This window comes from Brevundimonas sp. AVps4 (genome assembly GCF_058681525.1).
This window is the reverse complement of the sequence record NZ_CM178741.1, coordinates 2,492,404-2,547,622: the sequence shown is the minus strand read 5'-3', so window position 1 is coordinate 2,547,622 and position 55,219 is coordinate 2,492,404. Positions and strand designations below refer to the sequence as shown.

General features: G+C 65.9%; 56 protein-coding genes (2 of these 56 running past the window's edge). 24 read left to right on the top strand and 32 right to left on the bottom strand.

The window, feature by feature from the left end:
• On the bottom strand, positions 1 to 340 hold the 5' portion of the coding sequence (locus ACW178_RS12610) for a nuclear transport factor 2 family protein (RefSeq protein WP_054766177.1). The gene continues 149 nt to the left of window position 1, outside the view; 340 of the gene's 489 nt are visible here — the first part of the coding sequence; it begins with the start codon at positions 338 to 340; its stop codon lies beyond the left edge, outside the window.
• 167 nt (positions 341 to 507) lie between these two features.
• Here ACW178_RS12610 and clpS point away from each other — a divergent pair, with 167 nt between their 5' ends.
• The 3 genes from clpS (at position 508) to ACW178_RS12595 (ending at position 4,056) form a co-directional block, all read left to right on the top strand.
• Complete coding sequence (gene clpS, locus ACW178_RS12605) at positions 508 to 837, top strand: ATP-dependent Clp protease adapter ClpS (protein WP_054766176.1); 330 nt, start codon at positions 508 to 510, stop codon at positions 835 to 837.
• A 13-nt stretch (positions 838 to 850) separates the two neighbouring features.
• Positions 851 to 3,154 (top strand): ATP-dependent Clp protease ATP-binding subunit ClpA, encoded by a 2,304-nt coding sequence (gene clpA, locus ACW178_RS12600; RefSeq protein ID WP_492024622.1) that lies wholly within the window; start codon positions 851 to 853, stop codon positions 3,152 to 3,154.
• 95 nt (positions 3,155 to 3,249) lie between these two features.
• Positions 3,250 to 4,056: a hypothetical protein gene (locus tag ACW178_RS12595; protein ID WP_152950650.1), complete on the top strand. Its 807-nt coding sequence runs from the start codon at positions 3,250 to 3,252 to the stop codon at positions 4,054 to 4,056.
• Here the strand turns inward: ACW178_RS12595 and ACW178_RS12590 are convergent.
• The gene (locus ACW178_RS12590) at positions 4,049 to 4,228 is read right to left on the bottom strand and encodes a hypothetical protein (RefSeq protein ID WP_194166970.1); all 180 of its coding nucleotides are present in this window, start codon (positions 4,226 to 4,228) and stop codon (positions 4,049 to 4,051) included. The two genes, ACW178_RS12595 and ACW178_RS12590, sit on opposite strands and share 8 nt — an antisense overlap.
• Between ACW178_RS12590 and ACW178_RS12585 the strand changes: the two genes are divergently transcribed.
• On the top strand, positions 4,166 to 5,707 hold the full coding sequence (locus ACW178_RS12585; protein ID WP_370513384.1) for a class I SAM-dependent methyltransferase: 1,542 nt from the start codon (positions 4,166 to 4,168) through the stop codon (positions 5,705 to 5,707). The genes ACW178_RS12590 and ACW178_RS12585 overlap by 63 nt on opposite strands.
• A 158-nt stretch (positions 5,708 to 5,865) precedes the next feature.
• Here ACW178_RS12585 and ACW178_RS12580 read toward each other — a convergent pair whose 3' ends face one another.
• Together ACW178_RS12580 and ACW178_RS12575 are read right to left on the bottom strand one after the other, a co-directional pair.
• Positions 5,866 to 7,014, bottom strand: a complete 1,149-nt coding sequence (locus tag ACW178_RS12580) for a GNAT family N-acetyltransferase (RefSeq protein WP_152950648.1) — start codon at positions 7,012 to 7,014, stop codon at positions 5,866 to 5,868.
• A complete protein-coding gene (locus tag ACW178_RS12575; protein WP_152950647.1) occupies positions 7,011 to 7,469 on the bottom strand; it encodes a RidA family protein in 459 nt (152 codons plus the stop codon). The genes ACW178_RS12580 and ACW178_RS12575 overlap by 4 nt, the downstream gene beginning before the upstream one ends.
• Before the next feature lie 103 nt (positions 7,470 to 7,572).
• Here ACW178_RS12575 and ACW178_RS12570 point away from each other — a divergent pair, with 103 nt between their 5' ends.
• Positions 7,573 to 8,478 (top strand): hypothetical protein, encoded by a 906-nt coding sequence (locus ACW178_RS12570; protein ID WP_183214782.1) that lies wholly within the window; start codon positions 7,573 to 7,575, stop codon positions 8,476 to 8,478.
• Positions 8,479 to 8,545: 67 nt separating this feature from the next.
• A complete protein-coding gene (locus ACW178_RS12565) occupies positions 8,546 to 8,836 on the top strand; it encodes a hypothetical protein (RefSeq protein WP_191554248.1) in 291 nt (96 codons plus the stop codon).
• 6 nt (positions 8,837 to 8,842) lie between these two features.
• Here ACW178_RS12565 and ACW178_RS12560 read toward each other — a convergent pair whose 3' ends face one another.
• Genes ACW178_RS12560 through ACW178_RS12550 form a run of 3 tightly spaced genes read right to left on the bottom strand, consistent with a single transcriptional unit; the run spans position 8,843 to position 12,192 of the window.
• On the bottom strand, positions 8,843 to 9,583 hold the full coding sequence (locus ACW178_RS12560; RefSeq protein WP_054766171.1) for a polysaccharide deacetylase family protein: 741 nt from the start codon (positions 9,581 to 9,583) through the stop codon (positions 8,843 to 8,845).
• Between the two features lie 36 nt (positions 9,584 to 9,619).
• Positions 9,620 to 10,915 (bottom strand): nicotinate phosphoribosyltransferase, encoded by a 1,296-nt coding sequence (gene pncB / locus ACW178_RS12555; protein ID WP_152950644.1) that lies wholly within the window; start codon positions 10,913 to 10,915, stop codon positions 9,620 to 9,622.
• A gap of 8 nt (positions 10,916 to 10,923) precedes the next feature.
• Entirely contained in the window at positions 10,924 to 12,192 is a 1,269-nt protein-coding gene (locus ACW178_RS12550; RefSeq protein WP_287105404.1) for a DNA polymerase IV, read from the bottom strand.
• 106 nt (positions 12,193 to 12,298) lie between these two features.
• On the opposite strand from ACW178_RS12550, the gene ACW178_RS12545 reads away from it, so the two are divergent.
• Together ACW178_RS12545 and ACW178_RS12540 are read left to right on the top strand one after the other, a co-directional pair.
• Positions 12,299 to 12,664: a response regulator gene (locus tag ACW178_RS12545; protein WP_182713570.1), complete on the top strand. Its 366-nt coding sequence runs from the start codon at positions 12,299 to 12,301 to the stop codon at positions 12,662 to 12,664.
• Positions 12,661 to 14,022: a PleD family two-component system response regulator gene (locus ACW178_RS12540; RefSeq protein ID WP_054766168.1), complete on the top strand. Its 1,362-nt coding sequence runs from the start codon at positions 12,661 to 12,663 to the stop codon at positions 14,020 to 14,022. The genes ACW178_RS12545 and ACW178_RS12540 overlap by 4 nt, the downstream gene beginning before the upstream one ends.
• A gap of 79 nt (positions 14,023 to 14,101) precedes the next feature.
• Here the strand turns inward: ACW178_RS12540 and rpmG are convergent, their stop codons facing one another.
• The 4 genes from rpmG to rnr form a co-directional block, all read right to left on the bottom strand.
• Positions 14,102 to 14,269, bottom strand: a complete 168-nt coding sequence (gene rpmG / locus ACW178_RS12535) for a 50S ribosomal protein L33 (RefSeq protein WP_003164451.1) — start codon at positions 14,267 to 14,269, stop codon at positions 14,102 to 14,104.
• Between the two features lie 86 nt (positions 14,270 to 14,355).
• Positions 14,356 to 14,763 carry a DUF5990 family protein gene (locus ACW178_RS12530; protein ID WP_287105403.1) on the bottom strand — a complete coding sequence of 136 codons (408 nt, stop codon included), beginning with the start codon at positions 14,761 to 14,763 and terminating at the stop codon, positions 14,356 to 14,358.
• 2 nt (positions 14,764 to 14,765) lie between these two features.
• On the bottom strand, positions 14,766 to 15,479 hold the full coding sequence (locus ACW178_RS12525; RefSeq protein ID WP_287105402.1) for an NUDIX hydrolase: 714 nt from the start codon (positions 15,477 to 15,479) through the stop codon (positions 14,766 to 14,768).
• Complete coding sequence (rnr, locus tag ACW178_RS12520) at positions 15,476 to 17,791, bottom strand: ribonuclease R (RefSeq protein WP_492024621.1); 2,316 nt, start codon at positions 17,789 to 17,791, stop codon at positions 15,476 to 15,478. Before rnr ends, ACW178_RS12525 begins: the two co-directional genes overlap by 4 nt.
• Before the next feature lie 105 nt (positions 17,792 to 17,896).
• Between rnr and ACW178_RS12515 the strand changes: the two genes are divergently transcribed.
• Genes ACW178_RS12515 through ACW178_RS12505 form a run of 3 tightly spaced genes read left to right on the top strand, consistent with a single transcriptional unit; the run spans position 17,897 to position 20,909 of the window.
• The gene (locus tag ACW178_RS12515) at positions 17,897 to 19,297 is read left to right on the top strand and encodes a pyridoxal-phosphate dependent enzyme (RefSeq protein WP_287105400.1); all 1,401 of its coding nucleotides are present in this window, start codon (positions 17,897 to 17,899) and stop codon (positions 19,295 to 19,297) included.
• Between the two features lies 1 nt (position 19,298).
• Positions 19,299 to 19,736 (top strand): hypothetical protein, encoded by a 438-nt coding sequence (locus tag ACW178_RS12510; protein ID WP_054766163.1) that lies wholly within the window; start codon positions 19,299 to 19,301, stop codon positions 19,734 to 19,736.
• A 9-nt stretch (positions 19,737 to 19,745) separates the two neighbouring features.
• The gene (locus ACW178_RS12505) at positions 19,746 to 20,909 is read left to right on the top strand and encodes a cystathionine gamma-synthase (RefSeq protein WP_287105398.1); all 1,164 of its coding nucleotides are present in this window, start codon (positions 19,746 to 19,748) and stop codon (positions 20,907 to 20,909) included.
• A gap of 2 nt (positions 20,910 to 20,911) precedes the next feature.
• Here ACW178_RS12505 and ACW178_RS12500 read toward each other — a convergent pair whose 3' ends face one another.
• The 6 genes from ACW178_RS12500 to udk form a co-directional block, all read right to left on the bottom strand.
• The gene (locus tag ACW178_RS12500; RefSeq protein WP_287105397.1) at positions 20,912 to 21,172 is read right to left on the bottom strand and encodes a hypothetical protein; all 261 of its coding nucleotides are present in this window, start codon (positions 21,170 to 21,172) and stop codon (positions 20,912 to 20,914) included.
• 23 nt (positions 21,173 to 21,195) lie between these two features.
• Positions 21,196 to 21,369: a hypothetical protein gene (locus ACW178_RS12495; protein WP_152950636.1), complete on the bottom strand. Its 174-nt coding sequence runs from the start codon at positions 21,367 to 21,369 to the stop codon at positions 21,196 to 21,198.
• 42 nt (positions 21,370 to 21,411) lie between these two features.
• Entirely contained in the window at positions 21,412 to 21,624 is a 213-nt protein-coding gene (locus tag ACW178_RS12490) for a cold-shock protein (RefSeq protein WP_183214771.1), read from the bottom strand.
• A 174-nt stretch (positions 21,625 to 21,798) separates the two neighbouring features.
• Positions 21,799 to 22,509, bottom strand: a complete 711-nt coding sequence (locus tag ACW178_RS12485) for a TorF family putative porin (protein ID WP_287106470.1) — start codon at positions 22,507 to 22,509, stop codon at positions 21,799 to 21,801.
• A 36-nt stretch (positions 22,510 to 22,545) separates the two neighbouring features.
• Positions 22,546 to 23,478, bottom strand: coding sequence for an NAD(P)H-dependent flavin oxidoreductase (locus tag ACW178_RS12480; RefSeq protein WP_287106472.1), 933 nt, complete (start codon positions 23,476 to 23,478; stop codon positions 22,546 to 22,548).
• An 84-nt stretch (positions 23,479 to 23,562) separates the two neighbouring features.
• A complete protein-coding gene (gene udk, locus ACW178_RS12475; protein ID WP_054766158.1) occupies positions 23,563 to 24,210 on the bottom strand; it encodes a uridine kinase in 648 nt (215 codons plus the stop codon).
• Positions 24,211 to 24,378: 168 nt separating this feature from the next.
• Here udk and ACW178_RS12470 point away from each other — a divergent pair, with 168 nt between their 5' ends.
• Both ACW178_RS12470 and ACW178_RS12465 read left to right on the top strand, forming a co-directional pair.
• Positions 24,379 to 26,013, top strand: a complete 1,635-nt coding sequence (locus tag ACW178_RS12470; protein WP_191558751.1) for a long-chain-fatty-acid--CoA ligase — start codon at positions 24,379 to 24,381, stop codon at positions 26,011 to 26,013.
• Positions 26,014 to 26,028: 15 nt separating this feature from the next.
• Complete coding sequence (locus ACW178_RS12465; RefSeq protein ID WP_191558750.1) at positions 26,029 to 26,715, top strand: DUF1499 domain-containing protein; 687 nt, start codon at positions 26,029 to 26,031, stop codon at positions 26,713 to 26,715.
• Between the two features lie 131 nt (positions 26,716 to 26,846).
• On the opposite strand, the gene ACW178_RS12460 is transcribed toward ACW178_RS12465, so the two are convergent.
• Entirely contained in the window at positions 26,847 to 27,749 is a 903-nt protein-coding gene (locus tag ACW178_RS12460; RefSeq protein WP_492024620.1) for an MBL fold metallo-hydrolase, read from the bottom strand.
• 549 nt (positions 27,750 to 28,298) lie between these two features.
• Between ACW178_RS12460 and ACW178_RS12455 the strand changes: the two genes are divergently transcribed.
• Together ACW178_RS12455 and ACW178_RS12450 are read left to right on the top strand one after the other, a co-directional pair.
• Positions 28,299 to 31,364, top strand: coding sequence for a TonB-dependent receptor (locus tag ACW178_RS12455; RefSeq protein ID WP_492024619.1), 3,066 nt, complete (start codon positions 28,299 to 28,301; stop codon positions 31,362 to 31,364).
• Between the two features lie 140 nt (positions 31,365 to 31,504).
• Complete coding sequence (locus ACW178_RS12450) at positions 31,505 to 32,080, top strand: hypothetical protein (RefSeq protein WP_287106527.1); 576 nt, start codon at positions 31,505 to 31,507, stop codon at positions 32,078 to 32,080.
• Between the two features lie 43 nt (positions 32,081 to 32,123).
• On the opposite strand, the gene metH is transcribed toward ACW178_RS12450, so the two are convergent.
• From metH to ACW178_RS12425, 5 genes are read right to left on the bottom strand one after another with little or no spacing between them, the layout of a single operon-like run.
• Positions 32,124 to 34,802: a methionine synthase gene (gene metH, locus ACW178_RS12445; protein WP_492024618.1), complete on the bottom strand. Its 2,679-nt coding sequence runs from the start codon at positions 34,800 to 34,802 to the stop codon at positions 32,124 to 32,126.
• Entirely contained in the window at positions 34,799 to 35,341 is a 543-nt protein-coding gene (locus ACW178_RS12440; protein WP_152950627.1) for a hypothetical protein, read from the bottom strand. The genes metH and ACW178_RS12440 overlap by 4 nt, the downstream gene beginning before the upstream one ends.
• Entirely contained in the window at positions 35,338 to 36,420 is a 1,083-nt protein-coding gene (locus ACW178_RS12435; protein WP_287103910.1) for a homocysteine S-methyltransferase family protein, read from the bottom strand. The genes ACW178_RS12440 and ACW178_RS12435 overlap by 4 nt, the downstream gene beginning before the upstream one ends.
• Complete coding sequence (gene metF / locus ACW178_RS12430; protein ID WP_287103909.1) at positions 36,417 to 37,496, bottom strand: methylenetetrahydrofolate reductase [NAD(P)H]; 1,080 nt, start codon at positions 37,494 to 37,496, stop codon at positions 36,417 to 36,419. The genes ACW178_RS12435 and metF overlap by 4 nt, the downstream gene beginning before the upstream one ends.
• Positions 37,493 to 38,467 carry an ArsR/SmtB family transcription factor gene (locus ACW178_RS12425; RefSeq protein WP_287103908.1) on the bottom strand — a complete coding sequence of 325 codons (975 nt, stop codon included), beginning with the start codon at positions 38,465 to 38,467 and terminating at the stop codon, positions 37,493 to 37,495. The genes metF and ACW178_RS12425 overlap by 4 nt, the downstream gene beginning before the upstream one ends.
• Before the next feature lie 117 nt (positions 38,468 to 38,584).
• On the opposite strand from ACW178_RS12425, the gene ACW178_RS12420 reads away from it, so the two are divergent.
• Entirely contained in the window at positions 38,585 to 38,989 is a 405-nt protein-coding gene (locus ACW178_RS12420; protein ID WP_287103907.1) for an EF-hand domain-containing protein, read from the top strand.
• Here ACW178_RS12420 and ACW178_RS12415 read toward each other — a convergent pair whose 3' ends face one another.
• From ACW178_RS12415 to ACW178_RS12405, 3 genes are all read right to left on the bottom strand, one after another.
• Complete coding sequence (locus ACW178_RS12415; RefSeq protein WP_287103906.1) at positions 38,990 to 39,916, bottom strand: 2-hydroxyacid dehydrogenase; 927 nt, start codon at positions 39,914 to 39,916, stop codon at positions 38,990 to 38,992.
• Positions 39,917 to 39,945: 29 nt separating this feature from the next.
• Positions 39,946 to 41,613 carry an energy-dependent translational throttle protein EttA gene (gene ettA / locus ACW178_RS12410; protein ID WP_054766145.1) on the bottom strand — a complete coding sequence of 556 codons (1,668 nt, stop codon included), beginning with the start codon at positions 41,611 to 41,613 and terminating at the stop codon, positions 39,946 to 39,948.
• 128 nt (positions 41,614 to 41,741) lie between these two features.
• Positions 41,742 to 42,497 (bottom strand): tRNA1(Val) (adenine(37)-N6)-methyltransferase, encoded by a 756-nt coding sequence (locus ACW178_RS12405; protein ID WP_191558659.1) that lies wholly within the window; start codon positions 42,495 to 42,497, stop codon positions 41,742 to 41,744.
• Positions 42,498 to 42,621: 124 nt separating this feature from the next.
• Between ACW178_RS12405 and ACW178_RS12400 the strand changes: the two genes are divergently transcribed.
• Both ACW178_RS12400 and ACW178_RS12395 read left to right on the top strand, forming a co-directional pair.
• A complete protein-coding gene (locus ACW178_RS12400; protein ID WP_183214757.1) occupies positions 42,622 to 43,638 on the top strand; it encodes a polyprenyl synthetase family protein in 1,017 nt (338 codons plus the stop codon).
• Between the two features lie 4 nt (positions 43,639 to 43,642).
• Complete coding sequence (locus tag ACW178_RS12395) at positions 43,643 to 44,296, top strand: squalene/phytoene synthase family protein (RefSeq protein ID WP_492024617.1); 654 nt, start codon at positions 43,643 to 43,645, stop codon at positions 44,294 to 44,296.
• Here the strand turns inward: ACW178_RS12395 and trmFO are convergent.
• Positions 44,293 to 45,690, bottom strand: a complete 1,398-nt coding sequence (gene trmFO / locus ACW178_RS12390) for a methylenetetrahydrofolate--tRNA-(uracil(54)-C(5))-methyltransferase (FADH(2)-oxidizing) TrmFO (protein WP_287103902.1) — start codon at positions 45,688 to 45,690, stop codon at positions 44,293 to 44,295. The genes ACW178_RS12395 and trmFO overlap by 4 nt on opposite strands.
• 74 nt (positions 45,691 to 45,764) lie before the next feature.
• Between trmFO and ACW178_RS12385 the strand changes: the two genes are divergently transcribed.
• Complete coding sequence (locus ACW178_RS12385) at positions 45,765 to 46,583, top strand: hypothetical protein (protein ID WP_054766990.1); 819 nt, start codon at positions 45,765 to 45,767, stop codon at positions 46,581 to 46,583.
• 3 nt (positions 46,584 to 46,586) lie between these two features.
• On the opposite strand, the gene ACW178_RS12380 is transcribed toward ACW178_RS12385, so the two are convergent.
• Complete coding sequence (locus ACW178_RS12380; protein ID WP_197273309.1) at positions 46,587 to 46,841, bottom strand: DUF2164 domain-containing protein; 255 nt, start codon at positions 46,839 to 46,841, stop codon at positions 46,587 to 46,589.
• On the bottom strand, positions 46,841 to 48,727 hold the full coding sequence (locus ACW178_RS12375) for an ABC-F family ATP-binding cassette domain-containing protein (protein WP_191554225.1): 1,887 nt from the start codon (positions 48,725 to 48,727) through the stop codon (positions 46,841 to 46,843). Before ACW178_RS12375 ends, ACW178_RS12380 begins: the two co-directional genes overlap by 1 nt.
• A gap of 45 nt (positions 48,728 to 48,772) precedes the next feature.
• On the opposite strand from ACW178_RS12375, the gene ACW178_RS12370 reads away from it, so the two are divergent.
• From ACW178_RS12370 to ACW178_RS12355, 4 genes are all read left to right on the top strand, one after another.
• Positions 48,773 to 49,084, top strand: a complete 312-nt coding sequence (locus ACW178_RS12370) for a type II toxin-antitoxin system Phd/YefM family antitoxin (protein ID WP_191554224.1) — start codon at positions 48,773 to 48,775, stop codon at positions 49,082 to 49,084.
• Positions 49,081 to 49,503 carry a type II toxin-antitoxin system VapC family toxin gene (locus tag ACW178_RS12365; protein WP_152950618.1) on the top strand — a complete coding sequence of 141 codons (423 nt, stop codon included), beginning with the start codon at positions 49,081 to 49,083 and terminating at the stop codon, positions 49,501 to 49,503. The genes ACW178_RS12370 and ACW178_RS12365 overlap by 4 nt, the downstream gene beginning before the upstream one ends.
• Positions 49,504 to 49,578: 75 nt before the next feature.
• The gene (ndk, locus tag ACW178_RS12360) at positions 49,579 to 49,998 is read left to right on the top strand and encodes a nucleoside-diphosphate kinase (protein ID WP_054766137.1); all 420 of its coding nucleotides are present in this window, start codon (positions 49,579 to 49,581) and stop codon (positions 49,996 to 49,998) included.
• A gap of 120 nt (positions 49,999 to 50,118) precedes the next feature.
• Complete coding sequence (locus ACW178_RS12355) at positions 50,119 to 50,319, top strand: YMGG-like glycine zipper-containing protein (RefSeq protein ID WP_008260739.1); 201 nt, start codon at positions 50,119 to 50,121, stop codon at positions 50,317 to 50,319.
• A gap of 77 nt (positions 50,320 to 50,396) precedes the next feature.
• Here ACW178_RS12355 and ACW178_RS12350 read toward each other — a convergent pair whose 3' ends face one another.
• Positions 50,397 to 52,463: a M13 family metallopeptidase gene (locus ACW178_RS12350; RefSeq protein ID WP_492024616.1), complete on the bottom strand. Its 2,067-nt coding sequence runs from the start codon at positions 52,461 to 52,463 to the stop codon at positions 50,397 to 50,399.
• Between the two features lie 169 nt (positions 52,464 to 52,632).
• A complete protein-coding gene (gene purN, locus ACW178_RS12345; protein WP_287103893.1) occupies positions 52,633 to 53,235 on the bottom strand; it encodes a phosphoribosylglycinamide formyltransferase in 603 nt (200 codons plus the stop codon).
• A gap of 144 nt (positions 53,236 to 53,379) precedes the next feature.
• On the opposite strand from purN, the gene ACW178_RS12340 reads away from it, so the two are divergent.
• Positions 53,380 to 54,978 carry a S10 family peptidase gene (locus ACW178_RS12340; RefSeq protein ID WP_492024615.1) on the top strand — a complete coding sequence of 533 codons (1,599 nt, stop codon included), beginning with the start codon at positions 53,380 to 53,382 and terminating at the stop codon, positions 54,976 to 54,978.
• 68 nt (positions 54,979 to 55,046) lie between these two features.
• On the opposite strand, the gene purM is transcribed toward ACW178_RS12340, so the two are convergent.
• On the bottom strand, positions 55,047 to 55,219 hold the 3' end of the coding sequence (purM, locus tag ACW178_RS12335; protein ID WP_152950614.1) for a phosphoribosylformylglycinamidine cyclo-ligase. Its footprint extends 865 nt past the window's final position; the window shows 173 of its 1,038 coding nt (coding positions 866-1,038); its start codon lies beyond the right edge, outside the window — the gene reads right to left on this strand; its stop codon occupies positions 55,047 to 55,049.

Sequence of the window (55,219 nt, the reverse complement as noted above, 5' to 3'; positions counted from 1 at the left end):
CGACGGCGCCGTAGTTTTCGATCGGATAGACCGCCACCGCGTCCGCAAGCGCTTCGCGTCGAGACCGCCAGGCGTCCGGCGCAAGGCGGTCCTGACACCGATCGGCGTACTGGGCCACGAAACCGTCCGCATCCGTCGCCACCCGACCGCCCCTGTCGTCGAAGAATTCGAAATCGTCCGTAACGAGCGTCCGCAGGGTCGCAGGGTCGCACGCTTCGAAGAAGACGGAAAAGAGCCGGGCGTCCGCCGCCATGACCGACTCGCGCAGGGTCTGGCCCGGCGAGGGGGCGGCGAGCAGCGCCAATGCGGCCAATGGCGCGGCGGCGAGGGCGACGGACATGGGGGCGACCTTTGATTGGGGATGTCCCAACCTGTGGCGAAAGGGTTGCGGGATCACGTGAATCTTTCGTCAGCCTCCGCTCACGAAAGCCGTGACTGGACGCCGCTTCAAATCAGGCCATCATTCCCTATCTGATAGACAAGACGACTCCCCGATACGGAACACGAATGCCCATACAAAGGCCCGGTGAAACAGGCGGCGGACAAGGAACCGCCGTCGTCACCGAAACAAAGCCCAAGCTTCAGAAGCCCTCGCTTTACCGAGTGCTCATACTGAACGACGATTATTCGCCGATGGAATTCGTCGTCTATGTGCTGGAGCGGTTCTTCCAGAAGAGCCGAGAAGAAGCCACCCGCATCATGCTGCATGTGCATCAGCATGGCGTGGGGGTCTGCGGCGTCTACACCTATGAAGTCGCCGAGACCAAGGTCGCGCAGGTCATCGAAACCGCGCGCCGCCACCAGCACCCTCTGCAATGCACGATGGAAAAGGACTGAGAGGAGCCTCCCTATGCCTTCATTTTCCCGTCCTCTCGAAGAAACCCTGCACCGCGCCGTCGGCTACGCCAATGCGCGCCGGCACGAATACGCCACGCTCGAACACCTGTTGCTGGCCCTGATCGACGACCCGGACGCCGCCAATGTGATGCGGGCCTGCAACGTCGATCTGTCGGCCTTGAAGGCGGCGCTGAACCTCTATGTCGACAATGATCTGGCCGCCCTCGCGACGGCGGACGGCGAGGACGCCAAGCCGACGGCGGGCTTCCAGCGCGTGATCCAGCGCGCGGTCATCCACGTCCAGTCCTCGGGTCGCGAAGAGGTGTCCGGCGCAAACGTGCTGGTCGCCATCTTTTCGGAGCGCGAGAGCCACGCCGCCTACTTCCTGCAAGAGCAGGACATGACCCGCTATGACGCGGTCAACTTCATCGCCCACGGCATCGCCAAGAAGGCCGGCGCCGGCGAGACCCGTCCGGCAAAGGGCGCCTCGCCTGAGGAGGCCGAAGACCAGTCGGCGGTCAAACAGGGCGGTGAGGCGCTGGAAGCCTATTGCGTCGACCTCAATGAGAAGTCGCGCCAGGGCAAGGTCGATCCACTGATCGGCCGTCAGGCCGAGGTCGAACGCTCGATCCAGATCCTGTGCCGCCGGACCAAGAACAATCCGCTGCTGGTCGGCGACCCCGGCGTCGGCAAGACCGCCATCGCCGAAGGCCTGGCCCGCAAGATCGTCAACGGCGAGGTGCCCGACGTCCTGAAGGACGCCACCATCTATTCGCTGGACATGGGCGCTCTTCTGGCCGGCACCCGCTACCGCGGCGACTTCGAAGAGCGGCTGAAACAGGTGGTCAAGGAGCTGGAGAACCACGACAACGCCGTGCTCTTCATCGACGAGATCCACACGGTGATCGGCGCCGGCGCGACCTCGGGCGGGGCCATGGATGCGTCGAACCTGCTGAAACCGGCCCTGGCGTCGGGTTCACTGCGTTGCATGGGATCGACGACCTACAAGGAATATCGCCAACACTTCGAGAAGGACCGCGCCCTGGTGCGCCGCTTCCAGAAGATCGACGTCAATGAGCCGACGGTCGAGGATACGGTGAAGATCCTGAAAGGTCTGAAGACCTATTACGAACAGCACCACAAGGTCCGCTATACCGACAGCGCCATTCGCACCGCCGTGGAACTGTCGGCGCGCTACATGACCGACCGGAAACTGCCGGACAAGGCGATCGACGTGATCGACGAGGCCGGGGCGTCGCAGATGCTGCTGACCGAATCCAAGCGCAAGAAGGTCATCGGCCAGAAGGAGGTCGAGGCCGTCATCGCCAAGATGGCGCGCATCCCGGCCAAGTCGGTGTCCAAGTCGGACACCGAGAGCCTGCGCGAGCTGGAGGTCGATCTGAAGCGCGTGGTCTTCGGGCAGGAGCAGGCGATCGAACAGGTGTCGGCGGCGATGAAGCTGGCGCGGGCGGGTCTGCGTGATCCGAACAAGCCGATCGGCAGCTTCCTGTTCAGCGGTCCGACCGGCGTCGGCAAGACCGAGGTGGCGCGTCAGCTGGCCTCCACCCTCGGCATCGAGATGCAGCGTTTCGACATGTCCGAGTACATGGAGCGGCACACCGTCAGCCGCCTGATCGGGGCGCCTCCCGGCTATGTCGGCCATGACCAGGGCGGTCTGCTGACCGACGCCGTCGATCAGCATCCCCATTCGGTGGTGCTGCTGGACGAGATCGAGAAGGCGCACCCGGACGTCTACAACATCCTGTTGCAGGTGATGGACAACGGCTTGTTGACCGACGCGGTCGGCAAGAAGGTGGACTTCAGGAACGTCATCCTGATCATGACCACCAACGCCGGCGCCGCCGACAACGCCCGCGCCTCCATCGGCTTCGGCCGCGGCAAGGTCGAGGGCGAGGACGAAAAGGCCATCCAGCGTCTGTTCGCGCCGGAGTTCAGGAACCGCCTGGACGCCATCGTGGCCTTCAAGCCGCTGCAGGCCGACACGATCCGCTCGGTGGTGACCAAGTTCATCCTTCAGCTGGAAGCTCAGCTGGCGGACCGCAACATCACCATCGAACTGACCGACGAGGCGGCCGACTGGCTGGCCAAGAACGGCTTCGACGAACTGTACGGCGCGCGTCCGCTGGCGCGGGTCATCCAGGATTCGATCAAGAAGCCGCTGGCCGACGACATCCTGTTCGGGCGTCTGACGCGCGGCGGACACGTCAAGGTCCAGCTGAAGGACGGCAAGATCGACTTCGACATCAAGAGCGCCGGCGGCGTTCCGGCGAAGTCGGAGGAAGAAGAGACGGCCTGATCAGCCCGAGCGACGACGAGCGGAAGGCCCGGGCGTCTCCGCCCGGGCCTTTTTTCTGTCTCAAGTCACTGGCGAAATCGGGGGCGGAGGGCGTTATGAAACTAAAGATCTTGAGGGCTTTGCTCGTGATGGCGGCGGCTTTGGCTGTTCTGGTCATTGCCCTCGTTGTCTGGTTTCAAGGCTTTAGCCTTCAAAGTGATGGAATATTCGTGGTCACATTCGCTATGTGTCTGTTGGGTGCGGATCGCACCTACGAATGGATTTCCAAGCGATCTAGCAATCGCATAGCCGCCTATTCGTCAGCAGCGACGGCTTTGATGATTGGCGCCTTCGTCATGGCCGAACTGATGGCCCGTCTCAGCTTCGACAATCGAGCCTCGACCTACCGATGGATGGCCGGCTTTGGGATGGTGACGGCTTTGGCCTGGGTGTCGTTTGACCTGCTGCTGCGTGGAAGGCTCGACACATCCGACAAATGGGTCAAACCCACAGCGACCGGGTTGGCCATTGTGGTGTTCCTCATTTCGCTCTGGGCGGCTTTCGCCGTTCCGTTTGTCCGGGTAGGGACCGTCAGCCCCCATGACTGCGCCTTGATGGCCCAGGCGCTGAAGGAGTTTTCGCCGGAAGGCGTATCTGGTGGAATGCGGTTAAGCTCGAAGGCGAACTGCAACTGGCGGACCCTAGGTCTCCCTGAGCCAAATGCTAATGTTATTTCCCAGAGCGGGGAGTTTCACCCTTGGTTCTCAGTGGAGCCTCCCGTCTATTCTCTGCTGCGAACCCGTGCGACCCTGTCAGTAGGACAAGAATGGATCATGCTGGGTGGAGGCGGACAAGATTGTCTCTATTCGCGCACCTTGAAGGGATGGCGACGAGATAGATGCGAAACAAGCTGGATCAGTTGAGCGCGCACGACGAATGAGCGTTGCCGATGCAGAACGCACCATTCAAGCTGCTCAGGTCGCCCTTGAGAATGGCCGAAAGCAGGAGGCGTTTGAGTGCCTTAAGGCGGCTATCGCCGCGGATACTGATCATCCGGCTGCCCTGGCGGCCATGGGGATGTTCCTGTCGGTCCATGGCGATCCGGGGCAGGCGAGCCAGGTCCTGAGTCGGGCCTTGGCGAAGGCCGTAGATCCCGGGATGCGTGGGAAGGTGGCGGCGGCTCTGGCTGAGCGGCTGTCCGGTCTGGCGCCGAACGGCTGGCATCCCGTGCTGGACGCGGATCTTACGGTGTTGCTGGGCGAAGCGGCGGTCGATCCGCAGAAACTGGCGCGGGTCGTTGCGCGGACCCTGCTGCTGAAGACGCCGGACTTTGACGGCTCCGTTGAGGCGCTGGAAGCGATTGGCCGCGATCCGCTGTGGCGGGGGTTTTTGTCGCGCTGCCTGAATCTGGATGCTGCGATGGAGGCGCGGTTGAATGCCGTGCGCGCCGCCCTGGTCGCGACCGATGGGACGGAGGGCGAGGGCCGCGCGGCCTTGCTAGAGGCACTGGCGGTGAATGGTTTCGCCGCGGAATATCTCGACGCAGGACCAGAGGGTTTGACGGGGCGCCTGGCCTGGCTGTTTCGGACGCCGGGGCTGGATGAGGAGGTGAGCGGCGAACTAGCGCGTCGGGCCGTTGAGCAGCCCAAGCGAGAGGGTGAGCTGGCGGCAGGGCTCGAGTGTTTGACGCCGTCCGACGACGCGGTTTCCGTGGCGGTGCGCGATCAGTATGAGGCCAGTCCCTATCCGCGTTGGGTCGCACCGCCCGCGCCCGAAGCGCGCTCACTGATTTCGTGCGTTAAGGCCTTGCCTGGGCTGGATCGGGAGGCTTTCGCCGGACGGCCCGAACGGGTTCTGGTCGCCGGCTGCGGCACAGGGTTCGAGCCGATCGACCTGGCCCGGACCGATCCGACCTTGTCGATCACCGCCATGGACCTGAGCCGCGCCAGCCTGGCTTATGGCGCACGGGTCGCAGGCGAACTTGGGCTTGATCGGGTTCGGTTCGTCCAAGGCGACATACTGGCGCTGGACCAGATCGAGGACCGGTTCGACGTCGTGACTTCCACCGGCGTGATCCACCATATGGCGCGGCCGGACGAGGGCTTGGCGCGCCTGGCTGGGGTGCTGCGGCCGGGCGGAGTGGTGCGGCTGGGCCTCTACAGCGAGCGGGGGCGCAAGCGGGTGAAGCTGGCTCACGCCCTGATCCGGGAACGCGGCTGGCGAGCGACGCCAGAGGACATCCGCGCCTTCCGCGCCCACGTCCTGTCCTTGCCGGACGGGGCGCCCTTGGCCGCCTTGAGGGAGAGCGACGACTTCTACAGTCTCAGTGGATGCCGTGATCTGGTCTTCCACGTGCAGGAACATTGCTACACGCCGCCCCAACTGGACGATCTGCTGGCCGTCGCTGGTCTCCGCCTTATCGGTTTCGACGCCCCGCCCGAGGCTCAGTCGGCCTTCCGTTCGGCCTTCGGGCGCGCCGATCCGCTGGATATGGACCTATGGGACCGGCTGGAGACGCAAAACCCGACCCTGTTCGCCGGCATGTACCATCTGTGGGCGCAGAGGCCGGCCTAGGTGGACCTTCCCCCGCTTGCGGGGGAAGTGTCAGCTCGTCGAGCGTAGCGAGACGGCTGACGATGGGGGAAGTCTTCTTCCAGCCAAACAAGACTCCCCTCTCCGACCCTGGTTCGCTTCGCGAACGACGGGCCACCTCTCCCGCAAGCGGGAGAGGGTCAGTTTTCTTTTTTGAAGGGCGACAGTTCCTCGGTCATCTCTCGCCTCTGCGCCTCCACTGCGGGGCCTTCGCGACGGAGATAGTCGGCGACCGGGCCGCGCAGCGCGGGGTCGGCGATGAAGTGGGCGGAGTAGACGGGGGAGGGCAGATAGCCGCGTGCGATCTTGTGCTCGCCCTGGGCGCCCGCCTCGACGCGGGACAGACCGTGCGCAACGGCGAACTCGATCGCCTGATAATAGCAGAGCTCGAAATGGAGGAAGGGCACGTCTTCCAGCGCGCCCCACTGGCGGCCGTACAGGGCGTGGCGGCCGATGAAATTCAAGGCGCCGGCGATGGGCCTTTCGTCGCGGAAGGCCATGACGAGGGCGATCCGGTCCGCCATGGTCGCGCCCACGCGGGAGAAGAAGTCCCGCGTCAGATAGGGCCGCCCCCATTTGCGGTCGCCCGTGTCCATGTAGAAGGCGAAGAAGGCGTCCCAATGCGCCTCGGTGATGGCGGCGCCGGTCAGTATGCGAATGTCCAGACCCGCCTGGGCGTCGCGGCGTTCGCGGCGGATGGTCTTGCGGCGGTTGGCCGACAGGGCGGCCAGGAAGTCGTCGAAGGTCTGATAGCCGTCATTGCGCCAGATGAACTGGATGTCCTGGCGGGGCAGCAGGCCGGCCTGGGCCATGTCCGTCCATTCCGTCTCGGTCGGGAAGTTGACGTGCAGGGACGAGACGCCCAGCCGCTCGACCAGGGTCAGGGCGCCCTGGAGCAGGGCCTGCCGCACCGTTGCGGCGTCTGAATCGGGGTGGTTGAGAAAGCGCGGGCCGGTCGCCGGAGTGAAGGGCACGGCGCCCAGCAGCTTGGGGTAATAGCGGCCGCCGGCGCGCTCATAGGCGTCGGCCCAGCTGTGGTCGAAGACATATTCGCCCTGGCTGTGGCCCTTCAGATAGAGGGGCATGACGCCCAGAACCGCGTTATCCTCGTCCCGCAGGGCCAGGTGGCGCGGCGCCCAGCCCTGGTGCGGGGCGGCGCTGCCGGACGCCTCGCAGGCGTGCAGAAAATCGTAGGAGACGAAGGGATCGCCGGTGGGACGCGCGCAGGCGTCCCAGGCCTCGCGGCCGATGGCGGCGATCCCGTCGTGAACCGTCAGTGTGAAGGTCAACGGATCTCCACGACGGCGTCCACCTCGACCGCGAATCCGAGCGGCAGCTTGTAGACGCCGACGGCGGAACGGGCGTGGCGGCCGGCGTCGCCGAACACCTCGACCATCAGGTCCGAGCAGCCGTTGATGACGGCGGGAATGGCTTCGAAATCCGGTCCCGCCTGGACGAAGCCGCCCAGTTTCACGATCCGAACGACCCGGTCCACGTCGCCGTCACAGGCGGCCTTGATCTGGGCCAGCAGGTTGATCCCGCACAGGCGGGCGGCGGCGTTGGCCTGTTCCGGCGTCACGTCCACGCCGACCGTGCCCTTGATCCCGCCCGAAGCGTCGTTCGACAGCTGGCCCGAGATATGGACGACCGCGCCCGACTGGACGAAGGGCACATAGTTGGCCACCGCCTTGGCGGGTTCCGGCAGGGTGATGCCGAGTTCGGCGATACGGGATTCGATGGTCATGGGGGCTCCTTGATCTGGTCGGCGGTTTAGCGCGGCGCAAGGGCGGCGTCACCCGTCCGGCGTCTTAAGCCTTCGCCAATCGCCATATGCCAGGATGGCGCTCATGGATCTGCACCTGACCTCTGACGTCGCCGCCTTTCAGGCCGTGTTGGCGCGCCTTTCGCCGTCGGACTGGGCGCACGTTGATGCAGCCATGGAGCCCGCCGCCGCCAAGGCCGCAGAGGCCGCGCCCCACTGGGATTTCGAAATGCCAGCCAGGGCGGTGGACGCCGTTCTGGGCGCATCCGCCTCTGACGCGGTTCGACGCGGCCTCATCGCCAGTTGGGCCCTGCGCTTGCCGGATCGGGTCGCGACCCTGGCTCTGCCGCCCGAAGTGCTGTCCCTCTATCCCTATTGGATCGAACAGCTGGCGGCCTTCCTGACCCAGGCGGAGGGCGATTACGACTTCGACCACTGGGCCAAGGATGTTCGCTTCAGCCTGGCGCTCAGCGTGCCGGCGGCCAAGAGCCAGGTCATCGACCTGAGTTCGCCGGTGGGGCCGGGACAGATCATCAAACATGTGCGCGACGGCTGGGGCTTCGGCCCGCTGTTCCGCTATCTGAAGGCGGGCGCCAAACGCGAGCCCTGGCTGGAGGTCCATACCGAGAGCCGCTGGCTGCGCGGCTTCAACGAGGAGGGTTGGAACGACGCCTGGGCCACGGCGGCGGAAATCTGTCGGACGCGACCGGAGCTGGCGGGGATGATCGGCTCCAGCTGGTTCTACGACCCGCCCCTGACCGAGATCAGCCCCCGCCTGGCGCACCTGCGGCTGAACCCGCTGAAGGGCGGGGCCTTTATGGTGCATCAAGGGCCGGGCGAGATCCACACGCAGCGGGCGGCAACAGCCTCTGCGTCGCGAAAGGCGTTGATCGACAGCGGTGAATACACCGCGCGGTCATGGCTGATGGTCTGGCCGAGGAAGGAACTGATCGCCTGGGCGGACCGGCGCAAGGCCGTCGCCCTCGTCTGAGAGCCGGCGATGTTCGATAGCCCGATTATCGATTAGTGTGCTGACATTTTCGGATTGGAGCGACGGCATGTCGATGGCGGCGAAGCGTGCGGGCGGGACGCATCCTCTGCGTTTGGTCGGTTGGGGCCTTGTGGCCTTGGCCCTATCGGCGCCGCTGGTGGCCATGCAGTTCACTCGCGAGGTCGCCTGGACGGCGTCGGACTTCCTGTTCGCGGGCGTCTTGCTGGTCGGAGCGGGCGTCTTGATCGAACTGACGCTGGCTTTGATCAAACGTCGTTCTTTGGCTCTGGCCGTCTGCGCCGCGGTGGTCCTGGCGGTTCTGCTGATTTGGGCCGAGGGCGCCGTGGGCGTTTTCTAAGCTGTTTCAGCCGGTGACGCGGCCCCAGGCTGAGGCCACGGGTTGAATGTCCAGCCCGGCGGCCTTGGCTAGTCCGATCAGCCGGTCGATGTCTTCCGGGCGGCAGCCATAGGGGGTGGGCGCGTCGCTGACGTCGTGGCCGTAGGCGATCAGCCAGCCTCTAGAGCCCGCCGTGTCTGCGACAAGCTGTTCCAGATCATAGCCGGGCAGGCGACGACTCTCCAGGCCGATGGCCTGCACCAGATTGCGATCCACGCGGCCGGTGTTGATCCCGTCGCGCACGCCTCGGCCGCACAGGAAGCGCCGCTCAATCACCGCCTTGGACCCCAGGGCGCAGTCGCCGAACGGATAGGCGAAGGTCTGCATCCGATAGCCGTCCAGCCGTTCCGACACCCAGGCGGCGTTGCGGGCCAGGCTGGCGTCCAGTTCGGCTGGCGACAGGCGCAGGGTCGAGACGTGTTCATAGGTGTGGCAGCCGACCTCGTGCCCCGCCGCGTGCAGGGCCTGAAGGTGTGCGGTCTCGAACTGCGGCAGATCCAGATTGCGCCCGCCCGCCAAACCGCCGCAGACATAATAGGTGGCCTTCACCCCGTGCTGGGCCAGCACCGGCCCGGCCTCCAGCCAGGCGGAGGCGGGGATGTCGTCGAACGACAGGCTCAGCACGCCTCGCGGGGACCGGATGGTCACGGGGCGGACATCCAGATAACGGCCGGCGCGGCGGCGCATCTTATCGACGAAGGCGTTCATGTCGCCCTTATCGCGGATCGGGCTTAAGGCCGGGTTTCAGACCGCAACGGGTCGAGCGGTCAGGCCGCGCTCGCCGAAGACGCGGCGATAGCGTTGGATTTCGGCCGGATCGCCCACGGCCTTTTCCGGATTGTCCGACAGTTTGACGGCGGGGCGCCCCCCGGCCTCGACCACCTTGCAGACCAGGGAGATAGGCTCAAGCTCGGGGGCGAAGGCGGGCGAACACTCGCGGAAGTCATTGGTCAGATTAGTGCCCCAGCCGAAGCTGAGCCGGGTGCGGCCATGGAAATGGGCGTGGGCCGCTTCGATGCCGTCGATGTCCATGCCGTCGGAGAAGATCAGCAGCTTCTCGCGCGGATCGCGGCCCCGTTCGCGCCACCAGTCGATCAGCCGTTCGCCCGCCGGGATCGGCGGGGCCGAGTCGGGGCGGAAGCCGGTCCAGTCGGCGACCCAGTCGGGAGCCTGATCCAGAAAGGCCTCGGTGCCGAAGGCGTCGGGCAGGACGACCAGCAGATTGCCGCCGTAGTGCCGCCGCCACTCGTCCAGCACAGCATAGGGCGTCTGGGCCAGGCTGGCGTCGTCGGGGGCCAGGGCGGCCAGGACCATCGGCAGTTCGTGGCCATTGGTGCCGATGGCCTCCAGATCGTTCTCCATGGCGTGGAGCACATTGGAGGTGCCGATGAAGGACCGGCCCAGGCCTTCCTTCAGGGCCTGAATGCACCAGCGTTGCCACAGGAAGCCGTGGCGACGACGGGTGCCGAAGTCGGACAGGGCCAGATCGGGCAGGGCGCGCAGCCGCTCGACCTTGGACCACAGCCGGGTCTTGGCCCGCGAATAGAGGACGTCCAGTTCGAACCGTCCCAGCCGACGCAGCCCTGTGCGGCAGCGCAGTTCATTGAGGATGGCCAGGGCGGGGATTTCCCACAGGGTCACCTCGGCCCAGGCGCCGGAGAAGGTCAGGACATATTGGCCGTCCTGAACCGACAGGTCGTAGTCGGGCAGGCGGTAGTCGGTCAGCCAGGCGATGAAGTCCGGCGAGAAGATCTGCTTCACCCCATAGAAGCTGTTGCCCGCCAGCCAGACCAATTCCTTGTTGGTGAAGCGCAATGTGCGGGCGTGGTCCAGCTGGTCGCGCAGTGCAGCGACGTCGATCTCGTCCGCCATACGGACCGACCGGGTGCGGTTGATGACCTGGAAGACGACGGGCGTGTCGCGATGTTCACGCCAGATCATCTGCAACATCAGCAATTTGTAGAAATCGGTGTCCAGCAGGCTGCGGACGATCGGGTCCAGGCGGAACCCGTGGTCGAAGGCGCGTTTGGCGAGGTCCATGCGCCCTCTTAGGTCTTAAGCGCCCGACCCGCCACCACGGCGTCCTTGCCGAACTTTTCCCGCAGCCGGTCGATGGCCCGTTCGGTCTTCAGGAGGCGGGTCTCGGCGCTTTGGAACAGGCCGGCGGGCGCGTCTTCCGCATCCTGAATATCCGCCATGCCGATGCCGATCAGCCGATAGGGCGGCCCCAGTTCCGGCCGCAGCAGGTCGCGACCGGCGGCGAACAGGGCGCGGGCGGTCTGGACCGGTTCGGCCAGGCTGATCCGCCGGGTGATGATCTTGAAGTCGGTGCGGCGCAGTTTCAGCACCAGGACGCGGCTGGCGACGCCGTCGCGCCGCGCCTTTGACGCCAGTTTCTCGCACAGGGGCCAGAGCTCTGCCTCCAGGGCCTCGGCCGTGCTGAGGTCCTCGCTGAAGGTGGTTTCGGCGCTCATGCCTTTGCGGTCCCGCTCCGGGTTCACGGCCCGAGCGTCCCGCGCGTGGGCCAGATCGTAGAGGCGCAGACCGGACTCGCCATAGCGTTTGACCAGATCGCGGACGTCGGCGCGCGCCAGATCGCCGATGGTGGCGTAGCCGTCGCTGCGCAGCGCCTTGCCGAACACCGGGCCGACGCCGGGCAGGGCGGTGACGGGGCGCGGCGCCAGCAGGGCCTGGGCGTCCGCCGCCCCGATCACGGAAAAGCCGCGCGGCTTGTCCATCTCCGAGGCCATTTTCGCAAGGAAGCGGTTGGGCGCCAGGCCGATCGAGACGGTCAGGCCGGTCTCTTCCTCGATCTGCTTCTGGAAGCGGATCAACTGAAAGGCCGGAGGCCCGCCGTTCAGCCGCTCCGTGCCCGACAGATCGACCCAGGCCTCGTCCAGCGACAGCGGCTGGATCAGGGGCGTCAGCCGGCCCAGGGCACCCAGGATGCGATCTGACTCAAAGACGTATTTGGCGAAGTCCGGCTTGATCACCACGGCCTCGGGACAGGCCTTCAGAGCCTTGAACATCGGCATGGCGCTGCCGACGCCATATTGGCGGGCGACATAGCAGGCGGTCGAAACCACGCCGCGCTTTCCCCCGCCGACGATCACCGGCCGGTCGCGAAGCTCCGGCCGATCGCGCTTTTCGACCGAGGCGTAGAAGGCGTCGCAGTCCATGTGCGCGATCGTCAACCGATCCAGTTCCGCATGGGCGACGATGCGGCGCGATCCGCACGATGGGCAGCGCCGATCCGGCGGGCCGGCGGGGTCGGTTCCGGTCCACAGACAGTCGCGACAGACGGCCTTTGTGGCCACGCTTAAGGTCTCCGTAACCTTGGCTTCACCCCAACTTAAGACTGGGCAGGCAGTATGACGTTCAACGCGGCGTCGCCAATTCGCCGGCGACCCAGGTCAGGTGATGATGTCCAAGAAAGTCCTCATCGTCGAGGATAACGAGCTGAACATGAAGCTTTTTCATGATCTGCTCGATTCCCAGGGCTACGAGACCTTGCAGACCCGAGAGGGGCTGCAGGCCTTGGCCCTGGCGCGCGCGCACCATCCGGACCTGATCCTGATGGATATTCAACTGCCTGAAATTTCGGGTCTCGAAGTCACCAAATGGCTGAAGGACGACGAGGAGCTGAACCATATTCCCGTCATCGCCGTGACCGCCTTCGCCATGAAGGGCGATGAGGAGCGGATTCGTCAGGGCGGTTGCGAGGCCTATATCTCCAAGCCGATATCGGTCATGCACTTCCTCCAGACCATTCGGCAGCATCTGGGATGAGCGCGCGAATTCTGGTCGTCGACGATGTAGACGTGAATGTGCGTCTGCTCGAGGCCAAGCTGACCATCGAATATTATGACGTGCTGACCTGCCACGACGGTCAGACGGCCTTGACCCTGGCGGCGAAAGAGCAGCCGGACCTGATCCTGCTGGACGTCATGATGCCGGGCATGGACGGTTTCGAGACTTGTCGGCGGTTGAAGGCGCGAGCTGAGACGCGGCACATTCCAGTGGTGCTGGTGACGGCGCTGGACGGACGAGCCGACCGTATTCGCGGTCTGGAGGCCGAGGCCGACGACTTTCTGACCAAGCCGATCGACGATGTGGTGCTGCTGGCGCGGGTCAAGTCGCTGACGCGGCTGAAGCAAGTGATGGACGAACTGCGCGAGCGCGAGGAAAGCAGCCGGCGCATGGGCGTGGGCGACGAGGCTGCAGCGCGTCTGAGAACCGAAGGCGGCCGGGTTCTGATCGTCGATGACGACGAAAGCCAGGCCGCAGCGGTCGCTGCGGAACTGGGCCGCGAACACCGCGTGGTGGTGGAGACCGACCCCCAGGCGGCGCTTGCGGCGGCCAAGGGGCCGCTGGATCTGATCATCGTCAATGTGGCGGCCCAGAGTTTCGACGGATTAAGGGTCGTCGCCACGCTGAAATCCGGCGACGCGCGGCGCGCGCCGGTCCTCGCAATCGTGGAGCCTGGCGAGCGACCGCGGATGGTCAAGGCGCTGGAGTTGGGGGCTACCGACATCCTGCCGCGTCCGATCGACACCGAGGAGCTTTCCGCCCGTGTCCGCACCCAGATCCGGCGCAAACGCTATACGGACTTCCTGCGCCAGAAGCTGGACAGCAGTCTGGAAATGGCCGTCACCGACTCTCTGACGGGCCTGCACAATCGGCGCTACATGGCCGGCCAGCTGCAGGCCCTGGTGGGGCGCGCCACACACGGCGGCTCGCCGGTGGCTGTGCTGGTCTTGGATATCGACCACTTCAAGGCGGTCAACGACGGTTTCGGCCACGACGCCGGCGATGAGGTTCTGGCCGAGTTTGCGGTCCGGCTGGCCACCAATGTGCGCGCCGTGGACCTGCCCTGCCGTATGGGCGGGGAGGAATTCGTGGTGGTCATGCCGGGCGCGGGTCTGGAGGACGCCCGCATGGTGGCCGAGCGTATTCGCCGCGACATCGCCGCAGCGCCGTTCCGCGTGATGGGCGGCGAGGAGTTTTTGACCATCACCCTGTCGATCGGCGTCGCCGCGACGACCGGCGCCGGGGACACGCCCGAGGCCCTGCTGAAGCGGGCCGATGAAGGCGTTTATGAAGCCAAGGCCGGCGGCCGCAACAAGGTCGTCGCGCGCGCGGTCTGACGTCGCACCGGCTTAGCCGCAACGAAAAACGCCCGGCTGCGACCAGCCGGGCGTTTTCCCTTGTCAGCGGATCAAGGCGTTACTTGATCTTGCCTTCCTTGAACTCGACGTGCTTGCGCACGACCGGGTCGTACTTCTTGACGACCATCTTCTCGGTCATGGTGCGAGCGTTCTTCTTGGTGACGTAGAAGAAGCCGGTGTCGGCCGTGGAGTTCAGGCGGATCTTGATGGAAGCCGGTTTGGCCATCGGAATTACCTCTGCGACGGCGAAAGCCGCTTAAAATAAGAGGCGCGGAACATACTCAGACTCGATCCAAAGTCAACGGCCCAATCTCAGACGGCCGTCCACGGCTGAAGAGGCCGCACAGTCGCGCAGGCGGGGCCGCCGTCGCGGGCGCGGCCGGGCAGAATCATCTCCAGCGTCCGGCCCTCGCGCGCCAGGGCCAGAAGGTCTGCGGGAATATCATGGACGTCGATCTTGGCGCGACGGCTCCATTCGCTGTGCTGTCCCGCCGACGTGCCGATGGCGATATAGATGAAGCGGCGCAACGGTCCCTCGCGTCGCACGAAGGGGCCGGTCAGCCGCCCGTCGTCGGACAGGGTCACGGGGACGTCGAAACTGATCGGACCGTCACCGGCGATACGGGGTTTGACCGGCGTGTTGGCCTTGTCCTGCAGGCTGTAGGCGACGCCTGGGACCGGGTCTGCTGTGGTCAGGCGCAGGGTGATGGCGCTGGGCATGGTCAGTCCCTGTGATCGACGATATGGCGGCCGCGCACCATGCGGACGAAGGGGAGGGGGCGATCGGGGCTGGTTCGATCCTGGCCAAGCCGCTCGGCCAGTTCGCCCAGCACGAAGCGGGTGATGGCGGGCAGATCAAGGGCGCGAGCGTCTTCCAGGGGAAGCCAGGCGATTTCGTCCAGTTCGCCCGATCCTGCGGTCGGCTCGGGCGTCAACAGGGCCTCCGCCGGGGCCAGGAAGAACCGGGCGTCGAACCGGCGCGGGCGGCCGGGCGGCGTAACGGCGCGGGCGATGTAGGACAGGACCGACAGATCGGGCAGGGCGCCCGCTTGCCGGTATTCGCGCCACGGTCCGGCGACGCTGGCCGACGGGGCGGCGCGCCCCAGGATCAGCCCGGTCTCCTCGAAGGTCTCGCGGATCGCCGTCAGGGCCAGGGCGCGGGCGCGGCGGGCGGGAACCTCGGCCTCCAGCCGGCGCGCGACATCGGGGGCCAAGGCGCCGGTCGAGGCGGCGGTGAAGTCGGAGCGGTCGATCCGTCCGCCGGGAAAAACCCATTTCGAGGCCATGAAGACATGGCCCGGCGCCCGCCGCCCCATCAGCACCTCAGGCCGCGATCCACCCCGTGTCACGATCAATGTCGCCGCGTCCTTGGGCCGCTGGGCGCCGCCGACGCGAGGCGCGTCCGCCAGGTCTTGGGCGGCGTCGAAGAGAATCACCTCCGCTTGCCCTTACGCACGCCCTTCAGTCCGCCCGAAGGTTTGGAGCCGTTGCGGGGCTTGGGGCCGCCCGGCCGGTTCTTGCCGCGCATCGGCGGGCCGTCGCCGCCTCGTCCCCGGACGCCGTAGCGAGGGGGCGGGGCGTTGGGATCGCGCGGCTCAGGTTCGCTGAGCATTTCGAACACCAGGCCGCCGGTGACGGGCGTGGCCTCCACCAGCCTGACCTCGACCATCCGGCCCAGGGTGAAGCGCTTGCCGGTGCGTTCGCCGACCAGGGCGTGGGCGCGGTCGTCATGGGCGAAATATTCGCTGCCCAGGGTCGAGACGGGCACCAGGCCGTCGGCGCCGGTTTCGTCCAGCCGGATGAACAGGCCGAAGCGCGTCACCCCGGTGATCCGTCCGGTGAAGGCGGCGCCGACGCGGTCCTCCAGGAAGGCGGCGATATAGCGGTCCATGGCGTCACGCTCTGCCGCCATCGACCGGCGCTCGGTCATGGTGACGCCCTCGGCGATGGCGGGCAGTTCGGCGATCTCGCGGTCGGTCAGTCCATCCTTGCCCAGCCCCAGCGCCCGGATCAGGCCGCGGTGGACGATCAGGTCGGAATAGCGCCGGATCGGCGAGGTGAAGTGGGCATAGCGGTCCAGGTTCAGGCCGAAGTGGCCGACGTTGTCCGGCGAATAGATGGCCTGCATCTGGGTACGCAGAACAACTTCATTGACCACATCGGCGTATTCGCCGTCGCGGGTCTCGTCCAGCAGCTTGTTGAACCGCTTGGTGGTGCCCGGCTCGCCCTTGTTCCAGGGCTTGCCGATGGTCGAGAGGAAGTCGGCCAGGTTGAAGATCTTCTCCTGACTGGGCGCGTCGTGGACGCGGTAGATCAGGGGCGTCTTCTTCTGCTCCAGGGTCTCGGCGGCGCAGACGTTGGCCTGGATCATCATCTCCTCGATCAGCCGGTGCGCCTCCAGAGAGGCGCGCTTTTCGATGGAGGCGATGCCGCCATCCGGGGCCATACGGATGCGGCGCTCGGCGGATTCGATCTGCAGCGGACTGCGTTTCAGCCGGCCCTTCAGCATGGCGTGGTAGGCGTTCCACAGCGGATAGAGGATGGTCTCCATGATCGGGCCGGTCGTGTCGTCAGTTTGCCCGTCGATGGCGGCCTGGGCCTGTTCGTAGCTGAGCTTGGCGTGCGACCGCATCAGACCGCGCACGAACTTGTGGCCGGTCTTGCGGCCGTCCTTGTCGAACACCATCCGTACCGCCAGACAGGCGCGGTTCTCGCCTTCCTTCAGGCTGCACAGGCCGTTCGACAGCACCTCGGGCAGCATCGGCTCGACGCGGTCGGGGAAGTAGGTGGAGTTGCCCTTGTCGCGCGCCTCGCGGTCCAGCTGGCTGCCCGGCCGGACGTAGGCGGCGACGTCGGCGATGGCGACCCAGACGATCCAGCCGCCGGGGTTCTTCGGATCTTCGTCGCGGGCGGCGTAGACGGCGTCGTCGTGGTCGCGGGCATCGGCGGGGTCGATGGTGATGAAGGGGATTTCGCGAAGGTCTTCGCGCCCCTTCAGCGTCGGCAGTTCCTGATCCTCGGCCTCGCGCTCCACCGCCTCGGAGAAGCCGGTCGGCACGCCATGGGCGTGGATGGCGATCAGGGAGGCGGCGCGGGGGTCGTCCTCCTTGCCGATATGTTCCAGGATCTTGCCGCGCTTGGGCCCATAGCGCTGGTCGCCCTTTTCGATGGCGGCCAGGACCAGGTCGCCGTCGCGCAGATCGCCGGACTGGGCCTGGGGCACCAGCAGCACGTCCTTGGAGCGGCGGTCGACAGGCTCGACGCGGGTCTCGCGCGCCGACTTGCGGATGACGCCCAGGACACGGTTCGTCCCGGCGTCCAGCCGTTTGATCAACCGCGCCTCCCAGCCGTCGTCGCCGCGCTGGAACTTGACCAAAAGCCGGTCGCCCAGGCCGGGCGCGGGACCGGGCTTTGCCTTGTCAGGCATCAAGAGGGCGCGGGGCGCATCGGCGCCGGCCTCGACCAGGCGGACGTAAAGTTCGCCGTCGCCGTCGCGTTCGATCACATCGGCGACGCCGACGGGGGGCAGGGCGCCGGCTTCTGAGAAGCCCTTGCGGCCCCGTTTGCCCAGCCGGCCCTCAGCCTCCAGCTCGCGGATCATTTCGCGCAGGGCCCGGCGATCGCCGCCCTTCAGGCCGAAGTGGCGGGCGATATCGGTCTTCTCGGCCGATCCGGCCTCGCGCAGAAAGGCGAGGAGGGTGTCTTTGTCGGGGAGACCGGCGGGCGGCCTCTTGGGTGATTTGGTCATTGCGTCTTTCGTAGCGCGGAACCGCGCCCTTGGGTCAAATCTTGCGTGAGTTGACCATGTGAATGTGAGGCCTCAGCCTCGCTGCGTCCCGAACCGGAGCCTACGATGTCCCTGACCGCCCCCGCCCTGAGCGCGACCGTGAAGTCGCCGCTGGATCTGATCGGCAAGACGCCGATGGTGGAGGTGACGAAGATCGACACCGGCAAGTGCCGGCTGTTGCTGAAACTGGAGTCCCAGAACCCCGGCGGCTCGATCAAGGACCGGATCGCCGTCGAGATGCTGGATGCGGCCGAACGCGAGGGATGGCTGAAGCAAGGCGGCACGATCGTCGAGGCGACGGCCGGCAATACCGGCCTGGCCCTGACCCTGGTCGGCCGCGCTCGGGGATATAAGGTGCTGCTGGTCATTCCGGACAAGATGTCGAAGGAAAAAATCCAGCATCTGCGAGCCATGGGCGCCGATGTTCGCCTCACCCGGTCGGATGTGCCGCACGGTCACCCCGATTACTATACCGACATGGCCGAGCGCCTGGCCCAGGCCATTCCCGGCGCCTATTACGTCAACCAGTTCGCCAACCAGTCGAACGCCGAGGCCCATGTGAAGACCACGGGGCCGGAGATCTGGGAACAGACGGGCGGCGACATCGACGCCTTCGTCGCCGGCATCGGCTCGGGCGGGACGATCACCGGCGTGGCGCGCTACCTGAAGAGCGTCGGCTCCAAGGCGCAGATTATTCTGGCGGATCCGGTGGGATCGACCCTGGCCGGCATCGTCAACGACGGCGTGCCGGGGCCGGACGGCAGCTATACGGTCGAGGGCATCGGTCAGAACTTCGTGCCCGATACGGCGGACATGAGCCTGATCGACAAGGCCTATTCGATCCCGGACGCGGAAGCCATCGCCACGGCGCGCGAACTGCTGCTGAAGGAAGGCATTCTGGCCGGATCGTCTTCGGGCACTCTGATCTCCACGGCCCTGCGCTGGTGCCGCGAACAGGCTGAGCCCAAGACCTGCGTCACCTTCGTCTGCGACACCGGGGCCAAGTATCTGTCCAAGGTCTATAACGACGCCTGGCTGGCGGATCAGGGCCTGGGCGAGCGCGAGCTGCACGGCGATCTGTCGGACCTGATCAACCGCAAGTACGAGCGGGGCGACGTGGTCGTGGCCGGGCCGGGCGACACCCTGGACACGGCCTTCAAACGGATGAAGGGCGCCGATGTCTCCCAGCTGCCGATCATCGAGGACGGGCGTCTGGTCGGCATCCTGGACGAGAGCGACCTGGTCCATGTGATGAACACCGATGAGATCACCCGCAAGGAGCGGTTCGCCAAGCCGGTCGCCGACGCCATGACGCGCGATCTGGACACGGTCCAGGTCAATGAGCCGCTGGACGCCCTGATCCCCCTGTTCGACCGCGACCGGGTGGCCATCGTGCTGGACGGCGAAAAGTTCGTGGGCCTGATCACCCGCACCGACCTGATCAACCACCTCAGCCTGAACCGCTAACATGTCCTGGCTCAAGAAGATCTTCGGTAAAGGCGGAGACGTCGCGCCGCCCTTTGACGGACGGCTTGAGACCCATTTCGTCTATGTCCGTATGCCGGGTGACGTACAGCCGGTCGAGCGTCACTACCTCTTCGAGGATCCGATCCAGGAACAGCTGAAGCTTCGCAACCTCGGCTATGTCAGCGGCGGCGGCACAATGCAGTCCGCGCCGGATGAGAACGGCGCGACAACCATCATACTGACTGGCATCGATATCGAGGCGGACGATCTGGACGGCGTTCGCGGCCTGCTTAGAAGCCTGCTGCCGGGCTTGGGCGCGCCGCTCGAAACCCAGATCGAGTACACTGTCGGCGATACGCGGCTGCAGGATCGGTTGACCGCCGAGGGATGGATCGAGAACGAGCCCCGGACGGACCTCCATCCTGGCTTCGATCTTTAAGGAAGACCAATGAGCGACAAAAAAAACAGCCAGGGCTTCTCGACCCGCGCCATCCACGCCGGGCAGCATCCCGACCCGACGACGGGCGCGGTGATGACGCCGATCTACGCCACCTCGACCTACGCCCAGGAAAGCCCGGGGGTAAACAAGGGCTATGAATACGCGCGGGGCAAGAACCCGACGAGGGAGGCGTTCGAGGCCTGTATTGCGGATCTTGAGGGCGGCACGCATGGCTTCGGTTTCGGCTCGGGCATGGCGGCGACCTCGACGGCGCTGGAGCTGCTGGACGCGGGCGATCATATCGTCACGGGCGACGACCTGTACGGCGGTTCGTGGCGGCTGTTCGAGCGGGTGCGTCGGCGCACCATGGGGCTGGACTTCGCCTATGTGGACCTGAGCGACATCGCGGCGGTCGAGGCGGCGATCACGCCCAAGACGAAGATGCTGTGGGTCGAAACCCCGACCAATCCGCTGATGAAGCTGGCCGACATCGCCGCCCTGTCCAAGTTGGCCAAGGCGCATGGCCTGCTGCTGATTGTCGACAACACCTTCGCCACACCCTTCTGCCAGCAGCCGTTGAGCCTGGGGGCGGACATCGTCATGCACTCGGCCACCAAATATCTGAACGGCCATTCGGACATCATCGGCGGGGTGCTGGCGACCGCAGATGCTGAGCTGGCGACGCGGATCAAATTCCTGCAGAACTCGGTCGGCGGAATCATGGGGCCGTTCGACGCCTTCCTGGCCAACCGAGGGCTCAAGACCCTGGCGCTGCGGATGAGAGCGCACTGCGAGAACGCCCTGACGGTGGCGCGCTGGCTGGAGACCCGCAAGGGCGTGTCCAAGGTCATCTACCCCGGCCTGATCGCCCATCCGCAGCACGAACTGGCGGCGCGCCAGATGCGCGGCGGTTACGGCGGCATGGTGACAGTGATCCTGGACGGCGACCTGGAGCGGACCAAGCGGGTGCTGGAGCGAGTCGAGGTCTTCACCCTGGCGGAGTCGCTGGGCGGGGTCGAAAGCCTGGTGAACCACCCGGCCATCATGACCCACGCCAGCGTGCCCAAGGAGGTGCGCGAGGCGGGCGGGGTGACCGACAACCTGATCCGCTTGTCAGTCGGGGTCGAGGACGTCGAGGACCTGATCGCCGACCTGGATCAGGCCCTGGGCTGATCTCAGCCGGTCGGCAGAGCCGTCTGGTGGCCGGTGACGGGCGGCAGCTTCTTCTTGGGGGCGGCGCGCTTCGCCGGCGGGGCCTTGACGGGCTTGGGCAGGGCGGCGCGGCGGGCCAGTTCGTCGTCGATGACCGGCAGGATGTCGCTGGCGGCCATCACCTGGGTGGAGGCGCCGTGTTCGACCAGACGGGCGGCGTTGGCGCGCAGGGTGGTCAGGTCGGCGTCGGTCATGGTGGGGATCATGTCGGCGAGCGGGGTCATGTCGTCATCCGTGCAGAAAGGCTTCAGGGCCGGCGCGCGAGGCGCCAGCCCTTCAGCTGATTGAAGGCGATCTCGACCACGACACGGTCGCCGAGCAGGGACACGCCGTTCGGCGCACCCAGGGTCGGCAGAACCGTGACGATGTGGCCGTTGTCCAGGCGGACCTTCCGGCCGCCCAGAGGCAGGAGCTTCGTCACCTCGCCGTCGAAAGCGATGGCGGGCGAGCCAAGAAGCTTGTCCTACTCCGCCGCCGAAAGGCGACCGGCGGATTCCTTGCCGGAGCGCTGGTCGCGCTCGATCTCGTAGCCGATCTTCTGGCCTTCGTTCAGCGAGCCGAGGCTCGAGGTTTCGACGGTCGAGGCGTGGACGAAGACGTCCTTGCCGCCGTCATCGGGGGCGATAAAGCCGTAACCCTTGGTGGGATTGTACCATTTTACAGTGCCGGTAGCCATTTGGAGACCTCCGTCTGGCGTTGGCCGCAGGGAGGAATCCCTGGTCGGCCTGTCGGGTCTGAATGGGATCGGCGTTTGGACCTCGGCGCGTGATGCAAAAGGAGCAGCGGCGTTACGCAGAGAGATCGACGCCCTCGATATGGGAGCCCCAAGGCGCGGGCGCAAGGGTGCGGGTCAGAAGGCGTAGGCCACTTCCGCCACCAGGGCCTTCTCGTACTGTTCGCCGAATGTATGGGCGTCGGTGTCGTGGTAGCGCAGATCCAGCGCCAGGGCGTCCGTCAGGGCGTAGGTCACGCCCGCGTTCCAGCCGGTGTAGTCGGGGGCGCCGTCCTGTTCGCGGCGGCCGACGGCGGCGGAGCCCTCCAGACGGGGACTGAACGCCCAGGCGAGTTGGGCTTCGACCCAGGTGAAGGACTGTGTGGAGCCGGCCGCGTCGGGCGAATACTGGACCTGCAGCCGGGCCTCGGCGGGACCGACGGCGCGGCTGATGTCGCCGGTCAGCTCCCAACCATCGGCGTCATAGCCGGGATCGACGTCGAGCCGGTGCTTGTAGGCAAGGCTCAGGTCGAAGGCGTAGCCCCACACCTCCGGCCGGTAGCCGGCGACCAGTTCGGTCTCCAGCCGGGAGCCGCCCGCCTGGATCGTCTCGAAGCCGGGTCCGGCGTAGAAGCGGCCGTCGGCGGACTCCCAGGTCGCCGCGCCGAAGACGTAGCCGTCGTTGCCGGACTTGGACGCCGCCTTGGAGCGGTTGTCCGTCCCAGCCCCCAGCTCGAAACCCCAGTCCGAGGAAGGACCGGAGGTCTGGGCCAGGGCCGGTGCGGCGAGGGCCGCAAGGGCTACGGCGAGGGGAACGGGGAGGCGGGCGGCGCGTGTGTTTCGGATCATGGGGGCTCCAACGCGCGAACCGCGCGAAAGAGCCCCTTAGCCTGTCGGGAAGCGGGCTGAAAACTGATCCGTAGCCTGAGCGAACTCTTGTCGCAGGCGGGCGACCAGTTCGGCGGTCGGAACGACGTCGTGGATGGCTCCGGCGCCCTGGCCGGCGGACCAGACCGTCTTCCAGGCCTTGGCCTCGTCGCCCATGTCCAGCTTGTGCTCGGGCAGATGTTTGGGATCGATCCCGTTTTCGATCAGGGATTTGGTCATGAAGTTGGCCGGAACGCCGGAGACCGCCGGGGTATGGACGATGTCGGTCGAGCCGCTGTCGATGACCATCTGCTTGTAGGCCTCGGGCGCCAGGGCTTCGGCCGTGTTGATGAAGCGGGTGCCCATATAGGCGAAGTCGGCGCCCATCATCAGGGCCGCCGCCACGTCTCGGCCCGTCGAAATGGCGCCGGCCAGGATGATGGTCCCGTCGTAGAAGGACCGGACCTCGTTGATCAGGGCGAAGGGATTGATGATGCCGGCGTGGCCGCCGGCGCCGTTGGCGACCAGGATGAGGCCGTCGACGCCCGCCTCGGCCGCCTTCCTGGCGTGACGGATGTTGGCGATGTCGTGGAAGACCACGCCGCCGTAGCCGTGGACCGCATCCACCACGTCGCGCACCGCGCCGAGGGAGGTGATGATCAGGGGCACCTTCTCCTCGACCGACACCATCATGTCGACCATCAGCCGGGGGTTGGTCGGGTGGACGATGTGGTTGACGCCGAAGGCGGCGGCGTCGGGGGACAGGCGTCCCTTGATCTCCTGCAGCCAGTCCCGATAGCCCTCGGTGGTGCGCTGGTTCAGCGACGGGAAGGTGCCGATGATCCCGGCGTTGCAGGCCTCGACCACCAGATCCGGCCCCGAGACCAAGAACATCGGCGAGGAGATGACCGGCAGGGTCAGGCCTTTTTGAAGCGAAGCGGGAATGGCCACAGGCGTCTCCTTCAGTTTCGTTTCAGGACGCATACCGGGCTGTCGTGGCGTAAGGCAATCCGTTCCGAAGTCCGACCGAAACCTTCAGTCTGTCAGGAAAGGCGCCAGCAGGGGATGGGCCAGGACGGGCGCGGCCAGACGAACCACGGCCTGCGGATCTTCCAGCCGGACGGCGGCGGTGGCGTCGGCGACGATGAAGTCGGCGTGGGTGCGCGACGGCTCGGTCAGCCGCTCATGGCCCGGCCGCACGGTCGCCAGATACTGGGCCACGACCGAATCCGCCGACCGACCCCGCTCGGACTGGTCGCGCAGCAGGCGCCGGATGAAGCGGATGTCGGCGGGGGTGTCGACGAAGACCCGGATGTCAAACAGGGCGGTCAGCTCGGGCGTACAGAGCACATGGGTGCCTTCGACGATCACCACCTCGGCTGGCGGGATCGGTTCGCCGCCCGGCTCGCGTCCATGATGGATGAAGGAATAGACGGGCGCGGTCACGCCCCGACCCGACTTCAACGCCTTCAGGTCTGTGATCATCAGCGCATGGTCGCGCGCGGCTACATCGTCGAAGTCGAAGGTCGCGGGGTCGAAGCCGGGCAGGGCGGCGGCGTCCTTATAATAGGAGTCTTCGCGCACCAGCACGGCCGCCCCGTCGGGCAGGCTGGACACAAGCGCCTCCGCCAGCGTGCTCTTACCGGAGCCGGAGCCCCCCGTGATTGCGATCAATATGGCCATGGACGGCCTTCTACGGCACCGGCCGGCGCATCGCCAAGCGCCGGTCCGACGGGGCGATCGGTCGCGCGACGGCGCGCCGGGCTCGCATTGCTTATCGCTGATCACCCCTATAGCGTCTCATCAAGCGTCGCGGGCGAGCAGACGCATCAAGGGACAAGGAAGACGCACATGCTGGGATTGATGCAGGATTGGCCTCTGACGGTCGATAAGATCCTCGACCATGCCAAGAACTGGCACGGCGACCGCGAAGTGGTCACCCGTTCCGTCGAAGGCCCCATCGTCCGCACCACCTACAGCCGGATTCACGACAGGGCCAAGCGGGTGTCCAACGCCCTGAAAGCCTGGGGTATCGAGCCCGGCGATCGCGTCGCCACCCTGGCCTGGAACACCGACCGCCATATCGAGACGTGGTACGGCGTCATGGGCATAGGCGCGGTGTGCCACACCCTGAACCCCCGTCTGTTTCCCGAGCAACTCGTCTATATCATCAACCACGCCGAGGACCGGGTCATCTTCACCGACCTGACCTTCGTGCCGCTGCTTGAAGCGATTCTGCCTCACATCCCGAAGGTCGAGCGGGTCATCATCATGACCGACGACGCCCACATGCCGCAGACCCGGCTGCCGCGCGCAGAATCCTATGAAAGGATCGTGGCTGAACAGTCCCCCGACGTCTTGTGGGGCGACTTCCCGGAAAACACCGCCTGCGGCCTGTGCTACACCTCCGGCACCACGGGGAATCCCAAAGGGGTGCTGTATTCGCACCGCTCCAACTTCCTGCACACCTTCATGGCCCTGCAAGCTTCGGTGGTCGGGGGCAAGACCAGCGACGTCATACTGCCGGTGGTGCCCATGTTCCACGCCAACGCCTGGGGCATCGCCTTCGTCGGTCCCGCATCGGGCTGCAAGCTGGTGATGCCGGGCGCCCGGATGGACGGGGAGGCTCTGTATGAGCTGCTCGAGACCGAGGGCGTCACCTTCTCGGCCGCCGTGCCCACCGTGTGGCAGGGGCTTCTGGCCCATATGCGGCAGAACGGATTGAAGCTTTCTACGGTCAAGCGCGTGCTGATCGGCGGTTCGGCCGTGCCGGAAAGCCTGATCCGCGCCTTCCACGACGATTATGGCGTCGAAGTGCTCCAGGGCTGGGGCATGACCGAGACTTCGCCGATCGGCACCCTGTCGAACATGACGCCGGAGACGGCGGCCCTGCCGTTCGAGGAACAGCTGAAATACCGCACCAAACAGGGTACGCCCCCACTGGGCATCGAACTGGCGCTGAAGGACGACGCGGGTCAGAGCCTGCCGCATGACGGGGCCACCTTCGGCCATTTGATGGTCAAGGGACCGACGGTCGCCCGCGCCTATTTCCGTGAGGAGAGCTCGATTCTGGATTCAGACGGCTTCTTCGATACGGGCGACGTTGCGACCGTCGACGAACTGGGCTTCATGCAGATCACCGACCGGTCAAAGGACGTGATCAAGTCGGGTGGGGAGTGGATCAGCTCCATTGAGATCGAGAACATCGCCGTCGGCCATCCCAAGGTCGAACTGGCGGCGGTGATCGGCACCCCCCATGCCAAATGGGACGAGCGCCCGGTCCTGCTGGTCAAGCTGAAGGCGGGAGAGATCCTGAACAAGCAGGAGCATCTCGACTTCCTGAAGGGCAAGATCGCCAAATGGTGGATGCCCGACGACGTGGTGGCGCTGGACGAGATCCCCCTGGGCGCCACAGGCAAAATCGACAAGAAGCTTCTGCGCGAGCGGATGAAGGACTATCGTCTGCCCGACGTTCAGCCCGCCTGACCTGCCGGAGCGCCGATGCGATCGACCAAGCCCGTCCCCGCCTTGATCCCTGTCCTGACCGCCGTGACGGCGGCGGCTCCGGTCTTGGTGGTGGCGGCCATGGCCGCCACCCTGTTCGGCGGGGTCGATCGGGCCGTCACCTATGATCTGCTGACCTGGACGGTGGGGCGGGGCATGGCCTGGGTCGGTCTGGGCGCAGCCTTGACCGTGACGGTCCTGGCTCTGCGGGACCTCGGTCGCCGTTGGGTCTATGCCGTCACGGCTCTGGTCCTGGCGGGAGGCGTCCTGGGCGTCTTCCTCTATCAAGGCGCACGGCTGGCCCAGCCTACGCCACGTGACGTCAGCACCAATGTGGAAGAACCGCCGGCCTTCAGCCGTTTGGCCGCCCTTCATCCTCGCGCGAATGACGTTCAGGGGATGCAGGCCTGTCCCGCCGCCCGCTCCATTCCCTCGCAGATCTTGGCGCAGCAGGCGGTATCGGCCCTGGTGGACGCTGGTTTTCCAGTGGTTCGCGCCGCGACCTTCGAGGTCGAGGGGGTGCATGAGGGCGCCTGGTTCGGCTTCGCCTATGACGCGGTGATCCGCATCCGGCCCGGACGGACCGACATTCGAGTTGCAGCGCGCGATCCGCGCCCCGACGGCGGCGCGACCTGCCGTCTGATGGGCAAGATCGTCGCGGCCCTGGAGGAGGAAGTCCGCTAGAGCATGATCGTTTCGGACGGAACCGCGCAGCGGTTCCAACAGAAGCGTGAATCATGCTCTCGCTTTGATCTGGGGCTTGATTCACCGTTTCAGCGGAACCGCGAAGCGGTTCCTCCTCAACGGATCAGGCTCTAGGTCGGACGAAACTCCGCCGTCACGCTGGCCAGGCCCGAAACGGTCGCCGTCCCGTCTTCGACCAGTTTGATCAGATGGGCGAGGACCGACAGGGCGGCGGCCGGCCACAGCCGCTGATCCACCGCAGCATAAAGAACCGGCGTCATCTCCGCCGCCGTTCGGTCGCCTGCCTTCAGCCGCGCCGCCACCTGGGCCTCGCGCTCCAGCCTGTGGGCGCGATAGGCTGACAGAAAGGGCCCAGCGTCCGTCACCGGGGCGCCGTGCGTGGGCCACAGGGTGGCGAAATTCCGCGCGATCACGGCGTCCAAGCTGGCCATATAGTCGCGCATGTTTCCATCCGGCGGCGCCACCACCGTGGTGGACCAGCCCATGACGTGGTCGCCGCTGAACAGGGCGTTCTCCTCCCGTAGAGCGAACGCCATATGGTTCGAGGCGTGGCCGGGCGTGAACAGGGCCTCCAGCGTCCAGCCGTCGCCCTCGATCCGTTCGCCGCCCGTCAGCACCGTGTCGGGGGCGAAGTCCGCATCCTCATCCTCATCCAGCGCGCCCGAGGCGTGGGTTTCTCGCACCGGGGGCCGCGCCGCGACAATCGTCGCCCCCTTACGATCGGCGAAGGGGCGGGCGAGGGGGGCATGGTCGCGGTGGGTGTGGGTGACGAGGACGTGGCTGACGACGCGCCCTTCCACCGCCGTCAGCAGGGCGGCCAGATGCGCCTCGTCCACAGGGCCGGGGTCGATCACCGCCACCTGCGCCCCCGGCTCCGCCCGCCCAACGATATAGGTCCCCGTCCCCGTAAAGGTGAAGGGGCCCGGATTGTCGGCGATCACCCGCTGAATCAGCGGCGAGACCTGATCGCGCCGCCCATAGGCGAAGTCGAAATCGCGAACGAAGGGAATCACGCCGCCGCCCCCGTCCTCTGGCGCGACCCTTGCCTTAACTCCTCGGTAACCTTCGCCGGAGCGCCCGTCATGGCTCGTTCGATCGCCTTCGCTGTCTCAAATCGGCTCCAGCCTATCGCGGCGGCGCTGCTGTGTCTCATGGCGGCGCAACTCGTCACAGCGTCGTGCACGCCCGAGCCGGCGCCTTATGCGTCAAGGGTGGCGGTGGAGCGGTGATTTGAGCGGAATGCTCCTAGGGACCACCTAGAGGGCTGTGGGGGAAATATTGCGCATTCGATGGCGCAGCAGACAAAAAATCTCAAAGTGTCGCGTTTTTGCGGGCTCAGATTGATGAATTGGTGGATTTCGCCGCAATAACGACGTATTGTGGCCTTCCTCGCCTTTCTGTGGCCATATTGCGACAGATGGACGACTAAAGGGTTACGGGCCTGTAATAGACGTAGCGCGCCCTATGTGGCGGATTAAGCTCTCCTCCGATCTACGTGCATGGGGACGTAGAGTTTAGGCAGCGGCGCCTTGGGGCGCTCGATGCCCTTCGGAGGACTTGCTTTGAAAATCCAAACCATTCGTGAGCGTCTTTTGGCGGGGACGATGATAGGGGGCATGGCGCTGGCTGCCGTGGTTGTCGCGCCTGCCGTCACGCTATTGACGCCCGCTGTGGCCGCCGCGCAGGACTACACCAATGGGACGCTTGCTGGCGTTGTGCGGGGCAGCGACGGCAACGTGTTGTCGGGTGCCGCGGTTACGGTCCGTTCCACTGCTCAAGGTGCGACCCGTAATGTAACGACGGGGGCTAACGGCACCTTTCGCATTCCGCTGATTCCGACTGGACGCTACGATGTCGTGGTTGATGCGCCGGGTTACGAGACGCTCTCGGAACAGGTCGTCGTTTCGCTGGGCGATTCTTCGTCGTTCACGTTCACCCTGGCTGCGGAAGGCGCACCTGCTGCTGATGCGAGCAACCTGGGTGAGATCGTCGTTGTCGGTGTTCGTCAAGGCGTCGATTTTACGCGGACCACTACTGGCCTCACGGTGGATGTCGAAGAGCTGACCAAGCAAGTCCCCGTTGGTCGCAGTCTGACTGCGGTCACGCTGTTGGCCCCGACGGCCACGGCAGGCGGTTCAGCCGCCAACTCGTCATTTGCTGGCCAGCCGTCGATTGGCGGCGCTTCCGTAGGTGAGAACGCCTTCTACGTGAACGGCCTGAACACCACCAACTTCGACACCTACGTCGGATCTGTAACGGTTCCGTTTGACTTCTATAAAACGATCGAAGTGAAGACCGGCGGTTATCCTGCCGAGTTTGGTCGCGCCCTTGGCGGCGTGATTAATGCTGTGACCAAATCGGGCACCAATGAGTTTACGATGGCTCTGCACGGCAACTATACGGGGCCTGAGCTGGAAGAAACATCTCCGGATACGTTCCAATCCGCAAATCGCCTGACCGAAACTCGGCAAGCGGACTATACGCTGGAGCTTGGCGGCCCGATCATCCGTGACCGCCTGTTCTTCTACGGTTTGGCGCAAGGGCGTGACAACGAGAGCCGTTTCGCGTCCATCACGGGCAACAGCTACAACATCGACAAGTCCGACGATCCGTTCTACGGCGCGAAAATCGACGCCAACCTGTTCGAAGGCCATCGCGTCGAGTTCACCTATTTCGACACATCGCGGGAAACCGAGCGTAACACCTACTCGTTCAATAACACTACTGGAGTGATAGGCACGAGTCCCAACAAGACGACCTTCCAGCAGGGAGGTGAAAACTACGTGGGGCGCTACACAGGCTCTTTCACGGACTGGCTGACGGTTTCGGCAGCGTACGGCGTCAACAAGGACACGAACAACACCCTGCCGGGTGACCCGTCCTTGTCCTTGGTCCAAGATGTTCGCTCGGGAACGACGCAGCGGCTTTCCACGACCCAGGCGACAGGATCGCAAAGCATCATTGACACTCGGCGTGAGTTTTATCGTGCCGATGCTGATGTCTACTTCAGTCTGTTCGGTGACCACCACGTTCGCTTCGGCATCGACAACGAGCAACTCGAGGAGTTTAAGGTTTCTCGCCGGAACGGTGGTTACAATTATATCTACCGCCGCGGTTCTGCGAACGACGCACGCGGCGTCCCGGCTGGACAGGATTACGTTCAGGTGACCGTCGGTACGTTCGGCGGAACCATCAAGGGTGAAAACCGCGCTTGGTACATTCAGGACTCTTGGGACGTAAACGACCAGCTGAACGTACAGGTCGGGCTCAGAAACGACTCCTTCGCCGCTGAAAACTTGGCGGGCGACAAGTCTGTGGAACTGAATGACAACTACGCGCTGCGCGCCGGGTTCAGCTATGATCCGACTGGCAACCGCGTCGATCGTATCTTTGGTTCGTATGGCCGATACTTCGTTCCGCCGGCCCTAAACCTCGGTTTCCGCTCGGGTGACTTGTTCTTTAACGAGTACTTCAACGCCCCGGCGGGAGGGTTCCAGATTGATCCGGTGACTGGCCTGCCGGCCGCTCTGGGAAGCCAGATCACGTTGGCCAGCAATCCTGGTTACCGTACCGGCCCCTCGGCTTGCCCGGCGGGTGGACGTGGGACCGTCGGCGTGGTCGGCTGTGAAGTGAACGGCAACGGCAGCGTTGAACCCGCGATTTCCAAATCGGCGCTAAACTTGGATCCGACGTCTGAGGACGAGTTTGTCCTGGGTTACGAGCGCCAGTTCGGCGATCTGTGGTCTGCTGGCGTGACCTTGACCCACCGTCGCCTGAACAATACGTCGGAAGATATCGCGGTTGACGCCTACATCAACGCGCTGTGTGACCGTGAAGGCATCGCCGGCTGCGATGAAATCTATTTCGGTGACTATCAGTACCTGATCGCCAACCCGGGGCGGGATCTTGTTTTCCGTCTGCGTGATCCGCTTCCTGGTGAGACGACCGCGCGCGTTGTCACGATTTCGGCGCAGGACACGGGTTACGTGAAGGCGGTCCGCGAGTATACCGGTTTGACCTTCCAGTTCGAGCGTGCTTTCGATGGGAAGTGGGGCCTGCAAGGCTCTTACGTGGTTTCCAAAAACATCGGGAACTACGAAGGCACGGTTTTGTCAGACAACGGCCAAACTGACGCTGGCTCGACCATCCTGTTTGATCACATTGGTCTAGCGGATAACCAGTACGGCTTGCTGCCGAACCATCGCGCTCACCAAATCAAGCTGTTCGGTTCGTATCAGGTGTTTGACGGTCTGCTGTTCGGCGCCAACCTGCGCGTCCAATCCGGTAAGCCCTACGGCTGCTTGGGCGTCCACCCGACAGATGCCGATGCGGCAGCTTACGGCGTGTCATCGCGCTTCTGCCAAGGTATCGCAGTTCCGCGGGGTTCTCGCTTCAACTCCGAATGGACCGGAACGCTCGATCTGTCGGTCCGCTACACGGTTCCAGTCTCGTTGCCTGGCGATCTGGTGCTTCGTGCAGACATCTTCAACGTTTTCAACGAAAAGGGTCAAACGGAGCTTTACGAACAGGGGGATCTGGCGTCGGGTGCTGTGGACCCCAACTACGGCAAGCCTGTTGCCTACCAACAGCCGCGTTTCATGCGGATTGGGTTTGACTGGGCTTTCTAAGTCTAAGTTGGCTAAAGGACTGTTAGGCGGCGGACTTCGGTCCGCCGCCCTTTCTTTTTGTGCGCCGCACTGGCGCCATCTTGGCGGTGGAGCGTTACAGCTTGGCTGGGCGCTGGGGCGCCCTCTCGTCTAGGATTGCAATGCTGAAGTTTTCCGCCGCCGCGCTCGCCGCGACCCTTTCGCTTTCCGCCGCCGCCGCCGCCTTCGCCCAGTCCCAGGACGGGCCGATCGTCACGGGCAATCGCACCGCCGAGACGGCGGAGGCCCTGAAGGTCCGTGAGGCGATCGCCTATTCGCACACGCTGCCGCGCGGGGCGCCGACACAGGATTATCCGCTGGTGGCTTGGTGCGACGCCCTGGTGACGGGGCACGCGGATCTGGGCGACAGCCTGACCAACCGCTCGCCGGAGGATACGGAGCTGGTGCGGCTGGGGCGTCTGGAGGCCCAGGATTTCCGCAGCGCCCTGGCGGCGGCGGAGCCGAGGCAGACGGCGGCGACCAAGGCGGCTGCGCAACAGGCGGCGGCTGCGGCCAAGGCCCAGTGGGCGCCGCTTCTGGCGAGCGAGGACGAGGCGGCGCGGAGCCAGTCCTTCGGCCTGTTCTACGGCCTGCCGGGCCGGTGCGAACATGCGGCGCGGCGCATCCGGAACAACATCACCACTCCGCCGGCGACCCCGGCCGAAGTGGGGCTTGAGGCGCCGGCGCCCGCAAAGTAAGCGGCGGGATCTCGAAGATGAGCAGCGGCGGCTTGGGTCCGGCTCAGGCCGCCGTTTCGCGTTTGGCGGCGTAAGGGTCGTAGTTGAGGATGGGGGCCAGCCAGCGTTCGCAGGTCGCCACGTCCCAGCCCTTGCGCCGGGCGTAGTCCTCGACCTGGTCCAGATCGATCTTGCCGACGCCGAAATAGTGGCTGCCGGGATGGCCGAAATAGAGGCCCGAGACCGAGGCGGGGGGCCTCATGGCGAAGCTTTCCGTCAGGGCCATGCCGGCGTTTTGCTCGGCCTGAAGCAGGCGGAACAGGGTGCCCTTTTCCGTGTGGTCGGGCTGGGCCGGATAGCCGGGGGCGGGGCGGATGCCCTGATATTGTTCGGCGATCAGGTCGTCGATGCCGGTCGCCTCGTCGGCGGCGTAGCCCCACAGCTGGGTGCGGACCTCCTTGTGCAGCCGTTCGGCGAAGGCCTCGGCCAGGCGGTCGGCCAGGGCGGTGGCGAGGATGGCGGAATAGTCGTCGCCCGCGTCCTTGAAGCGTTTGGCGATCTCCAGCTCGCCATGGCCGGCCGTGACGGCGAAGGCGCCGATATAGTCCTGGTCGTCGTCGGCGATGAAGTCGGACAGGGCGAGGTTCGGCTTGCCGTTCGACTTCTTGATCTGCTGACGCAGGGTGTGGAAGCGGGCGATCTCGGCGTCGCGCGCCTCGTCGGCGAAGACGATGATGTCGTCGCCGGCGGCGCGGGCGGGCCAGAAGCCGACCACGCCCTTGGCGGTAAACCACTTCTCGTCGATGATTCGCTTCAGCATGGCTTGCGCGTCGGCGAACAGATCCCGGGCGGCCTGGCCGACGATCTCGTCGTCAAGGATCAGCGGATAGCGGCCGATCAGCTCCCAACTGGCGAAGAATGGGGTCCAGTCGATGTGGTCGGCGAGGTCCTGAAGATCCCAGGACTCGAAGGCCCGCACGCCGATGAAGCCGGGCTTGCCGGGGCGGGGCTGATCGGGGTCGAGCTTGAAGCGGTTCTCGCGCGCCTGATCCAGGCTGGCGCGGGCCTTGACCTCCTGGCCCCGGGCGTACTGTTCCCGAATGCGGATGTATTCGTCGCGGGTGGCGGCTTCGTTCCTGGCCCTTTCGGTGGGCGACAGCAGGCCTGAGACCACGCTGACGGCGCGCGAGGCGTCGACGACATAGGTGGTCGAGCCGCGGCGATAGGCCGGTTCGATCTTGACCGCCGTATGGGTGCGGCTGGTAGTGGCGCCGCCGATCAGCAGAGGAATGTCGAAGCCGCGCCGCTCCATCTCGGCGGCGACGAAGACCATCTCGTCCAGCGAGGGCGTGATCAGGCCGGACAGGCCGATGATGTCGACATTGTGGGCCTTGGCCTCGTCCAGGATCCGGTCGGCCGGGACCATGACGCCCAGGTCGATGACCTCGTAATTATTGCACTGGAGCACGACGCCGACGATGTTCTTGCCGATGTCGTGGACATCGCCCTTGACCGTAGCCATCAGGATGCGGCCGGCCTGTTCGCGCGGCTTGCCCGCCTTTTCGGCTTCCATATAGGGCTCGAGCCAGGCCACGGCTTGTTTCATCACCCGGGCGGATTTGACCACCTGGGGCAGGAACATCTTGCCCGAGCCGAACAGGTCCCCGACCACATTCATCCCGTCCATCAGCGGACCTTCGATGACGTGCAGCGGCCGTTCGGCGGCGAGCCGCGCCTCCTCGGTGTCGGCCTCGATGAACTCGGTGATGCCGTGGACCAGGGCGTGCTCGATCCGCTTGCCGACCGGCTGTTCGCGCCAACTGAGATCGACGACGCGGGCCTGACCCTTTTCGCCCTTGTAGCGGGGCGCCATGTCGACCAATCGCTCGGTGTTCGAGACATTGGTCCGCTGCGGTCGATTCAGAATGACGTCCTCGACCGCCTCTCGCAGCTCGGGGTCGATGTCGTCATAGACGGGCAGGTCGCCGGCGTTGACGATGCCCATGTCCATGCCGGCGTTGATGGCGTGGTACAGAAAGACGCTGTGGATCGCCCGGCGCACCGGCTCATTGCCGCGGAAGCTGAACGAGACGTTCGACACACCGCCCGAGATGCGGGCGTAGGGCAGGGTGGCCTTGATGACCTTGACCGCCTCGATGAAGTCGACGGCGTAGTTGTCGTGCTCCTCGATCCCCGTCGCCACGGCGAAGATATTGGGATCGAAGATGATGTCCTCGGGCGGGAAGCCGACCTCGTTGACCAAGATATTATAGGCGCGGGTGCAGATCTCGATCTTGCGGGCGGCGGTGTCGGCCTGGCCCACCTCGTCGAAGGCCATGACCACGACGGCGGCGCCGTAGCGCAGGCATTTGACGGCGTGTTCGCGGAAGGCGGCCTCGCCCTCCTTCATGCTGATCGAGTTGACGATGGGCTTGCCCTGGACGCACTTCAGCCCCGCCTCGATCACCTCCCATTTGGAGCTGTCGATCATCACCGGCACGCGGGCGATGTCGGGCTCGGCCGCGATCAGGTTCAGGAAGGTCCGCATGGCGACGGCGCCGTCCAGCAGCCCCTCGTCCATATTGATGTCGATGATCTGGGCGCCGGCCTCGACCTGTTGCCGGGCGACGTCGAGCGCGGCTGAATAGTCGCCCTCGACGATCAGCTTGCGGAATTTGGCCGAGCCGGTGACGTTGGTCCGTTCGCCGACGTTGATGAAGGTGGGACGCATGGGCAGATTCACGTTCTCGCAAACCAAGTGAGGACGCGTTTACACACCTCAAACTTGGAGCCATAGACGTCGGTGAACTCAACCTCGACCGTTAGTGTCGCTAAGATGTTGCGGACCGAATTGTGGGCCGTAACAAAAATCGGATCGGTTGGTTCGCCGTTAAGAGCAATCAGGATCATCTCGTCGTTCGAGCGGATACTTCTACCGGTCGCTTCTACGACGAAGTCCTCCCAAACTATCTTCTCGGAAATCTCTGACATGAACGCCAGAACGTTGTCGGTAGTCGTGGTGCCGTCGGACACACGAACGGCCTCGATGATCATCGGCCCGGGGCCATCGTTGACGACCTTCACGTGGAGTCGATTGACGTAGTCGCCTACTGCAATACGGGGTAGCGGCCTGAGAGACAGACGATTGTGCTTGTCTTGTGATCTGACGGAAGACCGCGTCAGCAGGACCGAAATGATCGCGCCTAGAAGTGCTGCGAAAGAGATGCCAACGCCTATCCAGTCGGCAAGACCCGTCGATTCTGGGGTGATGATCTGAATCACGCCACTAACTCAAAAGGTTCGAGGCCTGACAATCTGAGGGCCACCGGCCGTTCCGGGATAGTGCGCGGCTTCAGGGGAGCGACTTCCTCGGCGACGTGCTTGATGTGATCCGGCGTCGTGCCGCAGCAGCCGCCGACGATGTTGACCAGGCCGGAGGCGGCCCATTCCTCGATGAAATGGGCGGTCTCGTGCGGCTCCTCGTCGTACTGGCCCATGGCGTTGGGCAGGCCGGCGTTGGGATAGGCCGCGACCAGGGTGTCGGCGACGCGGCTCAGTTCGGCGATGAAGGGCCGCATCAGGTCGGCGCCCAGGGCGCAGTTGAAGCCCACGGCGAAGGGTTTGGCGTGGCGCACACTGTTCCAGAAGGCCTCGGCCGTCTGGCCCGACAGGGTGCGGCCCGATCGGTCGGTGATGGTGCCCGAGATCCAGATGGGCAGGGCGTCCATGCCCTCGTCCTCCAGATCCTTGATCGCCTTGATCGCGGCCTTGCAGTTCAGCGTGTCGGTGATGGTCTCGATCAGATAGAGATCGACGCCGCCCTCGTTCAGCGCCTTCACCTGATGGCGATAGGCCTCATAGACTTGGTCGAAGGTCACGCTGCGGGCGCCGGGGTCGTTCACGTCGGACGACATGGACAGCATCTTGTTCAGCGGACCGATGGAGCCGGCGGCGAAACGCGGCTTGTGCGGCTCCTTCTCCGTCCAGCGGTCGGCGGCGGCGCGGGCCAGTTTGGCGCCTTCCAGATTGATGTCCCACACCGCCTGGGCGTCCAGGGCGTAGTCCTCCTGGGCGATGGTGGTGCCGGAGAAGGTGTTGGTCTCGGAGATGTCGGCCCCGGCGGCGTAATACTGGTCGTGCAGATCCGAGATGATGTCGGGGCGGGTGATGCAGAGGATGTCGTTGTTCCCCTTCATCTGATGCGCCTCATCATAGCCGTTGGCGGCGACGAAGCGGTCGGCGCGGAAGTCGGCTTCGGACAGGCCCCGACGCTGGATCATCACGCCCCAGCTGCCGTCGAGGACCAGGATGCGTTCCTTGGCCGCCTGGTGCAGGGCGGCGATGCGTTGTGCACGGGTCATTGCGCTCCTCCTCCGTTGGGGGAGGTGGCGCGCAGCGAAGCGGAGCGACGGAGGGGGCTTACCCCTGACGTCGGCGCCTGCGGTTGTCCCCCTCCACCGCTTCGCGGTTCCCCTCCCCCGATGGGGGAGGATTGTCGTTCACGCACGCCCAGCACGCGGCAGATCGCATAGACCAGATCGGCGCGGTTCAGGGTGTAGAAGTGGAAGTCCGAGAAGCCTTCTTCCTGCAGACGCGCACAGGTCTCGGCGGCGACGGAGGCGGCCAGCAGTTTGCGGGTCTCCGGGTCGTCGTCCAGCCCGTCGAAATGCGCTTTCAGCCAGTCGGGGATGCCAGCGCCGCAAGCGCCGCACATACGGACGAGGCCGGCGAAGTTGGACACGGGCATGACGCCGGGGATCAGGGGAATGGTCACGCCCGCCGCCCGCACCCGGTCGCGGAAACGCAGGAAGGCGTCGATATCGAAGAAGAACTGGCTGATGGCCCGGGTGGCGCCGGCGTCCACCTTGGCCTTGAGCACCTCGATGTCGTGGTCGATGGAGGGGCTCTCGGGGTGTTTCTCGGGATAGGCGCCGACCGTGACGTCGAAACCGCCGATGCGGCTGATGGCGGCGGTCAATTCGGTGGCGTTGGCGTAGCCGTCTGCGCGGGGCTGATAGACGCCGCCGATGCCGCCGCCGCCGGGCGGATCGCCACGCAGGGCGACGATGTGATCGACGCCGATGGCCTTATAGCCGGCGATCACCTCGTCCACCTCATCCCGACTGGCGTCGACGCAGGTCAGGTGGGCGGCGGGACGCAAGGCGGTCTCGGCGATGATCCTTTGCACGGTCCGGTGGGTGCGTTCCCGCGTCGAACCACCCGCTCCATAGGTGACGGAGACGAAGGCGGGGTTCAGCGGCTCAAGCCGGCGGATCGCCTTCCACAGATTGACCTCGGCCTCGTCAGTCTTGGGCGGAAAGAACTCGAAGGAGACCCGCACCGTTTCGCGGTTCGATCCGGCGCGCGCGACCGGCCCCAGCGGCGAGAGCAGCAGGGCGCGCGCTTCCGCCAGATTGGTGGAGGAACCGGTCATCATGCGCTCTTTCTGCCTTGGGCGGCGGCGGGGGCCGCCCTGCGTTCCGCCGTCCAGATCGTCACGGTCAGCCCTTCGTTATCGGGGGGCAGGGCGATGGGCGCAGAGGGAGCCAGGTCGTTCTCGACCAGCCAGTCGGTGATTTCGGCGTCGGCGAAGCCCAGGCGGCGGTGCTGATGCGCCTCACGCATATGTTCGAAGTCGTGGGGTGCGAAATCCACGATGACCAGCCGCCCGCCTGGGCAGACCAGACGCGCCGCCTCGGCCACGGCGGCGGACGGGTCGGCGAGATAGTGTAGGACCTGATGCACGATCACCAGATCGGCGCTGCCGGCGGGCAGACGGGTGGCGAAGATGTCGCCGTGACGCAGTTCGACCTTGCTCAGCCCGGCCTTGGAGACATTGGCGCGGGCGATGTTGAGCATGTTCTGGCTAAGATCCAGACCCACTGACATCTTGGCCTTCTTGCCGAACAGGGTCAGCATCCGTCCCGAGCCGGTGCCCAGGTCGACGACACGCTTGAAGGGGCCCGGCCCCACCGCCCTTTCCAGCGCGGCCTCCACGGCGCTTTCGCTGACATAGAGGGAGCGCAGTCGGTCCCACTGGGGCGCAATCTGTTCGAAATAGCTTTCGGCCGCCTGCTGTCGGTCCTTCTGCACCTCGCTCAGTCGCCGATGGTCGGCCTCTCCGGCGTCGTCGGCCAGGATGTCCAGAACGGTGTCGATCAGCCGCCGCGCATGGGGATCGTGCGACAGGCGGTAATAGACACGGGCGCCGTCGGGAAACCGCTCGATCAGCCCGGAATCGGTCATCAGCTTCAGGTGACGGGAGACGCGGGGCTGGCTCTGGTCCAGAATGCGCGACATCTCCATGACCGACAGCTCTTCACTGGCCAGCAGAGACAGGATGCGCAGGCGGGTGGGTTCACCGGCGGCGCGAAGCGCTTCGACAGTCTGATCGGCGTTCAGGCTCATATGATCATATAAAGATATCTTTATATGATTTGGCAAGCAGAAACCTTGTCGCAAAGGCCGCGACGGGAAGGCTTCCGTTCGCCGTTGAAGGACATGCAATCCCTTTGGAGTGGTTCCATGCGCAGCCTTCTGATCTCAACCTTCGCCCTCCTCGTCGCCGGACCGGCCCTGGCGCAGAGCGATTTTCCTGAGCCGCCGATGGGCGGGGGGCAGATGTCCGGTCCGCCGCGGATGGGCGGGATGCGTCCGCCGGAGCGCGAGACCCTCGCTGACATGAAGGCGAGGATGGGCGCGATGTTCGACCGTATCGACGCCAACCATGACGGCGCGGTCAACGCCTCGGAGCTGGCCGCCTCGCCGGGCGGTCGGATGCTGAGCCGCGCCGATGCGGATGGGAACGGACTCATCACCAAGGCCGAGATGGAGGCCGGCGCCGAAGCCATGTTCAAGACCATGGACAAGAACGGCGACGGCGTCGTCACGGCCGATGAACGTCCGCAGCGTCCGCAACGCCCGAACTGATCACTCGACCGGCGTCTTCAGCGGCTGGTCCGCGAAATGCGCCTGAAGATTCTGCATCAGCAGCATCAGCATGCCCTGCACCCCGGCGGTCGTCGCGCCGGCGGTGTGGGGCGTCAGGACGAGGTTCGGAACATCGGCCCAGCGTGAAGGCTCGGTCGGCTCCTCCATGAAGACGTCCAGGGCCGCCTGGCCCAGGGCGCCGGACTTCAGCATGTCGATCAGGGCGTCCTCGTCGATCAGCTGGCCGCGCGCGACATTGACCAGCAGGCCGTCCGGCCCCAAGGCCTGAAGCACCTCGCGTGAGATCAGGCCGCGATTGGTTTCATCGGCCTTGCAGGCGACGACGAGGATGTCGCTGGCCTCGGCCAGGGCCGACAGGCTGTCAGCCCGGGGCCATTCGGCAGCCTTGGGGCGAGGGCCCCACCAGCTCACATCCATGCGGAACGTCTCGGCGCGCCGGGCTACCGCCGCGCCTATGGCGCCCAGGCCGACGACGCCGAGTTTCTGGCCGCCGAGCGACGGGGTGATGCTGCGGGTCTCGGCGGTCCAGCCGCCCGACCGGACCTGGCGATCGCCCGAGACGATCTGCCGACGCGCGGCCAGGATCAGGCCCAGGGCGTGGTCCGCGACGTCTTCATGATTGACGCCCGGCGCATGGGTGACGGGCAGGCCGCGTTCACGACACCAGTCGATGTCGATCCCGTCATAGCCCGAGGTGAAACAGGCGATCAGATCGAGGGCCGGGAGGCGTTCGATCAGCCCCTTGTCCAGCGGCGCCTCGCCGGCGACGATCAGGGCGCGGATGTCATGGGCGGCCTCAATCGGCGGGCCTTCCCAGAAGCGGTAGACGTCATAGACGCTCTCGAGGATCGGCGAGAGCGGGGCGAGATGCCGCTGCATGATCAAGACGGCGGGGCGTTGGGTCATGCAGCGGCTCCTCTTTTTAGATCAGGCGATCAGCGCCCGAACTTCTGGTGTTGCAGGCGCTTGGGAATGATGCTGTCGGCGCCCAGGCGGCGCATCTTGTCCTGTTCGTAGGCCTCGAAGTTCCCTTCGAACCATTCCACATGGCCGTCGCCTTCAAAGGCGAGGATGTGGGTGGCCAGACGGTCCAGGAACCAGCGGTCGTGGGAGATGACCACGGCGCAGCCGGCGAACTCCTCCAGAGCCTCCTCGAGGTTCTGCAGGGTCTCGATATCCAGGTCGTTGGTCGGTTCGTCGAGCAGGATCAGATTCCCGCCGGCGGCCAGGGTCTTGGCCAGATGGACGCGGTTGCGCTCGCCGCCGGACAGCTGACCGACCTTCTTCTGCTGGTCGCCGCCCTTGAAGTTGAAGCTGCCGACGTAGGCGCGGGTGTTGATCTCGCGCTTGCCGACCATCATCACGTCGGTGCCGCCGGAGATGGCCTGCCAGATGGTCTCGTCCGGCTTCAGGTCGTCGCGCGACTGGTCGACGTAGGCCAGCTTGACCGTCTCGCCGACGCGGATCGAGCCGCCGTCGGGCTTTTCCTGGCCGGTGATCAGCTTGAACATGGTCGACTTGCCGGCGCCGTTGGGGCCGATGACGCCGACGATGCCGTTGGGCGGCAGTTTGAAGGTCAGATTGTCGAACAGCAGCTTGTCGCCATAGGACTTCTGCAGGCCCTCGACCTCCAGCACCACATTGCCCAGGCGCGGGCCGGGCGGGATCTGGATATGGGCGTGGGTCTGGGCCCCGCGCATCGATTCCTGTTCCTCGACCATCCGTTCGTAGGCGGCCAGACGGGCCTTGGACTTGGCCTGACGGGCCTTGGCGCCCGAACGGACCCATTCCAGTTCGCGGGTGAGGGCGCGCTGGCGGGCTTCGGATTCCGACTGTTCCTGAACGACGCGCTTCTGCTTGGCTTCCAGCCAGGAGGAATAGTTGCCCTCGTGCGGGTGACCCTTGCCGCGGTCCAGCTCCAGGGTCCACTTGGTGACCTGGTCCAGGAAGTAGCGGTCGTGGGTGACCAGGATGACGCAGCCGGGGAAGTTCTCCAGGTGGTGCTGCAGCCAGGCGACGGATTCGGCGTCCAGGTGGTTGGTCGGTTCGTCCATCAGCAGCATGTCGGGCTTGGACAGCAGCAGGCGGGCCAGGGCGACGCGGCGCTTCTCACCGCCGGACAGGTTGGTGACTTCCCAGTCGTCGGGCGGGCAGCGCAGGGCGCCCATGGCCATTTCGATCCGGCTGTCGATGTCCCAGACGTCGGCGGCGTCGATCTTCTCCTGGAGGCTGGTCATCTCCTCCATCAGCTCGTCGGTGTAGTTCTCGCCCAGTTCGGCGGCGACGGCGTTGAAGCGGTTGACCCACTGCTTCTCCTCGCACCAGGCCTCGACGTTCTCGCGAACATTCAGGGCGGGGTCGAGCTGTGGCTCCTGCTCCAGATAGCCGCGCTTGATTCCGTCGGCGGCGCGGGCCTCGCCGGAGAACTCGGTGTCCAGACCGGCCATGATCTTCAGCAGGGTGGACTTACCCGAGCCGTTGACCCCGACCACGCCGATCTTGGCGTCGTTGTAGAAGCTGAGCCAGATGTTCTCGAAGATCTTGCGGCCGCCGGGGAAGGTCTTGGTCAGACCCTGCATCTGGAAAATATATTGTTGCGCCATGAGGTGCGATTTCGCCCTTGGGGTTTCGTCGAATGGGGGAGGTTGCCGCGGATGTAGCGATCCTGAGGCGCGAGAGCAAATAAGGCGAGTATCGGCGGGTCGGGCGCCCTGTGTCGGAACGGGGCCTCTCACCAGTCCAGAGCGGCTTCGCCTCTCAGAAGGGCTTCGGATTCGGGCGTGTGTTTGGCGCCCGATCGGTCGTGCAGCACCAGCGGCGGCAGGAGGCGCAACGGCGCCTTGCCGGTCTTGATCGCCCGGACCAGCACCCGTTTGGCCGGTTTCTCGGCGAAGGGCTGAATCGGTCGAATGGCGAAGGATCCGGCCTTGTCTCCCAGCAGGGCCAGAAGATCGGCCAAGCGGTCGGCGCGGTGGATGATCACGATCCGGCCGCCCTCGCGCACCGCTTTCAGCAGCAGGCCGGTCCACGCCGCCAGACCGTCGTCGGCCATCCAGGCGCCGTGCTTGCCCGGGGCCGGCGCGCGCAGGGCGCCCGGGTCGTCGAAGAAGGGCGGATTGGACACGGCCCAGTCGAAGGGCGGCAGTCCCAGCGAACGGAAACCGGCCGCGACGTCGCCCTCGATGACGGTGATCCGATCCCCGAAACCGTTCAGCCCCGCATTCTCGCGCGCCAGGGCGGCCGACGACGAATCACGCTCCAGCCCCGTCAGCGAAAGAGCGTCATGACGGGCGGCGATCTGCATCAGGACGGCGCCGGCTCCGCAGCCGGCTTCGAACAGCCGCTCGCCCGGCCGTGGCGCGACGGCTGCGGCCAACAGGGCGGCGTCCATGCCGGCGCGATAACCCCGCGCGGGCTGTCGCAAACGCACGCGCCCGCCTAACAGGGCGTTCTCGACGACTTCCGGCGCGGCGGGAACGCTGTCCAAGCCTCAATCTCCTTGACCCTCCGGGGGGGGATCACCATTGTGCGCGCCATCGCGATCCGGCAAGCGGACGCGGTCGGAATTAGCTGCGCGGCGGACGTTGCGCGACCTGCGAAAGAGTATCCCCTTGGACCTCGCCCCTGCCGTGTTTCCCCGTCCGAAGGGGGATGTGAACGCCCTCGTCCGGCTGGCCGGAACCGATATGGCCGAGGTGGACGCCCTGATCATCGACCGGATGCAGTCGGATGTGCCGATCATCCCAAGACTGGCCGAACATCTGGTCTCGGCAGGGGGCAAACGGCTGCGGCCCCTGCTCACAGTCGCCGCCGCCCGGGCCACGGGCGCGCAGGGGGACATTCTGTCGCCCAAGAAGCTGGCGGCGGCGGTGGAGTTCATCCACACAGCCACCCTGCTGCACGACGACATCGTGGATGCGTCGGAGCTGCGTCGAGGCAAGGTCGCCGCTCATCTGATCTGGGGCGCGCCCACCAGCGTCCTCGTCGGCGACTTCCTGTTCGCGCGCGCCTTCGAACTGATGGTCGAAACGGATTCGATGCGGGCTCTGGGCATTCTGGCCGAGGCCTCGCGCGTGATCTCGGAAGGCGAGGTGCTGCAGCTGACCCGCGCCCACGACCTGAACCTGGACCAGGCCACCTATCTTCAGATCATCTCGGCCAAGACCGCCGAACTGTTCGCCGCCGCCGCCGAGGCGGGGGCCGTGGGCGCCGGGGCGTCGGTCGAAGCGGTCAAGGCCCTGCGCGACTACGGCATGGCCCTGGGCATCGCCTTCCAGCTGGCCGATGACGCCCTGGATTACGGCGCGACCGCCGAGGCCCTGGGCAAGAACGCCGGCGACGACTTCAACGAGGGCAAGGCCACCCTGCCGCTGCTGCTGGCCGTGGCCCGCACTCGGGGCCGCGAGGACGCCTTCTGGGAGCGGACCGTGACCAAGGGCGAACGCACGCCCGAGGACTTCGCCCGCGCCCGCGAACTGGTCATCGGCTCGGGCGCCATCGGCGCGACCCTGGACCTGGCCGGCGACTACGCCGATCAGGCCAAGGCCGCCCTGTCGGTCCTGCCGGCCTCCGACTGGCGCGCGGCCCTGGAAGACCTGGCCGATTTCGCCGTTTCGCGTGCCGCCTGAACCTGTGAATGAACCCGATCGGACGGCGACGGTCGCGGCGAGTCTGGACGCCCAGGTCCGCGCCGCCGATCTGGACCGCTGGCTGTCCAGCCGCCTGGTCGCCGACGCGCGCGCCCGCGCCGACCTGATCACCCTCTACGCCTTCGAGGCCGAGCTGATGGCCATACCCACGCGGGTGACCCAGCCGCTTCTGGCCGAGATGCGCTACACCTGGTGGGCCGAGCAGCTGGACGGGGTCTTCGCCGGGATCCCCCGCAAGGGTCACCCGGTGCTGGAGGCCCTGACCGATCTGGTCGCCCGCCACGGCCTGGACCGCGCCCCCTTCGACGCCTTGATCGAGGCTCATATCGGCCGCGTCCACGGCGAGCCCCACGACCTGGACGCCTTCTACGTCGGCCCGATGCAGACGGCGGTTCATGTGCTGGCCGGTCCAGGCCATGCGCACAAGGTGGTCGAGGCGGGGCGGATGCGGGGGCTGGCGCAGGTAGGGCGGACGGAGGAGGCGCGGGCGGGACGCGGGACGGCGAACGCGGCCTTGAAGAGCCTGCCCGCCGAAGCCTTCCCGGCCGTGGCCTCGGCCGCCCTGACGACGCCGGATGAGCCGGAGCCGCTCAAGCGTTTGCGGCTGATCTGGGCGACGGTGCGCGGACGGGTTTAGCCCGCGTCCCGCCAGGCCTTCAGGCTCTCCATCGCCCGAATGCTCTGAAGCCGTTTCTTGGCCCGGCCGCGTTCCTTGGGATGGATGCGCTTGCCGTCCTCATCGACCTTGGGGGCCTCCAGCGGGGGCAGCAGGCCGTAGTTGATGTTCATCGGCTGGAACTTGGAGCCTTCCAGGTGGCCCCCGGTGATGTGCTCGACCAGGGCGCCCATGGCGGTCTCGGGCGGGGGCGGCGACAGGTCGCGGCCCAGGGCTTGCGCTGCGGCGAGGCGACCGGTCAGCAGGCCCATTGCGGCGCTCTCGACATAGCCTTCGACCCCCGTGACCTGGCCGGCGAAGCGCAGGCGGGGCATGGCCTTGAGCCGCAACTGCTTGTCCAGCAACTGGGGGCTGTTCAGATAGGTGTTGCGGTGCAGGCCGCCCAAACGCGCGAACTGGGCTTTCTGCAAGCCGGGGATCATGCGGAAGACCTCTGCCTGCGCCCCATGCTTCAGCTTGGTCTGGAAGCCGACCATGTTGAACAGGGTGCCCAGCGCATTGTCCTGACGCAGCTGGACGATGGCGTGGGGCTTGACCGTCGGGTCGCGCGGATTGGTCAGGCCGACCGGCTTCATCGGCCCATGCCGCAGGGTCTCGCGCCCCCGCTCGGCCATGACCTCGATCGGCAGACAGCCGTCGAAATAGGGGACGTGCTCCCAGTCCTTGAACTCGGCCTTGGGGCCGTTCAGCAGGGCGTCGATGAAGGCCTCGTACTGCTCCTTGTCCATCGGACAGTTGACGTAGGCGGCCGCGTCTCCGCCGGGACCTTCCTTGTCATAGCGCGACTGCCGCCAGGCGATGTCGAAGTCGATCGAGTCAGCGTGGACGATGGGGGCGATGGCGTCGAAGAAGCTCAGGCTCTCCTCGCCCGTCGCCTTCAGGATGGCGTCGGCCAGGGGGGGCGAGGTCAGGGGGCCGGTGGCGACAATCACATTGTCCCAATCCTCAGGCGGCAGGCCGACGATCTCCTCACGCACGACGGTGATCAGAGGGTGGGCCTCCAGCTTCGCCGTGACCGCCTGGGAAAAGCCGTCGCGATCCACCGCCAGGGCGCCGCCCGCCGGCACCTGATGGGCGTCGCCGCATGCCATGATGACCGAGTCCAGCGCGCGCATCTCGGCGTGCAGCAGACCGACCGCATTGTACTCCCAATCATCCGAGCGGAAGGAGTTGGAGCAGACCAGTTCGGCCAGTCCGTCCGTCTGGTGGGCGTCGGTCTTCACGCCGGGCACGCCGCGCATCTCGTGCAGGATGACGGGCACGCCGGCCTGAGCGATCTGCCAGGCGGCTTCCGAGCCGGCCAGGCCGCCGCCGATGACGTGAACAGGGGAAGGAGATGTGGGGGAAGCGTTCATCGCGGCCTTCTAGCGGCCGTCTGGCGTGATGTCATGATCCCCTGCTATGTCGCGGCGGGGATGAGGGGGTGCGCGTGAACCGTCACAGACAGTTGCCGTTAGGCGAGACCCTGAAGGCCGCCTTCGCAAAGCTGCCGCTGGCCTGGCGGGGCGCGTGGGGCGCGATCCTGGTCTGCGCCGTCGTTTGGAGCGTCGCCGGGTGGAGCGCCCATGCGGTTGAAGCCTCGTGGGCGATGATCGGGCGGGGTGTCGGCCAGATCGCCGGCCTCGTCGCCGGCTTGGCCCTGGCGGGCGGCCTGACGCGGATTGCGGTCAGCGCCGATCTGGATGAGGCGCGGCGACGCGGACTGGGTCCGGCCGGTCTTCAGTTCGGATGGCCGGAACTGCGGTTGCTGGGCGCCGCCCTGCTGTGCGCGGTCTTCATGGCCATGATCCTGTCGGTTGCGGCCCTGCTGCTTCTGGCCCTGTTCGGAATGGCGGGGCTGGACGCTGAGGCGATCAACCAGCGGAACTGGGCTGCGGTCGGTCCGGTGTGGAAGCTGGTGCTGCTCGCGGTCGTGACCCTGCTGGTGGCCTATGGGGTTCTGGTGATGGCCGTGCGGCTGTCCTTGTTCGCCCCGGCCACCCTGGGGCGCGGGCATATGGTCTCGCTGAACAGCATGGGCGTCGCCCAGGGCAGTTTCTGGCCCCTGCTGGGCGGGCTGATCGTGGTCGGCCTGCCCAAGCTGGTCCTGATCGGGCTCTCCGCTGCGGGCTTGCTGTCCGGCGCCGCCAGGGACGTGGCATCCGCCCTGGTCCTGTCGGGGCTGGAGGCGCCCTTGGCCGCCGTCTTCCTGGGCGAAGCCTATCAGCGGCTGGAATATTGGGCTCCGGACGCGCGCGATCCGGGCTGACGCCTAACGGATCGAAACTGAGCGTTCCAGGCCATACAGGGCCTCGACCACGTCCTCCGCCTTCTGCTGGACCAACTGCTGGGCGTCCTGAACGCCGCGATTGTAGAAGATCGCGCCGATTTCCTTGCCGATGAAGTCCAGCAACATCTCGGCCGGCAGTTGAGCCAGCTCCTGCTCCAGCTCGTCGCGGAAATAGGCGCGCAGCCTGGCCGTGGCGGCCGCGCGCTGATCCTTGGACAGTTGAACGGGCTTGATCATCACGCCACCTCGGCCAGCGCCTCTTCCGCCGCGATCCAGGCGGTTTCAGCGGCGTCCAGATCGGCCTGGGTCTTGGCGCGGGCGCGGCCCAGGCTTTCCAGCTTTTTCGAGTCATTGGCGGCTGCCGCAGCGGCGAGGTCGGTGTCGATACGGGCCAGGTCGGCGGTCAGGCGCGCCATCTCCTCTTCTGCCTTCTTCACCGCATGGCGTAGGGTAGAGGGGGAGGGGCCTGACTTCTTCTTCTCCGCCTTGGGCGCAGCGACAGGCGCCGCTTCGGCCACGGGCTCGGGCTTGAGCTGACTGGGCTTCATCCCGGCTTGTTTGGCGCGGTCGAGGACGAACTTGGCGTAGTCGTCCATGTCGCCTTCGAACGGCTTCACCGTACCGTCGGCGGCCAGCCACAGCCGGTCGGCGACCAGCTCCATCAGCGACCGATCGTGGGTGATCAGGATGACGGCGCCCGTGTACTGGTTCAGGGCGTCCAGCAGGGCGCGACGGCTGTCGATGTCCAGGTGGTTGGTCGGTTCGTCGAGGATCAGGATGTGGGGCGCATCCATGGCCACCAGGTTCAGCAGAAGACGCGCGCGCTCACCCCCGGACAGGGCCCCCACCTTGGTGTCCTGCTTCTGATAGGGCAGGCCGAACTGGGCCAGGCGGCTGCGCCGGCTGCTTTCGGACGCTTCGGGCATGGCGCGCAGGATGATCTGCAACGGCGTGTCCTCGGGATCCATCGCCTCGATCTGGTGCTGGTGGAACCAGCCGACCCGCATCTTGCCGTCGCGGTGAAACTCGCCGGCGTCGACGGTCAGGGCCTTGGCGATCAGCTTGGCGAAGGTGGACTTGCCGGCGCCGTTGACGCCCAAGAGGCCGATGCGGTCGTCCAGGTCCATCCGCAGGTTCAGGTTCCGAAGGATCGGCTTGCCCGGCTCATAGCCGACGCTGGCCTTCTCCAGACGGATCAGGGGCGGGGGCAGGGGGCGTTCAGGCGAGGGCAGGACAAAGGGGGCGACCCGTTCTTCGGGCGGCAGCTCGATCCGCTCCATCTTCTCCAGCTTCTTGACGCGCGACTGGGCCTGGGTGGCCTTGGAGGCCTTGGCCTTGAAGCGGTCGATGAACTTCTGAAGGTGGGCGCGCTCGGCGTCCTGCTTGGACTTGGTGGCCTCCATCAGCCGCAGCTTTTCGGCTCGGGTGCGCTCGAAGGTGTCGTAGTTGCCGGTGTAGAGCTCCAGCTTGCGGTTCGAGAGCTGAAGGATGTGGGTGCAGACCGAGTTCAGCAGATCGCGGTCGTGCGAGATCATCAGGGCCGTGTGCGGGTATTTCTTCAGCCGCGCCTCCAGCCACAAGGCGCCTTCCAGATCGAGGTAGTTGGTCGGTTCGTCCAGCAGCAGCATGTCCGGTTCGGCGAACAGGGCGGCGGCCAGGGCCACGCGCATCCGCCAGCCGCCCGAGAAGTGCGACATCGGCCGGTGAAGATCCTCCTGACTGAAGCCCAGGCCGACGAGGATTTCCGAGGCGCGGGCCGGGGCGCTCTCGGCGTCGATCTCGATCAGACGGGCCCAGATTTCCCCCATCTCCTCGGGATCGGCGGTCTCCAGCCGGGTCATCAGGTCGTGGCGCTCGACGTCGGCTTCCAGAATGGTCTCCAGCACGCTGACGGGGGTGGCGGGGTGTTCCTGATCGACGGAGGCGATGCGGGCGGTCTTGGGCAGGCTGATCTCGTCGCCGTTGGCGGCCAGTTCGCCCAGGATCACCTTGAACAGGGTCGATTTGCCGATGCCGTTTCGGCCGACCAGACCCACCTTGGAGCCGGGTGGCAGGCTGACCGAGGCGTCGTCCAGAAACTGGCGGCCCCAGGCGTTCAGGGTCAGGTTGTTGATCTGGAGCATGCGGACGAATTGACTTTCTGACTGGTCATCTCAATATGACCAGTCATGACGTATGACCATGTAGGCGGCGAGGTCGTCATAACGGCCACGGAGTTCAAGGCCAAGTGCCTGGACCTGCTGGATCGTGTGAACTCGGGCGAGATTCGTCGTGTTCGCATCACCAAGCGCGGCAAGGAAGTGGCGGTGGTAAGGTCTCCCGATCACCCAGCGGAGAAGCCGTGGGATCCCAACAGCATCTTCGGTGGTATGAAGGGCACGTTGATCATACCTGAAGGGCTGGACATCGACGGCCCGATCTACGACCCCGCCCTACACGGGGTATGTGATCCGGAGCGTGGCCTGTGGGATGAAGAATGAGCGGCGTGCTCCTGGACACGAACGCTTTCATCAGAATGGTTCTCGGAGCTTCGATCAGGCAAGAGGCGCGCGACGTCATCGCCAAGGCGGCGCAAGCCGACGATCTCTGGATTTCGTCGGTCTCGGCCTGGGAAATCGGCATGCTCGCGACCGCGACCCGAACGGGACGCCTTCTCCAGATCGCTGGAGATCCTGTCGTCTGGTTCGAAGCGGCGATGTCCAGCGCCACTGCGCAGGCTTTACCTCTTTCCGCGGCGGCGGCTTTGACCGCAGCAAGGCTGCCTGAACCGTTTCACAAGGATCCTGCTGACAGACTGCTCGTGTCGCAGGCGCGGGTAGACGATCTGCTCGTCGTCACCCGAGATCGCGCCATTCTGGACTATGCCGCCGCTGGCCACATCCGGGCCATCGCCTGCTGAAAGACGGCTTGGCGCGGGGGCGGGGCGTCGCTATAAGCCCGCGACCTCATTCTCCCTAACAAGAAGTCAATTCCCATGACCGAACGCACCTTCTCGATCATCAAGCCCGACGCCACGCGCCGCAACCTGACCGGCGCGATCAACGCCGTGATCGAAGGCGCCGGCCTGCGCATCGTGGCCCAGCGCCGCGTCAAGCTGACCACCGACCAGGCCAAGAAGTTCTACGAAGTCCACGCCGAGCGCCCGTTCTACGGCGAGCTGGTCGAGCAGATGACCGCCGAGCCGGTGGTCGTCCAGGTTCTGGAAGGCGAGAACGCCGTGGCCAAGTACCGTGAAGTCATGGGCGCCACCAACCCGGAACAGGCCGCCGAAGGCACGATCCGCAAGCAATTCGCCCTGTCGATCGGCGAGAACTCGGTCCACGGCTCGGACAGCCTGGACAACGCCAAGATCGAAATCGAGCAGTTCTTCACCGAAGACCAGATCGTCGGCTAAGCGCTCAAGCCGCGAGGGACCGCGTCCCGAGCGTAGCGCCAGAGACAGAGGCCCGCGTCCGGAACCGGACGCGGGCCTTTTCGTTGGGTCAACATCATCTCATCCCCCCGGAGAAGACCTATGAAAACTCTGCTGAAACTGACCCCCGTCATCGGCGCCGTGGCCCTGCTGGCCGCCTGCGGCCAGACCATGGAACAACGCGCCGCCACCGGCGCCCTGGGCGGCGCCGTCGCCGGTCAGGTGGTCGGCGGCAACACCGGCTCAACTGTCGCCGGCGCCGCCATCGGCGCCGTCGCCGGCGCCGCGACCACGCCGAAGTAAGGCTTTTCGCCTTCGGTTGAAAAAGAAAGGCCCGGAGCGACGCTCCGGGCCTTTTTCGTTCGGGCTTGTGCGACCGCTCACCAGATGCGGGCGCGGGCCTCGGGGGCGATGTATTCCTTCTGGTCAGGCGAGACGCCGAAGGCGGCGTACCAAGCGTCGATGTTGCGCGGCGAGGTGGCGGCGCGGACCGCGCCCGGCGAGTGTGGGTCGGTGGTCAGCTGTTCGCGCAGGGCCTCGGGCCGCGATTTCTCGCGCCAGACCTGGGCCCAGCCCAGGAACACCCGCTGGTCGCCGGTCAGGCCGTCGATCACCGGCGCCGGCTGGCCGTTCAGCGACTTGTGATAGGCGTCCAGAGCCAGCAGCAGGCCGCCCAGATCGGCGATGTTCTCGCCCATGGTCAGGTCGCCGTTCACGTGGACGCCGGGGATGGGCTCCAGCGAGTTGTAGATGTCGCCCAGCACCTTGGCGCGCGCCTCGAAGCGGGCGGCGTCTTCCGGCGTCCACCAGTCGCGCAGCACGCCGTCGCCGTCGGACTTGCGGCCCTGGTCGTCGAAGCCGTGGGTGATCTCATGGCCGATGACGGCGCCGATGCCGCCGTAGTTGACGGCCGGGTCCGCGTTCGGATCGAAGAAGGGCGCCTGCAGGATGGCGGCCGGGAAGACGATCTCGTTGCGCGGCGGGTTGTAATAGGCGTTCACCGTCTGGGGCGTCATGCCCCATTCCAGCGGATCGACCGGCTTGCCGATCTTGCCGCGCTGATACGCCCACTCGAAAGCGCTGGAGCGTTCGACATTGCCGTACAGGTCGCCGGGGGTCAGTTCGAGACCGTCATAAGACCGCCACTTGTCGGGGTAGCCGATCTTCACCCCGAACTTGGACATCTTGTAGAGGGCCTGTTCGCGGGTCGCCTCGCTCATCCAGTCCAGGGTCTTCAGCCGCTCGGTCATGGCCGCGCGGATGTTGTCGACCAGGGTCTCCATCTGAGCCTTGGATGAGGCGGGGAAGTGCAGACGGACATATTCCTGGGCCAGGACCTCGCCCAGCTGACCGTCGACCAGGGCTACGCCCCGGTTCCAGCGCGGCCGGTTCTCGGGCTGGCCGCGCAGGGTCTTGCCGCGGAATTCGAAGCGGGCGTCGACGAAGGCCTTGGACAGATAGGGGCTGGCCTGATCGACGATCTGGGTGGCCTCCCACGCCTTCAGGGTCTCGATCGGGGTGTCGGCGAAGACCTGGGCGATGCCGGGGATGGCCGTGTTCTCCATCAGCACCAGGGTGTCGAGGTTTCCGACCTGGGCGCCGTCGAGGAAGGCGGCCCAGTCGAAGCCGGGGGCCAGGGCGGCCAGGTCGGCGACCTTGCTGGGGTTGTAGAGCTTGTCGATCTGGCGACGCTCGACCGTGGTCCAGTGCTTCTCCGCGACCTTGGTCTCGAAGGCCAGGATGTCGGCGGCGGTCTTGGCCGGCTCGGTCCAGCCGATGGCGGTCAGGGTCTGGGTCAAATAGGCCAGATAGGCCTCGCGCTGGGCGGCGAAGTCCGGCTTCAGATAATAGTCGCGGTCGGGCAGGCCCAGGCCGCCCTGACCCAGATAGGCCGAGTTGATGTTCGGGTTCTGCAGATCCTCGAAGACCGCGACGCCGAACAGCGAGCCGCCGAAGCCCGAATGGCTGGCGCCCATCAGGCGGGCCATGGCGGCGTGGTCGGTCACAGCCTTCACGGCGGCCAGGTCGGCGGCCATGGGGGCCGCGCCCAGCTGTTCGACGCGGGCCTCGTCCATGAAGCTGGCGTAGAGGGCGCCGACCTTCTGGGCGTTGGCGTTGACCGGATTGGCGGCGCTGGCCTCGATGATCGCGCGCAGCTGGGCCTGGGCGTTTTCATAGAGGACGTCGAAAGGGCCGAACCGGGCCTTGTCGGCCGGGATCTCGGTGGTGCGGAGATAGGTTCCGTTAGCGTATTCGTTGAAGTTGTCGCCCGGCTTCACCGACGTGTTGCGACCGGCGAGGTCGAAGCCCCATTCCCCGAAAGCACCGGCGCCGAGGGGGGCGGGGGCGCCGTGCGCGCCGTGCGCGTGGTCCTGGGCCGAGGCGCCGCCGGTCAGGGCGACCACGATACAGGCCGAACAGGCGGCCATCAGGCGGATACGTTGCATGGAGAGACAGTCCTGATTGGAATCGGCCGCACCTTTGCGCCGGTCTGGCGTAGTGTCCCATGAAGTTTTCGTAATCTTGGGACGGAAGAACTGTCGAGGAGGGGACCGCACACCCTTGGCTCCCTCATCCAGGCCTCGTGCCTAGGATGACGGGTTTAGGCAGAGGGTTTCAGTCCCGCACCAGGCCCTGGCAGAAGTTCCTCAGCACCTGCGGATACAGCCTGTGCTCCGCCGTCTTGACCCGTTCGGCCAGGGCGGCGGGCGTGTCGCCGTCGATGATCCGCACGCGGGCCTGGCCCAGGACCGGGCCTTCATCCACGCCCTCGGTGACCAGATGCACGGTGCAACCGGCCTCGGCGTCGCCGGCGGCGAGGGCGCGGGCGTGGGTGTCCAGGCCCGGATAGAGGGGCAGGAGGCTGGGGTGGATGTTCAGCATCCGACCCTCCCAAGCCCGCACCAGCCAGGGGGTCAGGATGCGCATATAGCCGGCCAGGGCGACCACCTCGACGCCGGCCGCGCGCAGGGCTGCATCCACCGCCCGCTCATGCGCCTCGCGGTCCTTGCCGAACGGCTTGTGAGGGATGGACAGGGTCTGGACCCCCTTGGCCGCAGCGACGGCCAGGCCGCCGGCGTCCTCGATGTTCGAAATCACCAAGGCGACGTCATAGCCGCTGTCGGCAGTCTGACCTGCGTCGATCAGGGCGGCCATATTGGAGCCGGTTCCCGAGATCAGGACGGCGACACGGACGGGAGAAGCGGCTTGGGACGACATGGCCGCCCCCATGGCGGGGCGGGCGACGCTTGGCAAGGTTCAAACACGATCGGCTCTTGTTGTTCGTCGTGTTCGGACGTTACTGTATAACGCCGCTCGTTCGACGAGGGGTCTTAAGGGCCGGCGCGTACAGGGGATTATCGCATGAAGAGACTGATCTGCCTTGCGGCCATGGCCGCGATGCTGGGCGCGCCCGTAGCGGCCTTCGCCCAGGAGAGCGGTTCGAGCGGCAACGGCGGCGGCGCGATGCGCTCGGCGAGCGACCGATTCCGCAACGCCAACGCCGAGGCCATCGAGAAAGACTGGGCGCGCGCGCCGGTCGAGGAGACCGAGGTCACGACGGCCCATTCGGTCAACGCCCACGGCAAGACCCTGCGGTATCACGCGACGGCGGGCACGCTGACGATCCGCGACGACGCGGGCATGCCGACCGCCAGCCTGTTCTACACCTCCTATACGCTGGACGGTCAGCCGGTCGGGACGCGGCCGGTGACCTATCTGTACAACGGCGGGCCGGGCTCGCCGACGGTGTGGCTGCACATGGGCTCGTTCGGACCGATGCGGGTCCAGACCGACGAGCCGACGGTGGTGCGCCCGGCGCCCTTCGCCTTCGGCCCCAATGACATGACCCTGCTGGACCAGACGGATCTGGTCTTCATCGACATGGTGGGCGCGGGCTTCTCGCGGCCTATGGGCGAAACGTCCGGTTCGGCCTTCTGGGGCGTGGACCAGGACGCCGACGCCTTCGCCCGCGCCATCATGCGCTACACGACCAAGTTCAGCCGTTGGTCGAGCCCGAAATACATTATCGGCGAGTCCTACGGCACCCTGCGGACCGGCGCCGTGGCCTTCCAGCTGGAAGACCGGGGCATGTCCCTGAACGGGGTGGTGCTGCTGTCCTCGATCATGAACTACGGCGTGCGCCAGCCCGGCTATCCGCAGAATTTCGTCACCCTGCTGCCGACCTATTCGGCGACGGCCTGGTATCATCACAAGCTGGCCCATCCGGCGGCGACGGTGGAGGAACAGGTTCAGCGGGCGCGCGACTTCGCGCTCGGGCCCTACGCCTCGGCCCTGGCCAAGGGGCATATGATCTCAGACGCCGAACGGGCCGAGATCGTGCGTCAGATGAGCGAACTGACCGGCCTGTCGCCCACCTTCATCGACAACGCCAATATGCGGGTGGAGCTGAGCAGTTTCCGCAAGGAGCTGCTGCGCGACCGACGCCAGACCATCGGGCGGCTGGACACCCGCTATCTGGGCCTGGACGACGACGCCTCCGGCGACGAGCCCGAGGACGATCCGTCCAGCTCGGCCGTGACGGGGGCCTATTTCGGCGTCTTCCGCGACTATGTGGCCAATGAGCTGAACTACAAGACCGACGTCGAATACCGGATGTCGGCGCGGGGCCTGCCGGGCTTCAACTGGAACTGGAGCCACCGTCCGCCGGTCGGCGGGCCGCAGACGACGCCGAACACGGCGGTCGACCTGGCCACGGCGATGCGGCGCAATCCCTATCTGAAGGTGATGTCGCTGAACGGTTACTACGACGCCGCGACGCCCTTCTTCTCGACCGAGTTCGACCTGGCCCAGATGATGCTGGAGCCGAACCTGAGGCCGAACCTGGAGTTCACTTACTATGAGGGCGGGCACATGATGTACCTGAGCCACGAGGCCCTGGTGAAGCTCCACGCCGACCTGTCGCGCTTCTACAGCGAAACGGCGAACGGCGGGGCGCGCTGATACGCAAAAGGGCCGGAGGCGTCGCCGCCTCCTGCCCTTGTTTCATTCGAAATCGGCGGGTCGAAGGATCAGGCCGCTTCCAGCTGTCCGCAGACGAAGGCGACCTCGCCCGCGTTGAGCAGGGCGGCCAGCACCGGCTCGGCGTTCTCGGGCGAGACGATCAGGATGAAGCCGACGCCGCAGTTGAAGGTGCGGCGCATCTCGTGGTCGCTGATGCCGCCGGCCTCGGCCAGCCACTGGA

Excerpts from the sequence above, each read along its gene's own strand:
- ndk (WP_054766137.1), top strand. The coding sequence starts at position 49,579 with ATGACCGAACGCACCTTCTCGATCATCAAGCCCGACGCCACGCGCCGC.
- ACW178_RS12575 (WP_152950647.1), bottom strand. The coding sequence starts at position 7,469 with ATGACCATCGAATCCCGTATCGCCGAACTCGGCATCACCCTGCCGGAA.
- ACW178_RS12560 (WP_054766171.1), bottom strand. The coding sequence starts at position 9,583 with ATGAACGCCTTCGTCGATAAGATGCGCCGCCGCGCCGGCCGTTATCTG.
- clpA (WP_492024622.1), top strand. The coding sequence starts at position 851 with ATGCCTTCATTTTCCCGTCCTCTCGAAGAAACCCTGCACCGCGCCGTC.
- ACW178_RS12490 (WP_183214771.1), bottom strand. The coding sequence starts at position 21,624 with ATGGCTACCGGCACTGTAAAATGGTACAATCCCACCAAGGGTTACGGC.
- ACW178_RS12375 (WP_191554225.1), bottom strand. The coding sequence starts at position 48,727 with ATGCTCCAGATCAACAACCTGACCCTGAACGCCTGGGGCCGCCAGTTT.
- ACW178_RS12415 (WP_287103906.1), bottom strand. The coding sequence starts at position 39,916 with ATGACCCAACGCCCCGCCGTCTTGATCATGCAGCGGCATCTCGCCCCG.
- ACW178_RS12500 (WP_287105397.1), bottom strand. The coding sequence starts at position 21,172 with ATGACCCCGCTCGCCGACATGATCCCCACCATGACCGACGCCGACCTG.
- ACW178_RS12380 (WP_197273309.1), bottom strand. The coding sequence starts at position 46,841 with ATGATCAAGCCCGTTCAACTGTCCAAGGATCAGCGCGCGGCCGCCACG.
- metF (WP_287103909.1), bottom strand. The coding sequence starts at position 37,496 with ATGATGACCGGTTCCTCCACCAATCTGGCGGAAGCGCGCGCCCTGCTG.
- ACW178_RS12510 (WP_054766163.1), top strand. The coding sequence starts at position 19,299 with ATGTCCTGGCTCAAGAAGATCTTCGGTAAAGGCGGAGACGTCGCGCCG.
- ACW178_RS12365 (WP_152950618.1), top strand. The coding sequence starts at position 49,081 with ATGAGCGGCGTGCTCCTGGACACGAACGCTTTCATCAGAATGGTTCTC.
- ACW178_RS12485 (WP_287106470.1), bottom strand. The coding sequence starts at position 22,509 with ATGATCCGAAACACACGCGCCGCCCGCCTCCCCGTTCCCCTCGCCGTA.
- ACW178_RS12570 (WP_183214782.1), top strand. The coding sequence starts at position 7,573 with ATGGATCTGCACCTGACCTCTGACGTCGCCGCCTTTCAGGCCGTGTTG.
- ACW178_RS12370 (WP_191554224.1), top strand. The coding sequence starts at position 48,773 with ATGACGTATGACCATGTAGGCGGCGAGGTCGTCATAACGGCCACGGAG.
- udk (WP_054766158.1), bottom strand. The coding sequence starts at position 24,210 with ATGGCCATATTGATCGCAATCACGGGGGGCTCCGGCTCCGGTAAGAGC.
- ACW178_RS12465 (WP_191558750.1), top strand. The coding sequence starts at position 26,029 with ATGCGATCGACCAAGCCCGTCCCCGCCTTGATCCCTGTCCTGACCGCC.
- ACW178_RS12435 (WP_287103910.1), bottom strand. The coding sequence starts at position 36,420 with ATGACCCGTGCACAACGCATCGCCGCCCTGCACCAGGCGGCCAAGGAA.
- ACW178_RS12595 (WP_152950650.1), top strand. The coding sequence starts at position 3,250 with ATGAAACTAAAGATCTTGAGGGCTTTGCTCGTGATGGCGGCGGCTTTG.
- ACW178_RS12515 (WP_287105400.1), top strand. The coding sequence starts at position 17,897 with ATGTCCCTGACCGCCCCCGCCCTGAGCGCGACCGTGAAGTCGCCGCTG.
- clpS (WP_054766176.1), top strand. The coding sequence starts at position 508 with ATGCCCATACAAAGGCCCGGTGAAACAGGCGGCGGACAAGGAACCGCC.
- ACW178_RS12450 (WP_287106527.1), top strand. The coding sequence starts at position 31,505 with ATGCTGAAGTTTTCCGCCGCCGCGCTCGCCGCGACCCTTTCGCTTTCC.
- ACW178_RS12540 (WP_054766168.1), top strand. The coding sequence starts at position 12,661 with ATGAGCGCGCGAATTCTGGTCGTCGACGATGTAGACGTGAATGTGCGT.
- ACW178_RS12505 (WP_287105398.1), top strand. The coding sequence starts at position 19,746 with ATGAGCGACAAAAAAAACAGCCAGGGCTTCTCGACCCGCGCCATCCAC.
- rnr (WP_492024621.1), bottom strand. The coding sequence starts at position 17,791 with ATGACCAAATCACCCAAGAGGCCGCCCGCCGGTCTCCCCGACAAAGAC.
- ACW178_RS12545 (WP_182713570.1), top strand. The coding sequence starts at position 12,299 with ATGTCCAAGAAAGTCCTCATCGTCGAGGATAACGAGCTGAACATGAAG.
- purN (WP_287103893.1), bottom strand. The coding sequence starts at position 53,235 with ATGTCGTCCCAAGCCGCTTCTCCCGTCCGTGTCGCCGTCCTGATCTCG.
- trmFO (WP_287103902.1), bottom strand. The coding sequence starts at position 45,690 with ATGAACGCTTCCCCCACATCTCCTTCCCCTGTTCACGTCATCGGCGGC.
- ACW178_RS12470 (WP_191558751.1), top strand. The coding sequence starts at position 24,379 with ATGCTGGGATTGATGCAGGATTGGCCTCTGACGGTCGATAAGATCCTC.
- ACW178_RS12420 (WP_287103907.1), top strand. The coding sequence starts at position 38,585 with ATGCGCAGCCTTCTGATCTCAACCTTCGCCCTCCTCGTCGCCGGACCG.
- ACW178_RS12425 (WP_287103908.1), bottom strand. The coding sequence starts at position 38,467 with ATGAGCCTGAACGCCGATCAGACTGTCGAAGCGCTTCGCGCCGCCGGT.
- ACW178_RS12590 (WP_194166970.1), bottom strand. The coding sequence starts at position 4,228 with ATGGACCGACAGGAACATCCCCATGGCCGCCAGGGCAGCCGGATGATC.
- ettA (WP_054766145.1), bottom strand. The coding sequence starts at position 41,613 with ATGGCGCAACAATATATTTTCCAGATGCAGGGTCTGACCAAGACCTTC.
- ACW178_RS12355 (WP_008260739.1), top strand. The coding sequence starts at position 50,119 with ATGAAAACTCTGCTGAAACTGACCCCCGTCATCGGCGCCGTGGCCCTG.
- ACW178_RS12350 (WP_492024616.1), bottom strand. The coding sequence starts at position 52,463 with ATGCAACGTATCCGCCTGATGGCCGCCTGTTCGGCCTGTATCGTGGTC.
- ACW178_RS12530 (WP_287105403.1), bottom strand. The coding sequence starts at position 14,763 with ATGCCCAGCGCCATCACCCTGCGCCTGACCACAGCAGACCCGGTCCCA.
- rpmG (WP_003164451.1), bottom strand. The coding sequence starts at position 14,269 with ATGGCCAAACCGGCTTCCATCAAGATCCGCCTGAACTCCACGGCCGAC.
- ACW178_RS12565 (WP_191554248.1), top strand. The coding sequence starts at position 8,546 with ATGTCGATGGCGGCGAAGCGTGCGGGCGGGACGCATCCTCTGCGTTTG.
- pncB (WP_152950644.1), bottom strand. The coding sequence starts at position 10,915 with ATGGACCTCGCCAAACGCGCCTTCGACCACGGGTTCCGCCTGGACCCG.
- ACW178_RS12340 (WP_492024615.1), top strand. The coding sequence starts at position 53,380 with ATGAAGAGACTGATCTGCCTTGCGGCCATGGCCGCGATGCTGGGCGCG.